Origin of the sequence: uncultured Aggregatibacter sp., assembly GCF_938046485.1 — a bacterium.
Taxonomy (GTDB): Bacteria; Pseudomonadota; Gammaproteobacteria; order Enterobacterales; family Pasteurellaceae; genus Aggregatibacter.
Window position 1 is genome coordinate 1 of sequence record NZ_CALIWN010000037.1, and the last position, 57,671, is coordinate 57,671.

Sequence of the window (57,671 nt, forward strand, 5' to 3'; positions counted from 1 at the left end):
TTCGATTTAAGGGGCTTTTTCTTTCGATTTAAGGGGCTTTTTCTTTCGATTTAAGGGGCTTTTTCTTTCGATTTAAGCAATCATTTCTTATTAGGAAGTTAAGTCTTTGAATTAAAAGTGTTTTATTCATAATATCCCTCTCGTTCGAACAGCTCAACGGAATAGAACGCTATTCCACATAGTTAAACTAACGAGAGGTATTTTTTATGAGCCAATCTCAAACCCAATCTAAAAAACTCATCACCGGTGCCGATGTTTGCCGACGCGTAAGCTTTGGCCGCACCAAACTCAATGAGCTTGTAAGAGCTAAACAATTCCCACAGCCGATCCGCTTTTCACAAAACTTTGTCCGTTGGGACTTAGAAGAAGTGAATCAATGGATTGAAGAACAAAAAGCCGCACGCGCTTAAGGTGGTGGAAGATGAACGAAGCAAGAAAACCAACACAATTCTTAAAAGTGTTACACCGCTTAATTCTCTCCAGTATTAGCGGCATTGATGGTTACTCAATGGGCATGACGTCAGCGCGTAACTATATCAGTGAACTTGAACGCAATCATTTAACCGGCAAAGTGAAACGTACAACGGAAAAGACTGCAGATGGAATGGGGCAATATTACCGCTATGAAATCACAGATGCCGAACAGTTAAAACAGGTGATTGCCATTTACAAGGCTAAGGGAGGTGAGCTTACTACGCATGAAGAACAGCAAGCCTACTTTCGATTCCGTTAAAAGAAAAACGCCGCAAGGCTCAACCCAATCGGCGCATTTCCTACCTTAAGACTCACTCAGAAGGTAGATAACCTAAATTACATGAGAGCGGAAACAGCGGAACACACTTTGAACGCTAATGAATGATTTTAGCGACCATGAGCCAAACACAAAGCACACGCCACGTTTCCCGATCTAAATCCATAAAAGGAATGAATATGAATTTAAATCACGTTAATTATAAAAAATATGAAAATAATTACAATACATTTCACTTTACAAAGTGCGGTCAAATTTGCGACTATGTTCACGCCTTAGCAAAATCTAAGGTCAGCCGTGAGAAGCTGAATTATTTACTGGCGAACGATAGCACGCCTTTTAACCGTGCTTTTTTTGTTCGTAACATTCGCACACCTCAAGAATTTGCGGATTTTGTTTTATTTAATCTAAAAATTCATTCAATGGTAGAGCGTGATAGGCAGTCTTTGACTGGCTGTCTTCCAATGTTGGCAGTTTCTCACCCTGTTACGTTCTACCGCCCGACCGTGAGAAGTCTAGCGGTAGTTTCTAAAAATCTTTTACTGGAAACTACGCAAATGTATCAATTCATTTTTGCGGCTATTCGCCGTACCGATCTAACCAATCACATTAAAAAAATCCGTATCACCGCCGACATAGAACAAGCTGCACGCGCTCAATTCGCCCATGATTTTGTTCTTGTGCTTACCGGCAAAATCAATCTTCAAAACACCGTGAAAAACAACCGCACTTTTATCAAGGAGTGAGCTATGAGCAATCTTAATAAAGAAAAAATCACTCTTGAAAAATGGCAATTAGAAGGGCTTTTAGAGAAAGTCCATCAGCTTTCATCATTGCTATTGGCTTTATCTGAAACCGATTATTCAAAATTAAATGAATGTGAAATTCAGGCGGCAATAGTCGCTGCGTTTAGAGTAAGTGAAAGCAATTATTCGGCTTTGAATAAATTATTGGAGGGCGAAGATGACTAATTCACCTTACAAATTAGTGATATTGGACAAACAGGGCAAAATTGATTTTGTGGGGCATTATCCTACATACGAACAAGCCTATAAAGCTGCTGAATTTTTAAAAGATAAAGATGTTCATTCTGAAATCAGAATTAGCAACCCCGACGGATTAGGCGAGGATGATGAAAATGATTAAACCGATGGCACAACAACAAACACAAGGCACGGTTAAGCCTAAGATTCATGGGAAACTCTCATTCAATCCTTTACACGCAGAATATGCGCAAATCAGCCGCCAATTTAAGTTAATCCATGACAGCAATCAACGTTGCTTAGAGGTTTACCCTGATGAATTTCATCACAAACTAAAAATGCGCGGCGAATGTGCGGATTTAGTAGAACGGTTGAAAGGTGGTGGAAAGTTATTTAACGAATTGGCGAAAGCTGCCGATTTAACAAAAGAACAGACCGTACTTTTGAAATCGTTCAATCAGGCAAACGGCTATTTAATTTCTAAATTTGCCGAAGTAGTAACACAAATTGAACGATTACAGGTGGTGGCAAATGCGTAAGTTAAAAACCAAAGTAAGCAAGAAGCGCCCTAGCCTATTTGAGGAAGAACGCTTGCCGGATTGGGAACAGTTGGTAAAAGCCATTAAACAGACTGAATTTTATCTTAGCTTTGCTAAAGACTACATTCACAACGGACATTTAAAAGGCGCAACAGACGCGCTGAAATCAATTAAACGAGCAACTACAGCAGGATTGAAAATCACGGGGGTGAAATAATGGATCTCAATCAAAAAATGGATTATTCCAAACTAAATGCCATTGAATTGAATGCGATTTCAATCAGTCATCAGAACATGGGAAAACCTAAAGATGAAGCCTTTAATTCGTCTTTCCCTTATACCACCGAATCAATTTTGGCATTAGCCGAACAGTTTATTGATTATCCCTCTGAATATCTCGGTGGGCTAAAAATTCTTCGTGATGAATTAATCACGATCAATAAGCATTTACTACAGATGGCACCAAAACCGCCTTCTTTAGCGCCGGAGGAAACCGCAGCAATGCTATCCAATGATGAACTTATAGATGGCTTATTGAAGCATAGCTTAGTGATTTCCTTGGTAAGCACATTTTCATATTTTCAGGAAATCGTTGCCATGCGTATCAATATGATTGAGAACGGCGCAGTTGAGGGGGTAAATCATGGCACGCTTAATTAATGCACCACATTTAGCGGATCAGCCGAAAGAACCTTATTCAGCGTTAATCATTCTTGCCGGGCGTAAGGCTTGGCAAGCATGGAACAAAGGGAAAGGCGAAGAATGGTTGTTATTGTGTTCATTGGTGGAAGGTATCGATGCCAAACAAAAGCCGGTTATTCTTGCCGAACAGCAGCTTGAAGATATTTCAGGAATTAGAATAGCCGATTCAGAGCAACGCACAATCATGCTTTTCCAATGTGGTGAATTAGAACCGACCGAAATCACCGGTATTTGTCACAATCTAGCAAAGCATACTAAAGCTGATCATGTCGTTTTATATGATGGCGCCGCGCAGATGAAGGAAAATCTAAGTGGTTACATTCAACGCCTACGCACGGATAAAAGTGCGGTAGAAATTGCGGATAAAATTGCTCCGCCGCCGAAATTGAAAGAAAAGGACGGAACTAACGTGAAAGCCCGGGCATTCGTAAAATGGTTGGATCTAGATATTGCTCAACACAGTTTAGATAAGGAGCTTTATCATTACACCGGCGCAAATTGGGAGATTCTACCGAGATCGGAATTGGAGGTTAAAGCCGTTCAATTTTACGATGAACAGGAATTTACTTATAGCGCCCGTTCTATTGATTCAATGATTGATACAGCGAAGATTCAAGCAGCCAAAATGGGTGAGCAATCCAAGGAACTATTAGCCTTTACAAATGGTGTATTAAATCGTTCTACCTTGGAATTTAGTCCACATTGTCGGGAAAACTGGCTCACTTCCTTTATTCCGCACGATTACACAAATCAAACGGAAAATACACCGCACTTTGATAGTTGGTTGAATTTTGTTGCTGATGGTAAGGAAGATAAAAAGCAAGCAATCTTGGGCGCACTTTACGCGATTTTAACGAATCGTCATAACTGGCAATTATTCTTTGAAGTAACCGGCGATGGTGGCAGCGGAAAATCGGTATTTGCGCAAATTGCCACAATGTTAGCCGGCGAACAAAACACCGAAAGCGGGCGATTAGTCGATTTAGACGAACCACGCGGCCGTGAAAACTTTGTGAATAAAACGCTCATTCTATGTCCGGAACAATCCCGCTATGGTGGCGATGGTGGCGGACTAAAAAGCATTAGTGCGGGGGATTTAGTCAATATCGATCCGAAGCATAAAAGCAAGTTTAAAGCAGTCATTCCCGCGATTGTGCTAATCGTAAACAATGAGCCGACACGCTTCACAGAAAGAAACGGAGGTATTGAACGCCGCAGAGTGATTTTTCACTTTGATAAGGTGGTGCCAGAAAATAAACGCGATCCGTACTTAATGGATAAGATAGAAGCCGAAGCCGGCGGGATTATCTATAAGCTGATTCAGGCTTTTAAAAATCCGTTGGACGCAAAGAAAGCGTTAATCCAACAACAGGAAAGCGCCGAAGCGTTAGAAATAAAAATTGAATCGGATCATATCACCGCATTTTGTTGTTATTTCTCAACCACGGAGAAAATAGACGGTTTATTTATTGGCAATGCGAACATGATTAATAGTTTCAGAACGCACCTTTATCCGGCATATTTGGAATTTATCAAAGCGAACAATCATGCTGCACCCTTAACACTAAATAACTTTTCCAATGCGTTAAGGCAGGGATTCGCACAGCATAGGAACAAGTATCCATATCAAAGCAAGAAGACTAATAAAGGGACAAAAACCAATGTAGTTTTTAAAAATGTTGATGAATTCCTAAATGAATATATAAAAATCAAATAGATAACCAAAGGCGCGCACGAAAAGCGCGCTTTTTTTGCCTAAAAAAGTGAACACCAAACGTGAACACTTGTGAATACCAGTAATCACCATCTAATTTATTGATATAATTAACAAAAATGGTAAAGGTGAACAGGTGAACACCTTTTTATAATATTTTATACACACATCGCTTTTAACGTTCGCATTGTTCCACATAATCGCCCCAAAGTTGCATCACCGGCTTGCGTTGTTCAAGGAAATCAGCCCTATCGTAAATCTTTCCTGTTTGCGTACCCGTCTTGTGAGAAATACACATTTCAGCCACTTCATAATCAATACGCTGATCGGCTAAATAAGTGCGTCCGATTGTTCTTAATCCATGAGCAGTTTGTTTATTCTTGTAGCCCAAATCGACTAACATTTTATTGATTGTTTGACTGCTCATTGGTTGGTTAGACTTAATCCAACTTTGAAAAACATATTCGCTTTTCACGGATATACTTTTCATTTTGTTTAGAATTGCCATAGCTTGGGAAGAAAGGGGAATTACAAAAGGATTCCTTTTCTTCATTCTGTTAGCCGGGATAGTCCATAAAGATTTTTTAAAATCAATTTCAGACCATGTGGCGTTACTTGCCTCAGCAGGACGTACCATGGTTAATAACTGAAATTTGAATAATAACTTTGTTTGAATGGCCGCACTGGAATACATCACGGCTTTTATTAATTCCGGTAGTTCTTTTGGTGTTATTGCCGGGTTGTTGGTGGATTTTCCAAAGTTAAATACTTCATTGATTCGTAAGCAAGGATTAAAGGCAATTAGACCGTAGTTTACAGCGAAGTTAAGTACTTCATTCAATAGCCGAATAGTGCGCTTTAATGTATCGCCCTTGCCTTGGTTATAGAGTGATTCTAATGCTTCAATAACAACCTTTGGCAGAATTTCATTTATCGGCATATCACCAATAAAAGGAAACAAATAGATTTCCATGCGGCGCCAATCTTTTTTTAATGTCTCAGCTTCTACTTTTTGAACCTTCTTGGTCTTCCAACGATTAGCGACAGATAGCAAGCTATTTTCTATATGCTCAATAGCGGCTTTCTGTTCTTGTTCTTTATGTTCTTGTGGGTCTATGCCTTGAGCCAACAAAGAGCGATATTCTTCACGAATAGAACGGGCTTGAGCTAAAGATAAAGCGGGATAAGTTCCTAAAGAAACTTTAGTACGTTTTTTAGTAAGTGGGCGGATATAGTTAAAACGCCATGATTTAACGCCGGTAGGCAAGACTAATAGAAATAATCCGTAACCATCAGTAAGGGTGTATTCTTTGGCTTTTGGCTTAGATCTTTCTACTTCGGTATTGGTTAGAGGCTTAGTAATTTTAGGCATATTTGGTAACCATTTAGCAATTTTATGTAACCACGGAAAAGGGATATTAGCACATGGTTACAATCGTGGTTACAAAAAAGAGCGGTTAAGGGCGATTATCTACGAGGGGATACAATAGGGTAAAATGCTATAAAGTCTTATAAATAATGGATTTGATTGATGTTTTTGATGAGTTGCGAGGGGGTGTGATAAGTTTTTTGGTGCCCCCAACAGGACTTGAACCTGTGACCAATCGATTATGAGTCGACTGCTCTGACCGACTGAGCTATGGGGGCGGAAAAAGCGTTGCGGATTATAGAGAATTTTGTCGTTAAAGTCTAGGATGACAAGATTTTTAGCCGAAAAAAGTGCGGTGCGTTTTACAAAACTTTTGAAAAACGCACCGCACTTTTTAGATTTTAAACGAATTAATGTGTGCTTGTGCTGGTTGTTGTTCTGTTAGCACGTTTACGATCCATTTCCGTTAATAATTTTTTACGGATGCGGATAGATTGCGGGGTAATTTCCACCAATTCGTCATCATCAATAAATTCAATGGCTTGTTCAAGGCTCAATTTAATTGGTGTGGTTAACGCAATGGCGTCATCCTTACCGGAAGCGCGCATATTGGTGAGTTTTTTCCCTTGTAAGCAGTTCACAGTTAAGTCGTTAGAACGGCTGTGAATACCGATGATTTGACCTTCGTACACTTCGGCGCCGTGATCGATCATCAGTTTGCCGCGCTCTTGCAAGCCCCATAACGCGTAAGCCAAGGCTTTACCTGTCGCATTGGAAATCAATACACCATTTTTACGCTGACCGATTTCGCCCGGTTTCACATCATCGTAATGACTGAAACTAGAGTAGAGCAATCCGGTACCGGAAGTCATGGTCATGAATTCATTACGGAAACCGATTAAGCCACGGCTTGGGATCACATATTCTAAACGTGTACGTCCTTTACCATCCGGCACCATGTCTTTTACTTCACCTTTGCGGATACCAAGAGCTTCCATTACCGCGCCTTGGTGTTGCTCTTCAATGTCGATGGTGACTTGTTCAAACGGTTCTTGTTTGTGTCCATCCACTTCTTTAAAGATGACTTTTGGGCGGGAGACGGCTAATTCGTAGCCTTCGCGGCGCATATTTTCGATTAACACGGATAAATGCAATTCACCACGACCGGAAACACGGAATTCATCCGGGTTTGGGGTTTCTTCTACGCGCAATGCTACGTTATGCACAAGCTCTTTGTTTAAGCGCTCTAAAATCTGACGAGATGTCACGTATTTCCCTTCTTTACCGCAGAACGGTGAGGTGTTAACACAGAAGAACATCGTCACGGTCGGTTCATCAACGCTTAATGCCGGTAAGGCTTCTACGTTGTTGATGTCGCAAATGGTATCAGAAATGTTGAGTTCACCAAGACCGGTAATCGCCACGATGTCGCCTGCGCTGGCAATATCTTCTTCGTAGCGTTGTAATCCAAGGTGTCCCAATACCTGACCGATTTTACCGGTGCGGGTTTTTCCGAAACTGTCGATGATTGTTACGCTTTGGTTGGGCTTCACCGTCCCACGTTTAATACGACCAATACCGATAACGCCCACATAATTATTGTAATCAAGTTGAGAGATTTGCATTTGGAATGGTGCGTCAAGTTCCACTTTGGGTGGTTCAACGTATTTGACGATAGCTTCAAATAAAGGGGTCATATCGGCAGCTAACTCGTCGTGCTCCAAACCGGCAACGCCATTTAAGGCGGAGGCGTAAATAATCGGGAAGTCTAACTGTTCGTCAGTGGCGCCAAGATTGTCGAATAAATCGAACACTTGATCGACCACCCAGTCAGGGCGTGCACCGGGGCGATCAACTTTGTTAATGACCACGATCGGTTTTAAGCCATGAGCAAACGCTTTTTGTGTTACGAAACGGGTTTGTGGCATCGGGCCGTCAAAGGCATCCACTACCAATAATACGGAATCCACCATGGAGAGTACGCGTTCTACTTCACCACCGAAGTCCGCGTGTCCCGGAGTATCCACAATATTAATGCGGTAGCCGTTCCAATTAATGGCGGTATTTTTCGCTAAAATGGTAATGCCGCGCTCTTTTTCTAAATCATTGGAATCCATCACGCGCTCATCCGCATCACCGCTACGGGAGGCTTCCAATGTGCCGGATTGTTGTAATAATTTATCCACTAAAGTTGTTTTGCCGTGGTCAACGTGGGCAATGATTGCGATATTACGCAATTTGTTAATGTCTATTTGATCTGTCATTGAGAATTCTTAAGCCTAAGCTAATAATAAAAAATAGGTAATTTTCTGACCGCACTTTTAGTGCCAAAAATGCGAAAGGCGCAGATTATACAACTTTTTATGAGGGGCTGCTATGCGTAAATGGGAGAAAATTTACACAATAAACGACCTGACTTTATGAAAAATAAAAAAGGGGTTTAATGAAGAAAATTCAGCTGAATGTATGAAATACTTTTATGAAATTGAGGCGGAATATGCTATTTTTATGAGCATTCTTTTTCCCCATTTTATCTTAATTAACCCACGTCTTAGAGGATTTACGAGTATGTCTAACGCGATTGACAATGTGTTTAAACTCATTGAAGAAAATGACATCAAATTTGTGTTACTTCGTTTTACCGATATTCAAGGCAAAGAACATGGTGTTTCTTTACCTGTGAGTTTGGTTGACGAGGATTTATTTGAAGACGGCAAAATGTTTGACGGCTCTTCTGTGGAAGGTTGGAAGGCTATCAATAAAGCAGATATGCTTTTAATGCCGATTGCCGAAACCGCCGTTGTCGATCCGTTTGCACAGATTCCAACTTTATCCCTCCGTTGTAGCATTTTTGAACCGACCACCATGCAAAGCTATGATCGTGATCCGCGTTCAATCGCACTTCGCGCAGAAAATTATATGCGTTCCACCGGTGTGGCGGATCAAGTGTTCTTCGGACCAGAACCGGAATTTTTCCTCTTTGATGATGTCCGTTTCGATGTGTCGATGAACGGCAATACTTATCAAGTGGATGATGTTGAAGCCGCGTGGAACACCAACAAGCGTTATGAAAACGGCAACAATGCCTATCGTCCGCTGAAAAAAGGCGGCTATTGTGCAGTGGCACCGATTGATACGGCACATGATATTCGTTCCGAGATGTGTTTGTTAATGGAAGAAATGGGCTTGGTGATTGAAGCGCACCACCACGAAGTAGCCACAGCCGGACAAAATGAAATCGCGACGAAGTTCAACACCTTAACGTTGAAAGCGGATGAAACCCAAATTTATAAATACATCGTGCGTAATGTGGCAAAGGAATATGGTAAAACCGCCTGTTTCATGCCAAAACCGATTACCGGTGATAACGGTTCGGGGATGCACTGTAATATGTCCTTGAGTAAAGACGGCAAAAATATTTTCCAAGGGGATAAATATGCGGGCCTTTCAGAAACCGCACTTTATTACATCGGCGGTATCATCAAACATGCGAAAGCGTTAAATGCCTTTACCAATCCAAGTACCAACTCTTATAAACGTTTGGTACCGGGCTTTGAAGCGCCGGTATTATTGGCGTATTCCGCAAGCAACCGTTCGGCGTCCATTCGTATTCCTGCCGTGACCAGTCCGAAAGCCATTCGCGTGGAAGCGCGTTTCCCGGATCCGCTTGCCAATCCGTATTTAGCGTTTGCCGCATTATTAATGGCTGGCTTGGATGGCGTGGTAAATAAAATTCATCCGGGCGATGCGATGGACAAAAACCTTTATGATTTACCTCCGGAAGAATTGAAAGATATTCCTGCTGTCGCAAGTTCATTAGAAGAAGCATTAAACGCCTTAGAAAAAGATTTTGAGTTCTTAACACAAGGCAATGTTTTCACAAAAGATTTCATTCACGCTTTCATTGGTATAAAACGCAAGGAAGTTGAACGTTTGAACATGACACCACATCCGGTCGAGTTTGAAATGTACTACTAATTTGAAAACGCGCCTTGAATATTTTCGAGGCGTCGTTTTATTCTAACGACAATAACGATTATCATAACAACATGAAATCGCCACGAATAGGGCGATCTTTTTCACGGAAACGCAATATTAAACTCACGTTAAAGGTGTCATTATGTTAAAGAAATACCTTATTTTGACAATGTCATTCTGCTTGGTCGGTTGTGGCCTTTTTTCCTCAAAAGAGGCACCAATCCCAGCGGAATATGCCGGCGCAGGTTATTATTTGTCAGATGCAGATGCACAACGCTGGGCGTTTGACAGCAAACAGGTTGAGCAATGCATTTACCCGAACTTAACACGGATTTTACAACAACATTTTCCGAAAGAAGATGCGTATATTCATTCACAATATGTGCTTTTCTATCCGCTTGAAAAAATTATCGGCGAGAAATATGTCAAAATTATTCAAAGTGATGAAAAATCCATGAATTACGCCATTTATCAATATAAAAAATTCAAATTAGATAAAGTGGATGACTTAGATAAAGCGCAGTGTAACGTTTTACGCAGAAATGCGTTAGATGATTTGGAAGTGGTTAAAGGACAATATAAAAATGGGATGTTAGAAGAGAAAAAAGCAACCGAAGAAAATAAATCTTCCGATGGTGTTGCTACAAATCAAAATAAATTCTTTTTTGACATTATTAAATGGGGTTCAGCACTCCTGCTTTAACGAAAGCCATTCTCATCGGATAACAAACATGAGAACCTAATTCCCTCAATTTCAATAGGATACACAGGTGAACCGCAATCCCCCATTTTGGCTGACCGCCTTGATTATTCTCATCAGCTTGCCGCTGATTTTGCCTTTTCTATACGTCATTGTGAGAGCCATTGAGGTGGGTTGGGATCGCAGTATTGCGCTACTTTGGCGACCGCATATGTGGGAGCTGTTGCGCAACACCCTGCTACTGATGGTTTGTGTCACCTTTAGCGCCATTATTCTCGGCACGGTTTGCGCCTTTTTATTGGAACGCTATCGTTTTTGGGGGAAGCCATTTTTTCAAGTGGCGATGACGTTGCCTCTGTGTATTCCTGCCTTCGTCAGTTGCTTCACCTGGATTAGCCTGACTTTTCGCGTCGAAGGCTTTTGGGGCACGATCGGCATTATGACTTTAAGCTCCTTTCCGCTTGCCTATTTGCCGGTTGCTGCCACCTTAAAACGACTGGATCGCTCATTAGAAGAAGTTAGCCTTTCTCTCGGCAAGAGTCGTCGCGACACCTTTTGGCACGCCATATTTCCGCAGTTAAAACCGGCTATCGGCAGCAGCGTTTTATTAATCGCATTACATATGTTGGTAGAATTTGGCGCCGTGTCGATTTTGAATTATCAAACCTTTACCACTGCCATTTTCCAAGAATATGAAATGGCCTTTAACAACAATACGGCGGCATTGTTGTCCGCCGTATTAATGGCAATTTGCGCCTTGATTGTATTCGGCGAAATTTTCTTTCGTGGGCAACAAACCCTGTACAACAGTGGCAAAGGCGTGAGCCGCCCTTATCCGGTAAAAAATTTAACGGTTGGCAAACAAGGCTTCGTGGTCATTTTTTTCCTGACTATTTTTATTCTGAGCATCGGTGTGCCGCTCACCATGTTGATTTACTGGATGATCGTGGGGAGCTCTCTTGAAAGTGCGGTAGATTTTTCCGCCTTTTTTGAAGCCTTCAGCAACTCTTTGTTAGTTTCCTGTTTAGGGGCTGGGCTCACCGTGCTTTGCGCTTTGCCACTCGTTTGGAGCGCAGTACGCTATCGTAGCCGCCTTACCCTGTGGATTGATCGCCTGCCGTATTTATTGCACGCCGTGCCGGGCTTGGTTATCGCGCTGTCGCTGGTGTATTTCACCATTAACTATGCGTATTCTTTCTACCAAACGTTCTTTATGGTAATTGTTGCCTATTTCATGTTGTATTTGCCGATGGCGCAAACCACGTTGCGTAGCTCTTTGGAACAAATTTCCGACAATGTCGAAAAAGTGGGACAAAGCCTTGGGCGTAGTCATTTTTATATTTTCCGCACGCTCACCATTCCCGCCATGTTGCCGGGGATTGCCGCTGCGTTTGCGTTGGTGTTTCTAAACCTGATGAAAGAACTCACCGCCACCTTATTACTCACCCCGAACGACATCAAAACCTTATCTATCGCCGTTTGGGAATACACCAGTGATGCCCAATATGCTGCTGCCACGCCTTATGCCGTGATGTTAGTGCTATTTTCCGGCATTCCGGTCTTTTTACTTAAAAAATATGGTTTTAAGTAAAGGTTATGCAAGAGCTGTTGGCATTTTACCCTGCCAACGCGTCCTGTAATCGTCCTTTGTTCTGTGTTAAAACGGCTTCTGCTTGGTCTTTATCTAATCCGCTCAACAGCATCATAATCGCCAATTTTGCATTGCCATTGGTGGTGTGTAAGGTTTGTTCTGCCGTGAGTTGGTCGCACTCGGTAGCTTGCATGACAATCCGGATAGCGCGTGCTTTGAGTTTTTGATTGGTGGCTTGCACGTCCACCATGAGATTTTGATAGCACTTGCCGAGACGAATCATGGCAGCGGTGGTGAGCATGTTCAGCACCATTTTTTGTGCGGTGCCGGATTTTAAACGGCTGGAACCGGTGAGGGCTTCGGGGCCGACCGCAGTGGTGATGGCAATGTCTGCGATTTCGCTCATGATAGCGTTTGGGTTGCTGACCAAAGAAACCGTGGTGGCGCCGAGCTGTTTGGCATAGGTTAAGCCGCCGATCACATAAGGCGTGCGACCACTGGCAGCAATCCCGACTAACACATCTTTGCGACTAAAATGAATGTGACGTAAATCCTGTTCGCCTGCTTCGCAATTATCCTCCGCCCCTTCCACGGCGTTACGCAATGCGGTTTCGCCACCGGCAATTAATCCCACCACCATGCTTGATGGCACACCAAACGTTGGCGGGCATTCGGAGGCATCTAGCACGCCCAGACGACCGCTGGTGCCTGCCCCCATGTAAACCAAGCGTCCGCCAGACTGAAATGCCACCACGATGTGTTCTACTGCCTGTGCGATTTGTGGCAGAGCTTTCTCCACGGCGAAAGCCACTTGTTTGTCTTCATGATTTAACAGCGTGACAACCTCTAACGGCGACAAAGCATCAATGTGCAAGGTGTTTGGGTTGCGTTGCTCGCTTAACATCGTTTCAAGCGTTTTTAATAAATTCTGTTCGCTCATGCCTGTTTCTCCGCAGGAAAAATTGCGCCTAAACTGACCGCACTTTTGGCGCCGGTCACACTTGGTAAATTAGACGGTTGGTTGTGTAAACGACGATAGGCAAGCCAAGCAAAGGCAGCGGCTTCCACATAGTCTGCATCCAAGCCTTCATCATTGGTCGGGCGGCATTGCCATTGTGGTAATAACGCTTGTAATCGCGTCATCAACAAGCCATTTTTTGCACCACCTCCGCAGACCAATAAACGGCGTGGTAATGGCGTTTCTAGTGGATTTAACGCAAGAGCGATGCTTTGTGCGGTAAATTCTAACAAGGTGGCTTGCACGTCTTGTGGTGGAATTTCACCCAAAAGTGCGGTGGTTTTTTCTAATGTTTTTTCAAGCCAGGTAAGATTGAACAATTCGCGCCCGGTGCTTTTCGGTGGTGGCTGTTGGAAATAAGGCTCTTTTAACATTTCCGCCAATAATGCCGACCGCACGTTGCCACTACGCGCCCATTGCCCGTCAGCATCATAAGATTTTCCGAGATGGCGTTCGATCCAACCATCCATCAGCGCATTGCCGCTACCTGTGTCGTAGCCAATAATCGGTTGATGAGGAAAGAGGATGGAAATATTGCTGATGCCACCGATGTTCAGCACCACTGTCGCCCAGTTGTCATCATAAAACCACGCTTGATGAAACGCCGGCACTAACGGCGCGCCTTGTCCACCAAATGCCATATCTTTACGCCGAAAATCCCCAACAACATCAATGCCGGTGCAGGCAGCAAGCAGATTCATGTCGCCTAATTGCATGGTGAACGGAAAATTACCTTGTGGCGCATGCCAAACAGTTTGTCCGTGACAGCCGATAGCGCGAATTTGCTGCGGTTGCAGTTGATGGCTCGTGAGAAAATGGTTGACCGCCTCGGCGTAGAGTAAGGCTAAACGCTGATCTAATTCGCCCAGTTGCTGCAATGTAGAACTGCCTTGCGAAATTAATTGCAATAAATCTTGGCGTAAATCTGCCAGCATTGGGGTGAATTGTGCCACGATAAATTGCGGTTTTTCGTCAAATGCCATCAGCGCAATGTCAACGCCGTCCAAACTGGTGCCGGACATGATACCGAGATAATAGTCTTGTTGCATGGTGCTGTCCTCATCGAAGATAAAAAAATGGGGAAGATGATTTTCACTTCTTCCCCACCAGTGATCAAATGTTCCACAAAACGAACGGAACGACAGATTACAAAATCATCTTCACTAACTTATCCGCTTTAATACGGGCAAATTTTTTCAATAATTTTTGCACCGGTGCCGGATATTGCTTCATTTCCTCCAACTCGGTGTAATGTTGAAGCAACGTGGTATGTTGGCGAATATAGGCTAACTCCTGAATGACTTGAGGCAAAAGTTGTTGTTTCGGATCATGGATAAATAGGCCATTCTCCGCATCTAATCGCCACGCGCGCGGATTCAAATTATTGCCGGTCAACAAAATATAATTATCGTCAACCCAAACGCCTTTCAGATGATAGGTGTTTGTACCGTCTTTCCATGTGCGAATAATCAGTTGACCTTGTTCCATTTCACGTTGGAACTTTTTGCTAAAACGGCGAAGATTGTTTTCATACAAATACGGCAATGCCCCAGCCATTTTGAACGGTTGTTCCGGTGGAATGTAAAAATCATTTGCCACTTTATCGCCCACAATAATTTCGATTTTTTTGCCTTTACTTAGCAAATGGCGGATTTTTTGTTGCAATGTCCGCGGGAAATTAAAATACGGCGTACAAATAGTGAGCTTTTCTTCCACTAACTGGAATAAATCTTCGATCGTCCGATTTAATACATTGCCCGTCCCACCGAGACCAAATAACGGCGTTACCGTTAATTCATTGCCAAAATCAACCGCACTTGGCAGCTTATATTGCCCATTAAGTGCAAGATTTTTTCTAAAATGGCGGATATTTTGTCGAATTTCTTTGGTTTTCGGGCGATTAACGCTATCCAACGGCAACACCACATCGCTATTCAACAAAAACTCGCGAATAAAAGCCACCATGCTGTCGGCTAATTGCGGATGGGTGATTTTTTGATAGCGGTCGTAACGGTATTTTTCATTTTGTTGCAAATACACGTTATTGATACTGGCACCACTGTAAAGCACGGTATCATCAAAAACAAAGCCTTTGATGTGCAACACGCCGAACACTTCGCGCGTATTGATCGGCACACCGAAAAATAGATTCGGGTCATCGGCAAGTTGATATTTTTGACGTTGTTCACAATACCAATCGGCATTGGTCGCACTCTTTTCCGCCCCTAATAAATTGCGTTGCGCACGATGCCAATCAATTAAAATTTTCACTTCCAGTTCAGGCTTATCTTGTTTCGCACGGTAAATTTCATCGAGAATTTCTTGTCCGGCTTCGTCATTTTGCCAGTAAAGTGCGGTCACAAAAATACGCGTTTTCGCCTGTCTGATCAGTTGAATAATTTCATTTTTGAATGCCATTGGGCTGTAAATAAATTCAACTTGTTCCGCCTGTAAAGCTAAACATGGCAGGCTTTCAAGACGCTTCTGGGCCCGTTTTGTCTTATCTCTAAACATAAAATTTATTCTCTGTTGTACTCAATGAGTCGGAACCTAATTGAGGCGATAGTTTACAATATTTATCGCCCCCCTTGGTAGAAAAAAGGCTGGTTTTCGTTATAATGCTCACAAATTTATTGCCAACAGCGCAAATTTATTCCATTCATCCACCCTATCGGCAACACAACTATGAACCAAAATTCAAACAAACCGACTTTCAAATCAAACAACCGTACTTTTTCCGAACGCACTGTCGGTGACGACCGTCAAAAACGCGATAAAAATCGACCGCACTTTTCCTCAAAAAGCGATTCTCGCCAAGAATTTCGCAGAGAGCGAGATAACGACAGAAATACTAAGCCGAAATTTAAACGCGCTGAAAGCCAAGAAAAAACCTTACACATTGCCGAAAGCACGATGAAAAAAGCCGGTGGTGCGGAAGGCAACGTGAAAGTCACCGTCAAAAGCAGTCGTTTCGATGATAAGCCAAGAGAGAAGAAGACCGGCCCATTGTCACCACGCGCACCGGAAAAAATCAAAAAGAATCGCGCAGAAGAAATGAAAGTGTATGGTGAAAATTCGTGTTTAGCCTTATTCCAACAGCGCCCGGGAAGCATTGTGCGCTTGTGGGCAACCGTACAAATGGCGCATAAAATTGGGGATATTTGCAGTTATTTAGCCACTAATAAAAAGGTGTATCACATTGTGGACAACGACGAGATGATCAAAGTCAGCGGCACAGAACACCATGGTGGCATTTGTATGTTAGTGAAAAAAGCCCATCCGTTTACGTTGCAAGGCTATTTGGATGTGCCACATCAAGAAGATTGCTTGGTGTTGTTAGATAATGTGAACAACGCACAAAATATTGGCGGTATTTTGCGTACTTGTGCCTTTTTCGGGGTGAAAAATATTGTGGTAGAGAACGCTGAAAGCCTTAATTCTGCCGTGACCTTACGCATTGCAGAAGGCGGCGCGGAATATGTGCGCGTATTGGAAACCAATGACACCCGCAATGCGCTTGCCCAATTACGCCAAGCCGGTTATCAAATTCTTCACGTGAGCGGTGATGAAAATGCGACAGCATTGGATAAAGTGCGGTTAAAAAATAAAACGGTTTTTGTGCTGAGTGAAGGTTCGACAGAGGCTTTATCAGAGAAAAGCGATGAACAGGTTCGTTTGGCGTTTGCCAGCCCACTGAAAAATGGCTTAAACGTATCGGTCAATGCCGGAATTTTGCTGGCGAAATGGTATTTTAGATAAAACGAGAAAAGTTAGGGCGGGTAAAAACGCCCTCTTTTTTCACCGCACATTCAAATGCGTTACAGTTTGTCCCCATGGTGAATTAACACAAAGCGCTCCCATAGCTGTTCTTCACTTTCCACATGATCCGGGTCGGTGATAATACATTTGCTGATAGGGCAAACTTTTTGACAGGTGGGCGTGTCGTAGTGACCGACACATTCGGTGCAGAGTTCGGGATCGATGACATAGATCTCATCGCCGATTGAAATTGCTTCATTCGGGCATTCCGGCAAGCACATATCGCAGTTCGTGCATTTGTCAGTGATGAGTAGAGCCATAGCGTCCTCGGGGAAAATGAAAGGGTCGGATTATAATCAATACGTTAACAAAGTGAAAGGAATTTTATGAACGAAAAACGTATGTTGCTACTGTCTTTTTTTGTGGTGGCATTTTTAATGTTTTTACTTGCCGGTTGGTATTATTTTTCCCAACAGAAACAAGCGGCGGAGGTGGTGGTTGATCGTAATTACGATTACGTCATGAAAAACGATCCTATCGGACAAAATAAACAGGCTCAAACCGATTATTACACCCTCGTGTTGTCTTGGTCGCCGGCATTTTGTGAACGACAACGTCAACAATACGGCGATAATTTGCCGACCTCTTTGCAATATCAATGCGGCTTAACCCAACAATTCGGTTGGATTGTGCATGGATTGTGGTCACAAAACAAACAAGCCCGAAGAGTCTCCGATCACCCGCGCTTTTGTCAAGGCGATTTACCGCAATTACCGCAAGACCTTATTGAACGCTATTTGCCTGAGATGCCGAGTGCCGGCTTATTACAAGGCGAGTGGGAAAAACACGGCGCGTGTATGTTTAACAATGCGCAAGATTATTTTGAAAAGATCAAAAATTTATACCGCACTTTGAAGCTACCAAACTATGAATTAAGCCGTACCGAACTGTTTAAATGGATGCGAAAAAACAACCCGCAATTAAAAGATGTTTACCTTGGCGCTGCGCGTAATGAACTCTTTATTTGTTACGATTTAGACTGGCAAATTATAGATTGTCCAAGCAGCCGAACCGGTTATTAATCCAATAATTCGACATGGATCAATGAAATGTGTAATCCTGAATGTGAGCCCTTGAATTCAGGTTACAAGCTACTCAGTTACGGGTATAATGCCAACAGTTTTTATTTTTAATTTTAACCAGTAAAAAGAGGTAAATTATGTCAGTAATTAAAATGACCGATTTAGATTTGAATGGTAAACGCGTATTTATCCGTGCCGACCTAAACGTACCGGTAAAAGACGGTAAAGTTACATCAGATGCGCGTATCCGTGCCACCATCCCAACCTTAAAATTAGCCTTAGAAAAAGGCGCAAAAGTAATGGTCACCTCTCACTTAGGCCGTCCGACCGAAGGTGAATTCAAACCTGAAGATTCCCTCCAACCTGTTGTTGATTATTTAAACGAACATCTTGATGTCCCGGTACGCTTAGTACGCGATTACCTTAACGGTGTTGAAGTGAACGCCGGTGAAATCGTGGTATTAGAAAACGTGCGCGTCAACAAAGGCGAAAAGAAAAATGATCCGGAATTAGGTAAAAAATACGCCGCACTTTGTGATGTGTTCATCATGGATGCCTTTGGTACAGCTCACCGTGCGCAAGCATCAACTTACGGCGTTGCAGAATTTGCACCGGTTGCCTGTGCAGGTCCATTACTTGCAGCAGAATTAGATGCGTTAGGTAAGGCGTTAAAAGAACCTGCACGTCCAATGGTGGCGATCGTGGGTGGTTCTAAAGTCTCCACCAAATTAGAAGTACTAAACTCACTTTCCAAAATTGCCGACCAAATTATCGTGGGTGGCGGTATCGCCAACACCTTCATTGCTGCCGCAGGTCATAACGTGGGTAAATCCTTATACGAAGCCGATTTAATCCCGGTTGCTAAAGAATTAGCGGCAAGCACAGACATTCCAGTACCGGTTGATGTTCGCGTGGGTACCGAATTCTCCGAAACCGCACCGGCAACAGAAAAATCCGTGACCGAAGTGAAAGATGACGAATCTATTTTCGACATCGGTGATAAATCTGCAAAACAATTAGCAGAAATCATCAAAAATGCGAAAACCGTTTTATGGAACGGCCCGGTGGGTGTTTTTGAGTTCCCTAACTTCCGTAAAGGAACAGAAATCATTTCTCACGCCATTGCCAACAGCGATGCGTTCTCCATTGCGGGCGGTGGTGATACGCTTGCTGCTATCGACCTATTCGGTATCGCAGATAAAATTTCCTATATCTCTACCGGTGGCGGTGCTTTCTTAGAATTCGTTGAAGGCAAAGTATTACCGGCAGTAGAAATCCTCGAAAAACGTGCGAAAAACTAACCGCACTTTTTCTGCGTAAGATCATCATAGCGCGCGTCTGCTGACGCGTGCTATCAATCAAAAACGTAAAACAACTTCTTCAAATGGTGGGGTCAACCCACCCAACACAAAAGGAAAAAACGAAAATGGCTAAATTATTAGATATCGTCAAACCGGGCGTGCTTACCGGTGAAGATGTTCAAAAAGTATTCGCATACGCAAAAGAACACGGCTTCGCACTTCCTGCCGTAAACTGCGTCGGCTCCGACTCCGTGAACGCCGTATTAGAAACGGCTGCCCGCGTGAAAGCGCCGGTCATTATTCAATTCTCTAATGGCGGTGCGGCATTCTATGCAGGCAAAGGCATCAAACCAACCAGCGGTGCACGTCCAGACGTGTTAGGTGCCATTGCAGGTGCAAAACACGTTCATACTTTAGCCAAAGAATACGGCGTACCAGTGATTTTACACACCGACCACGCAGCGAAAAAATTACTTCCATGGATCGATGGTTTACTTGAAGCTGGTGAAAAATACTTCGCTGAAACCGGTCGTCCATTATTCTCTTCCCACATGCTTGACCTTTCCGAAGAGCCAATGGAAGAAAACATGGCAATCTGCCGTGAATACCTTGCCCGTATGGACAAAATGGGGATGACCCTTGAAATCGAAATCGGTATTACCGGTGGCGAAGAAGATGGTGTGGACAACTCCGGCGCAGATGAATCTCGTCTTTACACCCAACCATCTGATGTGCTTTATGTTTACGACCAATTAAATCCGGTCAGCCCGAACTTTACCGTTGCAGCCGCATTCGGTAACGTACACGGCGTGTACAAACCGGGTAACGTAAAATTAAAACCGTCTATCTTAGGTGCAAGCCAAGAATTCGTGGCAAAAGAACGCAACCTTCCGGCGAAACCAATCAATTTCGTGTTCCATGGTGGTTCCGGTTCTTCCCGTGAAGAAATTCGTGAAGCGATTAGCTACGGCGCAATTAAAATGAATATTGACACCGACACCCAATGGGCGTCTTGGAACGGTATTCTCAACTTCTACAAAGCAAACGAAGCGTATTTACAAGGTCAGTTAGGTAACCCAGAAGGTCCTGATGCACCAAACAAAAAATACTACGACCCACGCGTTTGGTTACGCAAAATGGAAGAGTCTATGTCTAAACGCTTAGAACAATCTTTCGAAGACTTAAACTGCGTTGACGTTTTATAATTGAAAAAAACACATTAAAATGTAACCGCACTTTTTAGTGCGGTTTTTTATTTATTTCTTTTTTAAGAGAGGCTTATGTTTGATTTAAAACATGATAAGCTCGCCCTATTTATCAACGTCTGTGTCGGTTTTTTCTTTTTATCCGCCTTAACGTTCCAAGGCGGCTACAATGTTGCACCGATGGCGCTTATGCTATTAGGGCTTGGCTATAGCGTTTATTGCTTATTCAAAAAAATGCCTTTTGCTCTCACGAAAGAGGCAAAATGGCTGATTTGGACGTTACTCTTTTATTTTTCTGTTTTTGTGCTTTCTTGGTTAATTCATGATGGAAAAATACGTGAATTAGATAATCCAAGTCGTGTATTGCTATTCATTCCGGTGCTTCTATTGCTACTGCATATCCCTCCACGCCTAAACATGGTGCTTTATGCGATTCCTTTAGGTTCAATGATTGCGGGCATCACTGCCATCTATGACAAGCTAGTATTACACAGTGAAATGGCATTTAGTTCTCGAATTATGCATATTCAAGGTGGCGACATTTCGATGTCACTGGGGATGTTTAGTTTTGCTATCGGGTTTTATTTCTTTCAAAAAACACAATTAAAACTGACCGCACTTTGCATACTAGCCGCTTTATTTGGCATCTTAGGCAGCATTCTTTCCACGGCGCGTGGCGGTTGGCCGGCATTGCCCATTCTCTTGATTGCATTACTTTGGATATATCGCCGTAATTTATCAAAAACCTTCTTTATTACGTTGATTGGCTTGTTTACTCTCGCCATTATCGGCATCACGCAAATGCCAAATAATCAGATAAGTGAGCGTTTTGCGGCAGCACAAGATGATATTCAACAATATTTAGAACAGGGCAATGGTTCTACCTCTGTCGGCGCACGTTTTGATATGTGGCAATCCGTCTTTATCATGGTAAAAGAAAAACCGATATTGGGCTGGGGAACACAAGGCGCACCCCAAAAACGCCACCAGTTAGCCGAACAAGGCATCATCAGCCAATACGCCGGGCAATTTACGCATGCGCACAATCAATATTTAGATGATCTTTCTAAGCGTGGCATCGTTGGATTAGTCGCCTTTTTAGCAATCTTTGTTATACCGCTACGCCGTTTTATGCCGGGCTTAAAAAGCGACTCCGCAGAAACAAAATTAATTGCCACATTAGGCACCCTTCATGTGCTCGCCGTGATGATTTACTGCCTAAGCCAAAGCTTCTTCACCCATAATTCAGGGAATTTATTTTACTTTTTCCTCACGATTGTATGGTATGCCTTGTTCACCACGCAGCAAGGTAATATCAAGAAGATGTCATAAGCCTAAAATTAACAATCCTCTACGATGGCGTAAGCGTCTACGCTTGTGCCCGTAACTAAAATGAAAAAAGCACAAGCGTGGACGCTTGCGCTATCGTGGGGGCTTATAACTAATTAAAAGAAAAAAGGCACACGTTAGGAAACGTGCGCCATCGTGGGGTAAGTTCCAAAAATATATAATTATTTATGATTCTTAGTTCTCTCCCAAAGTTGAATCGCATCATCCTCAATCTCTAAATAGGACTTTCTACTTAATGGGGTTCTTATACGAGCTCTATCGTTATCCCTCTCCCACTCAACTGTCAATCCACCTCTAGATTTATCTTTTCTAATTAATTTTGTTCCTAATCCTAAACTCATGGAAAATAAATCAAGAAAACGTCTTGACCCAACACCAATGAAAGGCTCAAATATAACTTTATTTTTCATTTTACTATTTTCGTCTGTTCCATCCTCTGATTCTCCAATTAAAACTATAGAATCATCATGTAATTCTAACGCTCTACTTTTAGGATAAGGCTCTACATACACAACCCTTTTTATACCACTTGCAACTATATGTTTAGCGCAATTATGGCAAGGAAATGTTGTACAATATAGCGTTGAATCTTTTGTAGGAATACCATTTCTGCCACAAGATAATATAGCTTCCATCTCCGCATGAACTACACGACCAAACTCTGTTAAATCAGATATAGAGCTTTTTTGCAAAACTTGTTCTAACCCTGCAAGTTGTTTCTCATCTAAATGAGCTTCCATTTCTCTTAAAATATTATCTATGATTATTTTTTGTATTTTTTTATTAGGGTCCTCTTTTCTTGTGTAATCTTTTCCTCTTTGTCCATCAAGTATTTCACCATTTTCTTGTGGTTCAGCCCAATAGAGTCCGCCGCCAAACTGAGGAACATCATTACACCCTAACGATAAAATATGTTTATCTCTACTTAACACTGCACCAACTTGTCTGGATAAATCAGATGAGCGTACAGAACTATTAAAAGCCATAAACATGGCAAATTCATCAAAAGTTGGATTTTTATAAGGATCTGAAAAAATAAGATCTAGAAATCTTTGTAAAGTATTTGCCAAATTTTTACCTTTATCATCATCTTGATTTACAAAGAAATCTGCAAGATGATAAGTATCTCTAGTTTTCTGACCAGATTTATTTTCCTCATTTTCATCTCTATTTATTAATTCATTCGCCTGTTCTTGAGTACATTGTTTATTAACTCTTAAATATTCTTCTCTTTGCTTTCTATTTGCATGCACACCTAGTAAATAAAATCCATTATTATAAACTTTTCTAAGTAACTCTACTTCATCAGGATGTTTTAAAGAATTAATAATATACGCAATTTTTTTATTGTTAGTTTTTTCTCTACATTTTCTTATTAATCCAACGACTCCTTTAGCTAAAATATCATTACCAAAACTTTCTCTAAGTTTATCTCCTTCTTTTATTAAAAATTCAATTCTCTCATTTTCTTTATTTACAGACGCTTTAGGTAATAATTCTGAAACTCTTATTACTTCAACATGATACTTAAAATTTCTTAATCGATTTGCAAGGGTGTCTGTTATTTGAGTTGGATTAACACCAACAGGACTAACTATACCAATAATTAACTCACTGTCACGTATATTATTATCTGGAGTAAGATATATAAAATCATCTTCTTTATTAGAAAGATCTTTAACATCATCCGAAAGTGCTGTGTCAGTAACATCATCACATAATCTTATAGATGATACAAAATTCTTATCATTTAAAGTAAAATATACTGAATCACCTACACTTAAATCTTTAAATTCTACCTTACTAAACTGAGTATATTTTGTATTAAAGCCATAATCTTCCTGATTTCCAATCGCTTTTATATATCCATACTTCTTTTTATATTCAATAAATGATATATGTGATTTTAACTCTTGACTCATAATAACCTCACTTTATTGATAATATTAAAAAATAATATTTTTAGTATCTCTTACTTTGTATCAAATTTCCATAATCAATTTCACATTATTTGAAATTCACCCTCGCATTCCTAAACACCCGCATCCAAGCTCCATCTTCGCCCCACTCTTCCGGATGCCATGAGTTGCTTACTGTACGGAAAACACGTTCTGGGTGTGGCATCATGATGGCGACGCGGCCGTTGGTATTGGAAAGGGCGGTGATGCCGAGGGCAGAGCCGTTCGGGTTCGCCGGATACAGTTCTGTTGGGTTGAGGTTGTTGTCGATGTATTGCGCCACAATCAAGTTTTGTGATTGAAGTGCGGTCAGATCTGCAGGCGTTTTGAATTCCACTCTGCCCTCACCGTGGGAAACGGCAATTGGCATGTGGGAGCCTGCCATGCCTTGGAACCACAGGGAGTTGCTTTCATTAATACGAACCAAAGCGGCGCGGGCTTCGAAACGTTCAGATTTATTGCGCACGAAACGTGGCCAGTTTTCCGTGCCCGGAATGATTTCCGCCAAGGTTGAAAGCATTTGGCAACCGTTACAAATGCCAAGTGCAAGCGTGTCTTCACGTTCAAAGAATTGGCTGAATTGATCCCGTAAGTGCGGGTTAAATAAAATGGATTTCGCCCAACCGCCACCGGCGCCGAGCACGTCGCCGTAAGAGAAGCCACCGCACGCTACTAGCGCATTGAAGTGTTGCAAGTCATAACGGCGATTATGCAAGTCGCTCATGTGTACGTCGATAGCCTCAAAGCCGGCGCGGTCAAATGCTGCCGCCATTTCCACATGGCTGTTGACGCCTTGTTCACGCAATACCGCCACTTTCGGGCGTTTTCCGGTGGCAATATAAGGCGCAGCAATGTCTTCGCTCGGGTCGTAGGTTAAATGGGCGGAGAAACCTTTGTCCTGCGGATTTTTCTTCGCTGCGAACTCTTGGTCGGCACATTCCGGGTTGTCGCGTAAGCGTTGCATTTGATGGGTCAATTCCGCCCAAATGCCGCGCAAGTCGGAGCGTTTTTCATTGAGTAACACTTTGTTGCCGCGGGTGATTTCGATTTCGTCGTCTTCGGTAACAGCGCCTAATTCTTTCACTAAGTGCAACACATTGTGTTTAGCGAAGACATCGCGCACGAGACTCAAATCGCTGTCGCGCACTTGGATCACCGCGCCCAATTCTTCGTTAAATAACACCGCTAAATCGTTGTCGCCTAAGGCGCTGATATCCACAGCCACGCCACAATGTCCGGCAAATGCCATCTCCGCCAAGGTGACGATTAGCCCGCCATCGGAGCGGTCGTGGTATGCCAATAATTTTTCTTGCGCCACCAAGTCCTGCATGGCGTTAAAGAAATTTTTCAATGTGTCGGCGTTGACCACATCCGCAGGTTTGTCGCCAAGTTGGGCATAAACCTGTGCTAACGCCGTAGCGCCCAAGCGGTTGTTGCCTTCGCCCAAATCCACCAACAACAAGCGCGATTGTCCTTTATCGGTGCGTAATTGTGGAGTGACGGTTTTCCGCACGTCTTCCACGCGGGCAAAAGCGCTGATGATTAAGGAAAGCGGTGAAGTCACGCTTTTTTGTTCGCCGTTTTCCTGCCAAGTGGTTTTCATGGACATGGAGTCTTTACCCACCGGAATGGTTAAACCTAATTGCGGGCAAAGCTCCTCGCCCACGGCTTTCACCGCCGCGTATAAGCCGGCATCTTCGCCTTTGTGACCCGCGGCGGACATCCAGTTGGCGGATAATTTAATGCGTTTAATGTCGCCGATATTTGTGGCGGCAATGTTGGTTAAGGATTCTGCCACGGCTAAACGGGCAGACGCCGCAAAATCTAACAATGCTACCGGCGTGCGTTCGCCCATGGACATGGCTTCGCCGTAATAGCTATCTAATGTCGCCGTGGTGACCGCGCAGTCTGCCACCGGTACTTGCCACGGGCCGACCATTTGGTCACGCGCCACCATGCCGGTCACCGTGCGGTCACCGATGGTGATTAAGAAGGTTTTTTCCGCCACTGCAGGTAAACGAAGTACGCGATGTAACGCCTCTTTTAATTGAATTTGGCTTTGTTCAAGTGGTTCGCCATTAACGCTTGCCGTTTGCACATCGCGGGTCATTTTCGGGGTTTTGCCAAGCAACACGCCCATTGGTAAATCGATCGGATTGTTGTTGAAATGCTCGTCATGTAAGGTTAAATGTTCTTCTTCCGTGGCTTCGCCGATCACCGCATAAGGCGCGCGTTCACGGCGGCAAAGTTCCTCAAAGTGCGGTAGTTTTTCCGGATGAATGGCAAGCACATAACGCTCTTGTGATTCGTTACACCAAATTTCCAACGGACTCATTTCGCGCTCGTCGCTTAAGATTTTGCGGAGCTCAAATTTACCGCCACGACCGCCGTCATGCACCAATTCCGGCATAGCGTTGGATAAACCGCCCGCACCCACATCATGAATAAAGGCAATCGGGTTGTCATCGCCCAGTTGCCAGCAACGGTCGATCACTTCTTGGCAACGACGTTCCATTTCAGGGTTATCCCGTTGTACGGAGGCGAAATCCAAGTTTTCTTTGGATTTGCCGGATGCCATAGAAGACGCCGCACCACCGCCCAAGCCGATGTTCATGGCAGGCCCACCAAGCACAACCAGTTTTGCGCCCACCGGAATGTCGCCTTTTTGCACGTGTTCGGCACGAATGTTGCCGATACCGCCCGCCAACATAATTGGTTTATGGTAACCGCGTACTTCTTCACCGTTGAAGCTATTCACTTTTTGTTCGTAAGTACGGAAATAACCGAGCAATGCAGGACGACCGAATTCGTTATTAAACGCCGCGCCACCTAAGGGGCCTTCCAGCATAATGTCTAAAGCGGAAGCAATACGGTTCGGTTTGGAAAGCGGCGCTTCCCAAGGTTGCTCAAAGTTTGGAATGCATAAGTTGGATACAGAGAAACCCACCAAACCCGCTTTTGGTTTTGCGCCGCGACCGGTCGCGCCTTCATCACGGATTTCACCGCCGGAACCGGTTGCTGCGCCCGGGAACGGGGAAATGGCGGTTGGGTGGTTGTGGGTTTCCACTTTCATTAAAATGTGGGTGTCTTCATTGTGATAACGGTAAATACCGTCTTGATCCGGGAAGAAACGTCCCGCTTTAGAACCTTCCATCACTGCCGCATTATCTTTATACGCAGAAAGCACGAAATCAGGGGTTTTCTCAAAGGTATTTTTAATCATTTTAAACAAGGATTTATCCTGTTTTTTGCCGTCGATAATCCAATCGGCATTGAAAATTTTGTGGCGACAGTGTTCCGAGTTGGCTTGCGCGAACATATACAGTTCGATGTCGTGCGGATTGCGTCCAAGTGCGGTGAAATTTTCCATCAAATAATCGATTTCATCTTCCGCCAATGCCAAGCCAAGTTCCACGTTGGCACTTTCTAAAGCACGGCGTCCGCCATTTAAAATATCCACGGTTTTGAACGGTTTTGGTTCTTTTTGACGGAACAACACTTCTGCATAGTCTGCCTTGCGAACCACGGTTTCCATCATGCGGTCATGTAAAAGTGCGGTGAGTTTTTCCGTTGTTTTTTCGTCTAACGGTTGGCTTAATTCAAAGTAATATGCCAAACCACGTTCAATGCGTTCCACTTCGTTCAAACCACAGTTATGGGCGATGTCGGTAGCTTTGGATGACCAAGAAGAAATGGTGCCGACACGCGGAATCACAATAAAACTTTCCCCTTTCGCTTCATGTTCTGCCAAGGTTGGACCGTAATGCAACAAGGCTTTCAGTTTCGCTTCCTGTTCAGCAGAAAGGGCGGTGTTTAATGCCACAAAATGCACATACTCCGCATACACGGATTTCACCGGCAATTGTTGCTGCTGGAATTTTTGCATTAAGCCATTGATACGGAATTCGGAAAGGGCAGGTGAGCCACGGAAAGTTTGAAACATGAGGATTACCTTTAAGGTTGAATTGAAACAAAAATTGCGGGCTATTATAAAGGAAAATCAAAGAGACGAAAACGTTTGCGTCATCTCTTTTTAGACATGGGCATGGTCATTTTGACGTAAAGGCGAATTGACAGATACGGTGAAATGAAAAAATAACAGAAAAATGGCGCAAGTCAGTCAACCGACTTGCGCATCTTGACAGCCCAAAAATAAGCTTTTAAATGATCTGCCCCCAAAAATCTAGACGATTAATTCAAGGACTGACAACGATATTGTATCGGACTCAGTCCTTTTAATTTCAGTTGGATTCGACGGTGGTTATAATAGTCTAAATATTCGGGGCAGTTGCCGTAAAATCACGCTCAAGACGATTCGGGGCAATATGGCCTATTGTGCCTCGATAGGTCGTGAATTTCTTGCCTTTTCTTGACCGCACTTGAAGTCCAAGTTCCCGCATTAAACGTTGGATTTTCTTATGATTTACCGTTGGTAGACAGGCGCAAACGATCTTCTTCTGTTTTGGGTGGCGGTGGCATTTTTGCATATTTAGGTTTCATCGGCGGTCGTCCGGATGGTTTTCGAGGAATAAGTCCTTTTATGCCAGTTTTTTCAAACCGTTTCAACCACGTCCCGACTAAGGCGTTGGAAGGAATATTGTAAAAACGCGCGGCTTCTCTGATACTCATTTCTCTATTCAAGATAGGTCGGAGAATTTGTAATTTAAATTCTGTTGTGTAGTGTTTACCCATAAAAAATCTGCACCTTAATTGTTGGTTGGTAAGTCCAACTTTTGGGGTGCAGATCATTTTTCAACCGCACTTTTTATTTACTGAATAAATTTACTAACTTAGATCTTTTACTTATTTTCTAATGCTGATTTAATCAACATTTGAGTTCCAAACCATCCCCAATAAATACGGTGATTAACAATCAGCCCATTACGGATTTCCATTAGTTCAAGGATATCAACTTGTTCTCCATCTGGAGTTTGGCGAGGATATTCCCACACCAAAACATCTCCTGTAATGAAATATTTTCCTGTTCTATACCAACGAACCAGCTCATTAGGACGACGTCGAGTCCCCTCATTTAAAAAAGCCAGAATTTCTGTTTTTCCACGTAATATGCCACTATCTTTATTAATCAAAATAGGAACTAGCGGGCTTTCAAGTACGGCATCTTCAGCATACAGTTCAATTAACGCCTTTGTCTCTCTTTTTTTGGCATATTTATGCCATTTTTCATAGATCTCTTTCATGCTGTCTTCTTATTCTGGTTTGATAACGAGTAAGATTAATTAACCCACTATAAAAGTGATAGCCCTATAATGGTTATTTAACCACTTCCGCTGAATATTTTAACCGATGAATAGCGTCAATTAATTGTTCATCTGTCACTTTCGGATCTTCTAACACTGTGACTGTCCCATCTTTAATTGATGCTTTGGTGGAAATCACGCCGTCAATATTACGCAATTCTTTGTTCACCAAATAAGCACAAAGCTGGCAATTCATTTCTTTCACTTTCAAGACAATTTTCTTTTCTGCTTGTACGGGTACTTCTTCTGCATGCGCAAAAGACAGGGCAAATAAAGAAAGCAAAAGTGCGGTGCATAATTTTTTCATTTTTTCGTTCCTAATCAGTTAATTCTAATATCCAAGGCAACAGTGTTGGATAGGTTAAGAAAAACAGCATGATGATGAACACCATCCAATACAACACAATGAGCTTTTTACGAGAAATGTATTTGCTACAAATGATTTTTTTAGAAAACATCAGTAACCAAAAACCGTAAGCAAAGGCGCACAATGACACAATGAGCATCGGTATGCGCAAATAATCATACTCGCCAAAACCAATCAGCCAAGTGGATGACACGCCGAAGAGCAAATAAATCAAGGGGGCAATACAGCACAAGGTGGAAGCCACCGCAGCACTCAGCGCAGTGGCAATAGCAATCCAAAAAGATTTATTGGAGTTTTTTGGAGACGTAGTCATATTTAAATGCTTTCGGATCAAAAGAATTTAACGGATCGCCGCCCACTTCGGCATACGGATAGCCAAAGTTGTTGATTGGCGCTAATTCCGGTTGTGGATACAACTCGAAGTCACGTGCGTGGTTAAAGCCCACCCAGTTGGCTTCCCAGTTACCGAATAAATATTTCGCGACCGCTTGGGTATCTTTATCTTCAACAGATTTTTTCTCCGCTAAGCGCATTTTTGCTACATCCGCTGAATCCACCGGCACCCAACCGAAGCCGGCAAGATAAAATTCTGCACGACAGTGTTGACCACCACTCACATTTGCCACGCCATGTTCATCTGCGCTGCCGAATGCACCTTTGGAATATTTACCCATTTTTTCCGCCGCACCTAAACGAATGCCGAAAATTTCACGGGCAGGAATGCCTGCTGCGCGGGCAAGTGCCACGAAAACGGAGTTAATATCAGTACATTTCCCTTTTAAGACACCGGTGGTTAAGATTTTTTCCACATCGCCATCACCACAACCCAAAACGGAATTATCCCGTTCCATGTTGCCTACGATCCATTGGTGGATTAATTCTGCTTTTTTCAACGGATTGGTTTCAGAACCTACAATTTTATCCGCAAATTGTTTCACAATACCGTCAATTTTAATGTGTTGTGTTGGTTTCAAATATTCTTGTACATCGACAGAATACTGAATGTCTTTCGGTGGCATGTAGTGTTCCAAAGCGCCTTTTACCATCGGTTCGCGATCTTTGGTTTCAATCACCATGGTCACTTTCAAATCACGTTTTTGCGCATCTTTATCCCACGTGGCAAATAAGGTTTTCGCACCGTATTTGTTGTTTTCCGTCACATAGGCATTCAAATAATTGCCTTCAAATTGAATGGATTTGACTTGTTGATATTCACCGTTAAATGGCAATGGCACCCATAAATTTGTTTGACCTTGCGAACCTTTCGGCGCAATTAAGTCGTAAGTTTGGGTGAATTCATACAGATGAGAATCAGTATTGTAATTAGGTAAAGAGGTGTTGGCATAAGCCATTGCGCTGCAAGAAAGCACCGCAGTTGCGATAAGATGCTTCATCCAGAAGACTCCTTAAATTAGATTGGAAGTTAAACTTAACATAAATCCACCGAAGTGAATAAAAGCTATACTAATGAATTTCAGGAAGAAGCTCAATGAATTTCAGAGAGATTTTCTCAAGAGAGAAATACACGGAAATCTGACCGCACTTTTTCATAAAACAGGGTTATTTTTCCCCTGTTTCATGCCCTGCCGAATGGCTTGGTTTACGGCGTTTGCCGATATTTTTACGATCTTGATGACGTTGTTTGGCTTTTTTATCCGCTTTCTTTTGCGCCTCGCGTTTTTCTAATTTTTTCGCTTTTTGTTTTTTGCTGACGGTTTTGATTTCGCCGTCTTTCGGCGCTTTGGTGCGCGGTTCCAAACCTTCAATCACTCGGGCTTTCAGAATTTCTTGGGTATAACGCTTAATTTTGCCCAACAGACGATAATCGTGCGCTTCTACGAAAGACACGGCGGTGCCTTTTTTGCCGGCACGCGCGGTACGCCCGATGCGGTGCAAATAAGTATCGGCGCTGTACGGCAAATCAAAATTCATAATGTGGCTAACATCATCAATATCAATCCCGCGTGCGGAGACATCCGTGGAGACCAACACCGTTACTACGCCGTTTTTCAGTTTATCGATAGCGTTGTTGCGTTGGGTTTGCGCCATTTCTCCTTCCAGATACGTGCTACGAATACCGCGTTTGCGCAGATTTTCCGCCAGTTCGCGCACATCTTCCCGACGACGGACGAATACAATACCCTTACTGACTTGCTCTTGCTCAATGAAACGCGCCAATAATTTAAATTTATGCTCATTGCTGTCGGCATGATAATACCATTGCTGAATTTTCTTCCGCTCACGGCGACTCGGTTCCGCATCAATTTTTACCGGCTCGTTTAACGTGCGGTCGGCAAAATCTTCCAATAAATCGCCTTCAAGGGTCGCCGAGAACAATAACGTTTGCTTACGCCAACGGGTTTCTGCCGAGATTTTCTCTGCATCTTGTCCAAAGCCCATTTGCAACATTCTGTCCGCTTCGTCAAAAATCAGAATTTCTACCGCGCGGCAATCAAAATTTTCTTCTTTAATGTATTGCAATAAACGCCCCGGGGTCGCCACCACAATGTCCTGATTTTTATTGAAAATCTCGCCGTGATTTTGATATGCCACACCGCCGGTGATGGTTGCAATACTGAGTTTGGTGAAGCAGGCAAGTTCTTCCGCCTGTTCCGCCACCTGCATGGCAAGTTCACGGGTTGGCGTAAGAATCAACACACGCGGTGCGCCCGGTTTACGGCGCGGATAATCCAATAAATGTTGAATCGCCGGTAGCAAAAATGCGGCGGTTTTTCCGGTACCGGTCGGTGCTGATCCGAGGACATCAAACCCCTCCATCGCGGCAGGAATGGTTTCCTGTTGGATGGCGGTAGGGCGTTGGTAGCCTTTTTTCTGGAGGGCGTTGAGCAATTCAGGCGCGAGATCAAAATCTGCAAATTGAATGAAGTCTGTCATGGGTATGTGTTGTTCATTAATATTAAAATTGCGCCGAATTATACCGCACTTTACCGTTAAAGTTGGCGTTAACCAAAAACTTTTATTATCAAGATTGCCATTGGGCGTATTTACCTTAGTAGGGTTCTAAAACGAATAAAAAATAAGCAATCTATTGCAATGCTTAAAACAGATTACCTAAACGCAAACGTTTGCGCTATAATACGCCACCTCAAATTTACTTCAGAAATCAAAGGAAATTATTCATGCAATCAACTCGTCCCATTCGCCAAGCATTGCTTAGCGTGTCCGATAAATCCGGTATTGTGGAATTCGCCCAGGGCCTCGTAAAACGCGGTGTTAAACTGCTTTCTACCGGCGGTACGGCAAAACTGTTAGAACAAAACGGCTTGCCGGTAACCGAAGTGTCCGATTACACCGGTTTTCCGGAAATGATGGACGGTCGCGTGAAAACCTTACACCCGAAAGTGCACGGTGGGATTTTAGGTCGTCGTGGTACGGACGATGCGATCATGCAGCAACACGGCATTGAAGGCATTGATATGGTGGTGGTGAATTTATATCCTTTCGCCGCAACCATGGCAAAACCAAACTGCACGTTAGAAGATGCGGTGGAAAATATTGATATTGGCGGCCCAACCATGGTGCGTTCTGCTGCGAAAAACCATAAAGATGTAGCGATTGTCGTGAATAATCAGGATTTTGATGCCATTCTTGCCGAAATGGATCAACATCAAAACAGCTTAACCCTAGAAACCCGTTTTGATCTTGCGATTAAAGCATTTGAACACACTGCCCAATATGATTCCATGATCGCCAACTATTTCGGTCAGTTGGTGAAACCTTATCATGTCGCCGCTGAAGAAGATGCGGAGGCGAAGTGCGGTCAATTCCCGCGGACTTTAAATTTGAACTTCGTGCGTAAACAAACCATGCGTTACGGCGAAAATGCCCATCAAAATGCCGCGTTTTATGTGGATCTCAATGTAAAAGAAGCGAGTGTGGCAACGGCAAACCAACTGCAAGGTAAAGCCTTGTCTTATAACAATATTGCCGATACCGACGCAGCCCTTGAATGTGTGAAAGAATTTGATGAACCGGCCTGTGTGATTGTGAAACACGCCAATCCATGCGGCGTGGCTTTAGGCAAAGATATTTTAGAGGCTTACAATCGCGCCTATCAAACAGACCCAACCTCAGCCTTTGGTGGCATCATTGCCTTTAACCGTGAATTAGACGAAAAAACCGCAAATGAAATTGTAGAACGTCAATTTGTGGAAGTGATTATCGCACCGAAAGTGTCTGCGGAAGCTGTTGAAGTGGTGAAACGTAAGAAAAATGTCCGTTTGCTTGAATGTGGAGAATGGCAAGCACGTACCCAACGTTTAGATTTCAAACGTGTGAACGGTGGCTTGTTGGTGCAAGAGGCGGATTTAGGCATGGTGGGCTTGGCTGATTTAAAAGTGGTCAGTAAACGTCAACCGACCGAACAAGAGCTGAAAGATTTATTATTCTGTTGGAAAGTGGCGAAATTTGTGAAATCGAATGCCATTATTTATGCCAAAGATAACCAAACCATCGGTATTGGCGCAGGCCAGATGAGCCGCGTGTATTCAGCCAAAATCGCCGGGATTAAAGCGCAAGATGAAGGTTTGGAAGTAGCCGGTTGTGTGATGGCATCCGATGCGTTCTTCCCATTCCGTGATGGCATTGATGCCGCGGCGAAAGTGGGCATTCAATGTGTGATTCATCCGGGTGGCTCAATGCGCGATCAGGAAGTGATTGATGCGGCAGATGAGCACAATATGGTGATGGTATTGACGGGAATGCGGCATTTTAGACATTAATTGATATCATAACTTCGCTCAATGAGCGACTTACTTATTCCCCCTCTTTTGTAAAGAGGGGGCTGGGGGGAGATTTAAACGATGCTAAATGTACTATGAGGTTGAAATAACTTCTGCCAAATCTCCCCTACCCCTCTTTGCTAAAGAGGGGATTAAATTCAAAAAGACACAAGGACTACAACATGAATATCCTCATCATCGGAAACGGCGGTCGTGAACACGCTCTGGCTTGGAAAGCGGCGCAATCTCCATTAGCCGATAAAATTTTCGTTGCACCGGGCAATGCGGGGACAGCGTTAGAACAAAAGGTCGAGAACGTGAATATCGCTGCAACGGATATTCCTGCGTTGGTTAAATTTGCCCAAGATAACCACATTGGTTTAACGATCGTAGGGCCTGAAGCACCGCTTGTGATTGGCGTGGTAGATGCGTTTCGTGCAGCGGGATTGAAAATTTTCGGACCAACGCAAGCAGCGGCGCAATTAGAAGGTTCCAAAGCATTCACCAAAGATTTTTTAGCCCGTCATAAAATCCCAACAGCGGAATATCAAAACTTCACTGAAGTTGAACCGGCATTGGCTTACTTGCGTGAAAAAGGTGCACCAATTGTCGTTAAAGCGGATGGCTTGGCGGCAGGAAAAGGCGTGATTGTGGCGATGACGTTGCAAGAAGCGGAAGACGCGGTGCGCGATATGCTGTCCGGCAATGCCTTTGGTGAAGCTGGCAGTCGGGTGGTCATTGAAGAATTTTTAGATGGCGAAGAGGCAAGTTTTATTGTCATGGTGGACGGCAAAAATGTCGAACCTATGGCAACCAGTCAAGACCACAAACGTGTGGGTGAAAAAGACACCGGTTTGAACACCGGCGGCATGGGGGCTTATTCTCCTGCGCCGGTGGTGACACCGGAAATTCATGATCGCGTGATGCGTGAAGTGATCTATCCAACGGTCAACGGCATGGCGGCAGAAGGCAATGTTTATACCGGTTTCTTGTATGCCGGTTTGATGATCATGCCGAATGGCCAGCCGAAAGTGATCGAATTTAACTGTCGTTTCGGTGATCCGGAAACCCAACCGATCATGTTGCGTTTGGAATCGGATTTGGTCGAGCTTTGTCTTAAAGCCTGTGATGGTAAATTAGACGAAGTGAAATCGCAGTGGAACCCGAAGGCTTCTTTAGGTATCGTATTAGCAGCAGAAGGTTATCCGGGAGATTATCGCAAAGGTGATGAAATCAGCGGTTTGCCTCAAAGTGCGGTCGAAAATGAGAAAGTTTTCTTGGCGGGCGTAGAAGCAAAAGCGGGCAAGTTAGTCACCAACGGTGGCCGCGTGCTTTGTGTGACCGCATTAGGTGAAAGCGTATTTGAGGCACAACAGAAAGCCCTGAAACTTGCAGAACAAATCCGATGGAACGGCCGTTTTTATCGTCGTGATATAGGCTATCGCGCCGTGGCTCGTGAACAATAATTAATGTTAAGGAGATTATATGGATTATAAAAATAAGGAATTATGTCGCATTCGCACAATTAGTTTTTTTCTGACATTACATAAAGATAAAACTCAATGGGAAGCTGCTCTTCATTCAGTAAAACGTGATGTCGATTTATTATTGCCGGCTGTACAGAAAGCCGGTTATACCTTGCAATCGATTCGAGTGATTACCAATCCTTTTGGTGAATATTTAGATTTAACCAATTTGCAGACAGCAAAAGCAGATTTGCAATATTTAACGGAGTTATTGAATAAATTTAATGAAAGTGGGATTCGTATTCGATTTGCAATTGGTGCGGCCAGAAATACAGATGAAATTGCTTTATTGCCTGAGTTAATCGCGGCTTATGGAGATTTGTGTAATGCCTGTGTTAATGTGCCATTAGATGAAAATGGTGTGCTAGATAATGAACTCATTGAGCAATCTGTTTATGCAGTCCAACGAATTGCAAATATCACACCACGTGGTGAAGGTAATTTTAACTTTACTGTGAATTTTAACTGCAAGCCATTTATTCCTTATTTCCCTGCCGGTTATCATCTAAGTCATTTGCCGAACAGTTTTGTCATTGGTTTAGAAACACCGGATCTATTAGTCGAAGTATTAAAATCTGTACCAAAATCGCCTCATAATCAATTTTATGCTGATTGTTATCAGGCTATGTCGCAAGCCCTGCAATATCATGTAGATCAAGTATTAGAGATGTTAAGTGCGGTCAAATTATCGGGTGAATTTGAATTTGCAGGCATTGATAGTTCAGCGGCACCATCTAAAAATTGTTCATCCATGACAAAAATTTATGAATTAATGGGATTGCCCTATTTTGGTGCGGCTGGTTCAGTAGAGGTTTCTGCTTTACTGACAAAAGTGTTTAAATCAATCCAACGTGTGCCATTAGTTGGTTTTTCTGGATTAATGTTGGCGGTGACAGAAGATTTAGGTTTAGCCGAAGGTACACAAAAACACTATTTTGATATCCGTGCTTTACTGACGTATAGCGCCGTATGTGGTATCGGTTTAGACACGGTTCCAGTGGCGGGAAATGTTAAGGCAGAAAGCATAGCAGCTATTATGCGCGACACAGGAACGATGGCATTTCGCTTAAATAAACCACTCACTGTGCGTTTATTTCCAATTCCGAATAAGGTTGCAGGTGAAATATCAGAATTTGAGAGTGATGATTTATGTAACTGCCGCCTTTTACATATTCCTGATTAAACGAAAATTTCCCTATTTTGTTGTGATCAATGTTATCCCGACTATCAATAAAAGGAGTATCTCATGAGAAAATTAATATTGGGTAGTTTTGTCGCCTTATTACTATCGGGATGTGCAACAGCACATCAGTAAACTGAATAGGAAAAAGCGTTGGTGGGCGATTGGATTTGCTATGTTAAACCTGCTACAAAAGCCCCTTTACCCATTGAGCATTTTGATTATGTCACTTATCGAGCGGATCAAACCGTGCTGATGCGTGGTATCTCTCAGATTGATACAAAATAAGGCTGGATGCGTTATTTATTGCAAGCCAAAGCCAAATGGCAGGCAGGTGATGGTAAATTGAGTTATGATTTTACCGTTCGTCTATTTAAAACCGCCCATTCGCCACAAGTCGCGAAAATCATAGAGCAAGTTTCAGAATTTAAAGACTATGAGAAGGAATTTGTTTCACCCTGTGATCGTTGTGGTGATCATTTGGATATGAAGATTAAAATGAAAAGCCCAACAAGGATGACAAATTTTAATACTTATACGAAAGAAACCAGCCAATGCCGCAAACTTGGTGCTGGTGAGAAAACAAAAGAAGTTAAATTAATTGAAAAATTAGTGAAAGAAAAAGGTTCGATTTAGATAAATGAATGTTTTTCATTGTAATAATGAAAAATATGGTCGAAATTTTTGGTTAAGTTTTTGCCTGTAAACAGGTAAACTATACACAAATAATTCAAACAACGAGGAAAACACAATGTTTAAAAAGAGCATGAACATCGCTGATTACGATCCGGTTTTATGGCAAGCCATTCAAGATGAGAATCGTCGTCAAGAAGAACATATTGAATTAATCGCTTCTGAAAACTATGCCAGCCCGCGTGTAATGCAAGCGCAAGGTTCTCAATTCACCAATAAATATGCGGAAGGCTATCCCGGCAAACGCTATTATGGTGGTTGTGAGTACGCTGACATTGTGGAACAGTTAGCGATTGATCGTGCGAAAGAATTATTTGGCGCAGATTATGTGAACGTGCAGCCGCACTCCGGTTCACAAGCGAATGCGGCCGTTTATATGGCATTATTAAATCCGGGCGACACCATTTTAGGCATGAGCTTGGCACATGGTGGTCACTTAACCCACGGTGCTTCCGTGAGCTTCTCCGGTAAAATTTATCATGCAGAGCAATATGGTATTACTGATGAAGGTTTGATTGACTACGATGCTTTGCGTAAACAAGCGCATGAAGTGAAACCAAAAATGATTGTGGGCGGTTTCTCTGCTTATTCTCAAGTGGTTGATTGGAAAAAAATGCGTGAGATCGCAGATGAAGTGGGCGCCTATTTATTCGTGGATATGGCACACGTTGCCGGTTTAATTGCGGCGGGCGTCTATCCGAATCCACTTCCGTATGCCCATGTTGTTACAACAACAACGCATAAAACCTTAGGTGGTCCACGTGGTGGTTTAATTTTATCTGCCAGCGGCGATGAAGAGATGTATAAAAAACTTCAATCTGCTGTTTTCCCGGCAGGTCAAGGTGGTCCATTAGTTCACATTATTGCGGCAAAAGCAGTGTGCTTCAAAGAAGCGTTAGAGCCGGAATATAAAATCTACCAACAAAATGTATTGAAAAATGCAAAAGCCATGGTGGAGGTGTTTAAACAACGCGGTTACAAAGTGGTTTCAAACAGTACCGAAAATCACTTGTTCTTAGTGGATTTAGTTCAACAAGGTTTAACCGGTAAAGCAGCGGATGCGGCACTTGGTAAAGCAAACATTACCGTGAATAAAAACTCGGTACCGAATGATCCACAAAAACCCTTTGTGACTTCCGGTATTCGTGTGGGTACACCTTCCGTTACCCGTCGTGGCTTTAACGAGAAAGACTGTCGTGAACTCGCCGGCTGGATGTGTGATGTGTTAGACGCACTCGGTAAAGACAATGAAGAACAAGTGATTGCTGCAACGAAAGAAAAAGTATTGGCGATCTGTAAACGTCTTCCGGTTTACGCTTAATGCCCATTTCACTTTGGGTCATAGTATTAGCGGCGGTGAATATCGCCGCTTATTTTTTGATGTGGCAAGATAAACAACGCGCCATCCGTCAACAATGGCGCATTCCTGAGCGTACATTGTTGTTATTAAGTTTATTCGGTGGGTTTATCGGGATTCATTTAGGCAGGCAACATTTTCGCCATAAAACGCAACGCTGGTATTTCAGCTTGACGGTGATCATCAGCGCAATCTTGTGGCTTGTCTTTCCGACCTGTTATTTTCTTTATAAGGGATAAAAAACCGCACTTTAGTGCCTTAAAGTGCGGTTCATTTTTAGATTGTTTTACACGTTGAAACGGAAGTGCATCACATCGCCGTCTTGTACGATGTAGTCTTTCCCTTCCAAACGCCATTTACCGGCATCTTTGGCACCGTTTTCACCTTTGAATTGGATGAAATCTTCATAGGCAATGACTTCAGCGCGGATAAAGCCTTTTTCAAAGTCGGTATGGATCACAGCAGCCGCTTTCGGTGCGGTGGCACCCACGGAAACGGTCCATGCGCGAACTTCTTTTACACCGGCAGTGAAGTAGGTTTGTAGGTTGAGAAGCGCGTAGCCTGCACGAATGACACGGTTTAAGCCCGGCTCTTCAATGCCGAGATCTTGTAAGAACTCGAGTTTTTCATCATCATCCAGTTCGGCGATTTCCGCTTCGATTGCGGCACATACCGGCACCACAACAGAACCTTCTTTTTCAGCAAATTCGCGGACTTTATCGAGATAAGGATTATTTTCAAAACCGTCTTCGTTCACGTTGGCAATGTACATGGTCGGTTTTAAGGTTAAGAAATTGTAGCTTTTGATCGCCAATAACTCGTCTTTGTCTAACGGCACAGAGCGAATCATGCCCGCTTCAGAGAGCACAGGTAAGATTTTTTCCATCACGGAAAGCTCAAATTTCGCGTCTTTATCGCCACCTTTAGCACGTTTTTGTAAACGTTGAATGGCGCGTTCACAGCTGTCTAGATCGGCTAACGCCAGTTCGGTGTTGATGGTTTCAATATCATTTAACGGATCGATTTTGCCTGCAACGTGTACGATATCGTCATTTTCAAAACAACGTACGACATGGCCAATGGCGTCCGTTTCGCGGATGTTGGCGAGGAATTTATTACCCAAACCTTCGCCTTTACTCGCGCCGGCCACCAAGCCTGCGATATCCACAAATTCCATGGTGGTGGGTAATACGCGTTCAGGTTTGACGATTTCTGCTAAGGCGTCTAAACGCGGATCCGGCATTGGCACCACGCCGGTATTTGGCTCGATGGTGCAAAACGGATAGTTTGCCGCTTCAATGCCGGCTTTGGTTAAGGCGTTGAAAAGGGTGGATTTGCCCACATTTGGCAGACCCACAATACCACATTTGAATCCCATAATTTTTCCTTATTGGTGAAGAAAAGTGCGGTTGAAATTTACCGTGTTTTTTGGCCGCACTTTTCGGTTAAATTTTAAAGCTATTTAGTCGATTAGTGGCTTTGACGATGCCGTCTTTGAAAAGCAGTTCCACACAATTTGCCGCTTCATCCAAGGCTTTTTCAAGCGCTTCACGCTCACTGGGTGAGGGTTTGTTTAACACATAACCCGCCACTAAATCACGGTGTCCCGGGTGACCGATCCCAATGCGCAGACGGTAAAAATTGTTGTTATTGCCCAATGCGGCGACAATATCTTTTAAGCCGTTGTGCCCGCCATGTCCGCCACCTAATTTCAGTTTAACGCTGCCGGGTGGTAAATCTAACTCATCATGCAGGACTAAAATTTCTTCCGGTTTAATACGATAAAAATTCGCCAATGCGCCTACCGCTTTGCCACTTAAATTCATAAAAGTTGTCGGCACCAAAAAACGGATTTCTTTGCCGTTCATCAGCGTTTTTCCCACGTTCCCGAAAAACTTATTTTCCGCATTTAATGTGACATTAAACCGCCGTGCTAAACGCGCAATTAACCATTCTCCGGCATTGTGGCGGGTGTCTGCGTATTTATCGCCGGGATTGCCAAGCCCAACAATTAACTTAATTTCTGACATAGTCTGTTTACGTGAATAAAAATAGTGGCGTATTGTAGCGGAAAATCGGTTTTTTCTCAATGAAAAGGCAATAGGGCGCAGTACATAATGGTGCTGCTTTCCTGTGATTTTGGTTCATCCTGCATCTGCTTAAGTATTGTGCGATGTAAAGGTTTTGCGTGGTGGCGTGGACCGCTTTAAAATAGAAAGCGAAAGGTGTTTATTGCCGGTGCTTTATGCCATTGATGCCCCAATAAACACACGACTTGGTTTCTGTTAGTAAAAATAAAAAAGAAGAACATCACGCATGCAAGATTTATTCTCTCAAGAACCTGTATTGGAACGTTTTTTAAATTATGTGACGTATGACACCCAATCTAAACCGGGCGCAAAAACTTCGCCGAGTTCTGCCGGTCAACTTGCCCTTGCCAAACACCTGCAACAGGAACTGGTGGCATTAGGGTTGCAAGACATTGTGTTGAGTCAACACGGTGTTCTCACGGCATATTTACCGGCTAACGTGGATTCCAATGCGCCAACGATTGGCTTTATTTCTCATTTAGATACGTCGCCTGATTGCAGTGGCAAAAACGTGCAGCCTGAAGTGATTGAAAATTATCGAGGTGGCGATATTGCGTTAGGTGTCGGCGAGGAATTTCTCAGCCCCGTCCATTATCCTTTCTTACATCAATTCATTAGTAAAACCCTGATTGTGACGGATGGAAATACCTTGTTGGGCGCAGACAATAAAGCCGGAATTGCAGAAATTATGACCGCACTTTATCGCCTAAAAACGGAAAATCTCCCTCATGGCAATATTCGAGTTGCCTTCACGCCGGATGAGGAAATCGGGCTGGGTATGCAATTTTTCCCTTTTGAGGATTTCCCATGCGATTGGGCTTATACCATCGACGGTGGCGCCGTGGGGGAATTGGAATATGAAAACTTTAATGCTGCCTCTGCCAAAGTCACATTTTACGGACGTCATATTCACCCCGGTTCGGCAAAAAATAAACTGATTAACGCCTTAACCATGGCTTGTGAATTTCAGCACGCTTTTCCGCAGGCAGAAACTCCTGAAAATACTGCTCAGCGAGAAGGTTTTTTCCATTTAAATCATTTTTCCGGCGACATTGAAAAAGCAGAGCTGCATTATCTCATTCGCGATTTTGATGGAACAGAATTTGAAAAGCGGAAACAGTTTATTCGTGATTTAGTGGCTCAATTTAATCAGCAAAAACGCCTGCTAAAACCGATTGAACTGGTGCTGACCGATAGCTATAAAAATATGTACGAAACGGTAAAAAACGTGCCGCAATCTATCGAATTAGCGGATCTTGCCATGAAACACTGCGGAATTACGCCAAATCACAAAGTCATTCGTGGCGGTACTGATGGCGCTTGGTTAGCGGAAAAAGGATTAGCTTGCCCGAATCTTTTCACCGGCGGGTATAACTTTCACAGTAAGCATGAATTGATTACGCTTGAAGGCATGAAAGATGCGGTGAATGTCATTGTGGCTATCATGACATTGAGCAGAACATGGGAAAAAGTGTAAAGGCGCAGGTAAAGCATTCCTTCGCACGCGATGTTTTGTTAGAATAAGGCGTTTTTTTGTACCACAATGTGTGGTGATTATCGTTATTTATTTTAGGAATCGTTAAGAATGAATCGGAAATGCGTTAAGCCAAGTCTCTTTTTTCTTGGGATGTTGTCGTACAGTGGCTTGCTTCAGGCCGACACGCCGGCAATGGTCGGCTTACAATTTGCACAAAACTCGCTGATGGCGCTTGATAAAAATGATGCCGGTTTAGCCACGCAACAGCTTGCGCTTGAAACGCGTGCGGAAGAGGCGCGCTTGGCAGAGGAAAAACAACAGCAAGCAGAACAGGCGTTAGCTGAACATATTGGCGAGACTCCGCTGCAATTTAAATCGCTCATTGCAAAAATTTATGCCGAAAATAATTTCGCCCCACTTTGGACGGATGTTCAGGCGAAGCAACAATTTCTCCATGATTATGCGCTGATGGTTGCCGCAGGAATTTCCAAACGTTCCGCCGAAGCACTCAATGCAGCGCATCGTATTGCGGGCAATGGTGCATTAATCGAAGATATTTTGTTAACCGATGCGTTTTTAGACTATTTATATTATGCCAACAACGTACAACGTTCGGCGCAAAAATGGTTGTATTCAGAAAATAGTTATAAAGCCGGTAAACCCGATGAAAATCAGATTGCTGCGTGGTTAAGTGCGGTCAAAAATAACGATCATTTGGCATTTGTTAAAAACCTCTCCAGTGATAATCCTTTGTTTCAACAGACATTGGATCGCGTGAAGGCGCTCATTGCAAAAGGGGTAGAAAAAAATAAAACAACCGAATTACACCGTTTCGCAATCAATGCGCAACGTTTACGAATTCTGCCGGCATTTGAAAATGGGATCTTTGTTAATATTCCAAGTTATCAGCTCACCTATTATCGTAACGGCGAAGCGGTATTAACCTCTCGCGTGATTGTGGGGAAACCCGAGCGTAAAACGCCGGTCATGTTTAGCCGTTTAAGTAATGTGGTTGTCAACCCACCATGGAATGCGCCAACGCGTTTAATTAACGAGGATATTATTCCAAAAGTACGAAAAGATCCGAGCTACATTTATCGTAATGGTTATACGATTATTGATAGCAAAGGCAATACCATCGATCCTTACACAATTGATTGGGAAAATATGACAGCGAATAAATTCCCATATCATTTACGTCAGGCACCAAGCGACAACAGTGCGTTGGGGAACTACAAATTTAATATGCCAAGTTCGGATGCCATTTATTTGCATGACACGCCAAAACGTAATTTATTTGCCAATAAAAAACGGGATTTAAGTTCCGGCTGCGTGCGTGTTGAGAAGTCCGATCAGTTGGCAACTATTTTATTGAAAGAAGCCGGTTGGAGCGATGAACGAAAACAAAATGTGCTGAAAAGCCGAAAAACAACATCTGCCAGCATCAAATCTGACAATCCGGTGTTTTTATATTACGTCACCGCCTGGGTTGATAAAGACCAAGTGCATACGTTGCCAGATATTTACGGTTATGACAAAGCGGCAAATTTAAGTTATATTGACTGGAACGTGTTAAAACACTATGTTCAGTAATCTTTTGTCGAACTAACACAGACGATCATAGTCAAATGGTAAAATGTTGAACAAAGGTAGGAAGAAAAAATGAATCATATCAACCACGGTCGCCGTAAATGGTTATCTTTAGGCGGCATTGTGCTAGGTGCAACGCTATTACCAAATACCGTTTTGGCTGCCGTTTCGACACCTAAACCGCGGATATTAAATTTCCGTAACATCAATACCGGCGAAAAATTAGGTGCCGAATTTGCACTTGGTCGTGGTTTTAGCGCCAATACATTGCGACTGCTCGATCACTTCTTGCGTGATAAACGAACCAATCAAGTGCATAAAATGGATCCGCAGTTGTTTACAAAATTCTACCGCGTTCAACAACAGTTAGGATTACGTAATACGGAAATTCAAATTATTTGTGGCTATCGCTCTGCCGCCAGTAATGCGGCAATGCATCGTCGTAGTCATGGCGTGGCAAGCAATAGTTATCACATTCGTGGTCAGGCGATTGATTTCCGTATTGATGGCGTGCCACTGGCAACACTACGTGATTCCGTGCAATCACTCCAAAATGGAGGCGTTGGGTATTATCCGCGCAGTAATTTTATTCACATGGATACCGGCCCGGTTCGTACATGGAACGGTAGCTAGTAAAAACAACGCAATTTTAAACCGCACTTTGTTGCGGTTTTTTTGTTCAAATCACAGGAGAGACAATGAATATTGACATTATTCCGGTCACGGCATTTCAGCAAAACTGCTCGTTAATTTGGGATGAAAACAAAAATGCCGCCATTATCGATCCGGGTGGCGAAGCCGATAAACTGATTAAGCGCATTGAAGCATTGGAATTAAATTTACAGGCAATTTTGCTGACACATGGTCATTTGGATCATGTGGGCGCGGCAGAAAAATTGAAGCAACATTTCAACGTGCCTATTTTAGGTTCCAATTCCAAAGATGAATATTGGTTTAAAAGCTTGCCGCAACAGTCGGAAAAATTCGGTCTTTTATTTGATGTTGCTGCCTTTGAACCGGATCGTTGGTTGGATCAGGAAGGCGAAGTATTGACGATAGGTGATTTTACGTTTGAAGTGTTACATTTGCCCGGCCATACGCCCGGACATATCGGTTTTATTGAGCACCAAAAACGCATTGCATTTACCGGTGATGTACTCTTTAAAAGCGGCATTGGGCGGACGGATTTTCCGGGAGGAAATTACGAGGACATCATTACCTCCATTCGTGAAAAATTGTATCCTTTGGGCGATGATATGATTATTGTCGCCGGTCATGGCCCTTACACCACGATTGGTGTAGAAAAGCAAACCAATCCTTATGTCAACATGAAGTAATGAGAAATAGCTATGCAACATAAACTTATCGCCTGTATCGGTGGCGGCAATATGGCACAAGCCATCGTGTTCGGCTTACTAAAACAAGCTTATCCTGCCGATAAAATTATTGTGTGCGATCCGAATGAAGAAAAACGTAATTTATTTGCGCAAAAAGGGTTGCACACTTCGACGGACAATGTTGCTGCCGTTGCGCAAGCTGAAGTTGTGTTGTTAGCCGTCAAACCACAAGTATTAGCCGAGGTTTGCTCACCTTTAAGTGCGGTGGATTTTTCTGATAAATTGCTTATTTCGATTGCTGCCGGCATTTCCGTAAAAAGATTGACCGCACTTTTGCCGACCGCCAAAGCTGTCGTGCGAGTGATGCCAAATACGCCGGCCTTTGTAGGCGAGGGGATGGCAGGGTTATTTGCCGACCAAAATACCTCAGAAAACGACCGCACTTTTGCGCAAGATTTGTTGTCTGCCGTAGGCAAAACCCTTTGGGTGACGTCGGAAGAACACATGCATACCGTCACAGCCGCGTCTGGCAGTAGCCCAGCGTATTTTTTTCAATTTTTAGAAGCCATGCAACAAAGCCTGATTGATATGGGGTTGTCTGCAAACAACGCTCGTGAATTAGTACAGCAAGCGATGTTGGGTTCTGCCAAAATGGTGGTGGAAAATCCGCAGCTAGATTTATCGACATTGCGCCAAAATGTGACCTCTAAAGGCGGTACAACGGCGGCGGCGCTGAATGTGTTGAATCAACATCAATTTAATGACATCGTGCAACAAGCCATGCAAGCTTGCGTGGCACGTTCAAAAGAAATGGAAACCTTATTCTAATGTCTGTTCGTCCTTTTACTTGGCTCGCGTTGAGCTTTTTCGGGTATTACTGCGCGTATGGCGTTTTTATCCCTTTTTTCCCGGTGTGGTTGAAGTCGCAACATTATGGCGAAGAGCTGATTGGCATGGTGTTGGCAAGTGCTTATGTCTTTCGTTTCGTGGGCGGTTTGTTTTTTTCAGGTTTAATTAAACGCGCTTCACAGTTGATCAATTCTTTGCGTGTGTTGGCGCTTGCCAGTGCCTTGATTATGGCCGGTTTAAGTGTTGTCGCGGAGAATTTTTGGTTGCTGTTTTCTGCCATTGGCTTATTTGCCATGGTTAATGCGGCAGGTATGCCGATTACGGATTCTTTGGCAAGCACTTGGCAGCGGCAAATTCAGTTGGATTACGGTAAGGCTCGGCTCATTGGATCCCTTGCCTTTGTGGTTGGCGTAACCTTATTTGGCAATGTGATTGGCTTTTTCGGCGAGCAAAATATTGTCTGGATTTTGACCGCACTTTTATTAGCGTATTCGGTGATGCAGTGCGTGACACCGACGATTCCCCCGCAAGATGAATCTTCGGAAGAGTCCGGCACCGATGTGGGGTATTGGGCTTTATTAAAAAACAACACAACCTTGCGGGTTTTGTTGGCGTCGTCTTTAATTCAGGGCTCACACGCCGCCTATTATGTTTATAGTGTATTGTATTGGACCAGTCTAGGGATTTCCGTCTCGCAGACCAGCTTGCTATGGGGCTTGGGTGTGATTGCCGAAATTTTGCTGTTTTTCTTTTCTCGCCGTTTACTGCAAAACTGGAAGGTCAGCACCCTTTTTCATTTGGCGACCTTGGCGTGCATTGTGCGTTGGGTAGGCCTTGCTGCCACAAGTGAGATTTGGTTCATCGGGCTTTTGCAATTACTTCACAGTCTAACGTATGCAGTGGCACATTACGGCATGGTGCGCTATATCACCACGCAACCGCAGTCGCATATTTCCAAACTACAAGCTTTGTATAACGGCATATCAAATAGCGCGATGGTGGCAATTTTGACCGCACTTAGTGGCTTGATTTACCCGTATTCAGCATCAATGACGTTTGTCTTAATGGCGATCATTGCGGCGCTGGCGTTCGTAGTGACACCACGTAAAGTCGAAGCCTTTTTACTTCATCAGGGCTAAATATGAATGATCTGACTTTGCTCGATTTATTTCTAAATGAATTATGGATAGGCAAAGGCTTGTCGCCGAATACCGTGCAATCTTATCGTTTGGATCTCACCGCACTTTGCGATTGGCTTAGTGAACGCAAGTTGTCGTTGCTTGGCTTAGATTCTGTCGATCTTCAAACGTTTCTCGGTGAGCGGGTAGAGCAAGGGTATAAAGCCACCAGCACGGCGCGATTATTGAGTGCCATTCGAAAGCTTTTCCAATATTTGTATCAAGAAAAATACCGCACCGACGATCCAAGTGCGGTGTTAAGTTCGCCTAAATTACCCAGCCGTTTGCCTAAGTATTTAACCGAACAGCAAGTCACGGATTTGCTCAATGTGCAAAGTTTAGATCAGCCGATTGAACTACGCGATAAGGCGATGTTGGAGCTATTGTATGCCACCGGATTGCGGGTGACGGAATTGGTTTCACTGCATACCGATAGCATTAGTTTGAATCAAGGCGTGGTTCGGGTCATCGGCAAAGGCAATAAAGAACGTATTGTGCCGATGGGAGAGGAGGCAACCCATTGGGTGAAGCAATTTATGCTGTTTGCTCGTCCGATTTTATTGGATGGACAAAGTTCCGATGTGTTATTTCCAAGCCGTCGCGGTACGCAAATGACACGCCAAACATTTTGGCATCGAATTAAACATTATGCGGTGCTGGCGGAAATTGATAGCAATATGTTGTCGCCACACGTTTTGCGTCACGCGTTTGCGACGCATTTGGTGAATCACGGCGCCGATTTGCGTGTGGTTCAAATGTTGTTGGGCCACAGTGATTTATCCACGACACAAATTTATACCCATGTGGCGAAAGAACGCTTGAAACGGTTACACGAACGCTATCATCCACGTGGTTAATTTTGTGTAGATAAATCGAGCGTTTTTTAATCAATTATGCGCTTTTATCGTGCATTTCCTCGACGGAAAGCCTTTGTCTCGTTATAATTCATTGTCTTATTTTCTATTAATAACGTGTTCGGTGTGAGCATTCGCCGAGTGCATCAATTTGAGGTAACATCATAATGTCATTAAATATTGAAACGACTCAAGGTTTAGAGCGTCGTGTAACCATCACCGTTCCGGCTGAAACTGTTGTTCAGGCTATCCGCGAAGAATTAAAACGCGTTGCTAAAAATGCGCGTATTGACGGCTTCCGTAAAGGTAAAGTCCCGCCACACATTATTGAAAAACGTTTCGGCGCTTCTGTTCGTCAAGATATTTTAGGCGATTTATTACAAAACCATTTTTTCCAAGCGGTTATCGAAAATAAAATCAATCTCGCAGGTCGCCCAAGTTTCACCGTTGAACAATTTGAAGACGGTAAAGACTTAAAATTCAGCGCCACTTTTGAAGTGTATCCTGAAGTTGAATTAAAAGGTTTAGAAAATATCAAAGTAGAAAAACCGGTTGTTGAAATCTCTGAAGCAGATGTTGACAAGATGGTTGAAGTGTTGCGTAAACAACAAGCAACTTGGACTGAAAGCCAAGAAGCAGCAAAAGCAGAAGATCGCGTAACGATTGACTTCGTGGGTTCTGTTGACGGCGAAGAATTTGAAGGCGGCAAAGCATCCGATTTCGTTTTATTCATGGGTCAAGGTCGTATGATCCCAGGCTTTGAAGAGGGCATCGTTGGCCACAAAGCCGGTGAAAAATTCACGATTGATGTGACTTTCCCGGCAGAATATCACGCGGAAAACTTAAAAGGTAAAGCAGCGAAATTTGACATTACGTTGAAAAAAGTTGAAGTGATGGTATTACCGGAATTAACCGATGAGTTCGTTGCGAAATTTGGTCCAAATACCAAATCTGTTGCAGATTTACGCAATGAAATTCGTAAAAACATGCAACGTGAATTGAAAAATGCGTTAGTGACTCGCGTGAAAACCCAAGTCATTGACGGTTTAGTAGAACAAAATCAAATTGATGTACCAAGTTCTGCGGTTGAACAAGAAATTGAGGTATTGCGTCAACAAGCCGCACAACGTTTTGGTGGCAATGCACAACAAGCAGCACAATTACCACGCGAATTGTTTGAAGAACAAGCTAAACGTCGTGTGTTAGTGGGCTTGTTACTTTCCCAAGTGATTGCTTCAAACGAATTAAAAGCAGATGAAGAACGTGTGAAAGCCATGATTGAGGATATTGCATCGGCTTACGAACAACCGGCAGACGTGGTTGAATACTACAGCAAAAACAACGAATTAATGAATAATATTCGTAACGTCGTATTAGAAGAACAAGCTGTTGAGGCGGTGTTAGCGAAAGCGCAAGTCACTGAAAAAGCGGCAACCTTCGATGAGATCATGAATCCACAAGCTTAATGATTTTCCGCAAAGTGCGGTCAATTTTTTAAGTCTTTTCGCCAAGAAGGAAATTCTCCTACGGCATCATTTAAACGGTCAGAAATGAATGTATTTCTGACCGTTATTTTTTCTTCAAAGACTAAAGATCTTCCGCTTGTTTCAACGCTTCTGCCGGTTGTAAAAACGCCGGGATTTTTGACCGCACTTTTTGCGGATTAAGCGTCAACGGGTAGGTGCGTTTTTGCGCCACGATAACCGTTAACGGGGCAAACCAACCGGCGGTTTGATGGGATAGCGCCAAATTCCGCTGTTCCAAAATATCAAAGTTGAGTAATTCCAACCAATCAATGATCCGCCAAAGGCAATAATGACGTGAAGGGAAGTCTCCCGTTTTGGATTTAAAAAATAGGCCATTAAGCGGATTAAACAGACTGAGAAACAAATAGCCGTCATCGGTGAGAACGCGGTGGGTTTCGCGCAACACTTGATGGGGGTCTTGGACAAAATTCAGTGTGTTAGTCAGCACACAAGCATCCAATTGCTGTTGAATAAAGGGGAGTTCGGTGAGCTTGGCTTGTACAACTGAATGATGATCGTCTAAAAGTGCGGTCAAATTTTCCGTTATTTTTTCACTGAGGCTAATTTGGTGGCGCAAGGGCAAATCACATTGAATTTCTGCGCTAAGTCCGCCAATTTTCAGAATCTGATAACCACAAATTTTTGTAAACCAAGGGGCAAAATAAGCGTTTAATGCGTTACAATAAGCGCGCCCATTTGGCAGTTGTTGCCAACCGGTGGGCATCACCAGTGACTTTTCATATTTAGCACGCCACATCATGGTAACTCCGAGGTCCTATGTTAATTCCGATTCCTGCGTTAAACGATAATTATATTTGGCTTTATACACGGAAAAATTTACCGTTGCTCATTGTTGATTTGCCCGAAACCGACAAGCTGTTTCACTTGTTGGAAGAACAACATTTTTCCGTTGAAGCATTGTTGCTCACGCACAACCATGCAGATCACACAGACGGTGTTGCGGCGTTTAAACAACGTTTCCCGCAAGTACCGATTTATGGCCCGGCAGAGTGCGCTGCTTGTGGGCTGACGCAGGTGATTAATGAAGGCGACCTTATCACCGAACATTATCGAATTCAAGTATTGCCCACTGGCGGGCATACGGCGCAGCATGTGAGTTATTGGGTGGATGGGCATTTGTTTTGCGGTGATGCCTTATTCTCCGCCGGTTGCGGTCGAGTGTTTACCGGTGATTATGCGCAAATGTTCGCCACCATGCAGCGTTTTGCGGCGTTGCCTGATGACACCATTGTTTGCCCTGGGCATGAATATACGTTAAGTAATTTAGCGTTTGTGCAACGCGTTTGGGCAAACAAAAGTGCGGTGGAAAATCATCGCGTTTTGGTGGCGCAATTACGAGCTGAAAATAAACCAAGCCTACCCACCACGATAGGCTTGGAAAAACAGATTAATCCATTTTTAACGGCAACCAACTTAGCGCAATTTACCCAATTACGCCAAGCCAAAGATACGTTTTAGAAATTTGATACTTCGCAATAAAATTGCAGATTAATGGCTTTTTTCTTGCGCTAATTTGCCCAAGTAGGGGCAATTCAGCTAGAATATAGCCCGTTTTTATGTCTATTTTTTCTATTTTAGTGGGATAAATGTTGCCGTATTTGTTGTGTCAACATAATAAAGTGCGGTGATTTTTCATGTATTTTTTATGACGATTTTAGTTCTTGGTATTAATCACAAAACCGCCTCTGTTGCCTTACGGGAAAAAGTCGCTTTTTCTGACGAAAAACGTGCTTTTGCTTTGCGTCATATTCGGCAAATTGAATTAGCCGAAAGTGCGGTGATTTTATCCACTTGTAACCGAACTGAAGTTTATCTGCACAATAAAACCGTCCCGCCACAAGAAACGCAACATTGGATTCGCCAAGCCATACAATGGTTTGCCGAAATTCATCAACTGGACTTAGCCGAGCTTCAGCGTTGCCTTTACACTTATGAAAACCTGCCGGCCGTCAATCATTTAATGGAAGTGGCTTGTGGCTTGGATTCATTGATTTTAGGCGAGCCACAAATTTTGGGACAAGTGAAGCAAGCTTATCAAATGAGCGAGCAGCACTATCAACAAGAACAGCAAGCTATTTCCGGCGAATTATCCCGTTTATTTCAAAAAACATTTTCCACGGCAAAACGCGTGCGTACGGAAACCAATATTGGTGAAAGTGCGGTATCTGTGGCATACGCTGCTTGCAGTTTAGCGCGCCAAATTTTTGAATCGCTGAGCGAATTAACCATTTTGTTAGTGGGCGCAGGGGAAACCATTGAATTGGTTTGCCGTCATTTATTGCGTCACGGCGTAAAAAACATGGTGATTTCCAACCGCACTTTAGCCCGCGCAGAAGCCCTCGTGGAGAAATTGGATACCACGGCGAATATTCAAATCCTACCGCTAGAACAGTTACAGCAAGGCTTAAATCAAGCGGATATTGTGATTAGCTCTACCGGCAGCCCGCATATTCTGATGAGCCGCAACATGGTTGAAAAGGCGCAAATCATGCGTCGCTATCGTCCGATGTTGTTGGTGGATATTGCCGTGCCACGTGATATTGAAGAAAGTGCGGCGGAATTAGACAGTGTTTATCACTATACGGTGGATGATTTACAAAATATCATTCAACATAATTTAAGCCAACGGGAACAAGCCTCTGCGCAGGCAAAAGAAATTATTCAGGCGGAATGCGCGGATTTCTTTGCGTGGTTGAAAGTCCATCAGTTTTCTAATTTGATCCGTCGTTATCGTGAAGAGGCGGAACTTACTCGTCAGGATTTGCTGGAAAAAGCGATAGCTTCCTTACAACAAGGTGAAGAGGCGGAACAGGTGCTACAAGAATTAAGTTATAAATTAATGAATAAATTGATCCACTCGCCGACAAAAGCCATGCAAACCATGGTGAAAAACGGTAATGCGGTGGGTCTGCAAACCTTTTCTAAAGCCTTGGGAATGGATGATGAATAGTCGTTCCGAATGTATTTAAATGCCGTTTAAAATCAGTCAATTTACTTTTACGGGAGAAAAAAATGCGAGAAAGTCCTCAAATCGCGAACGTTGATCTAGTAAAACAAATGAATAGTGCGGTGGTGTATAAGCTCATCGATCAGCAAGGTCCGATTTCCCGTATTCAAATCTCTGAAATAAGCCAACTTGCTCCGGCAAGTGTGACTAAAATCACTCGTCATTTACTTGCTCGTGGTTTAATTAAAGAAGTAGAGCAACAAGAATCGACCGGCGGACGTCGTGCCACCTCGATTGTGGCGGAACATAAACATTTTCATTCTATTTTAGTGGGCATTGGGCGGGAACATTTAACCTTAGCCATTATGGATTTATCCGCTAAATTAGTGAATAAATCCGTCTTTACGCTTGAGAATTACCCAACGCCACAAGCATTTGAACAGTTTTTATTTCAACGCTTGGATGAATTTATTCAAGAAAACCAAAAACGTGGCAGTGAATTTATTGCGATTGGTATCACGGTTCCCGGTTTTGTGGATACGAAAAGCAACATGATTGAACAGGTTCCGCACTTTGACTTAAGCGCGCCTTGGGACTTGGCAAATCACGTTGCCGAACGTTTTAATTCCCCCACATATATTGGGCATGATGTGCGTAGTTTAGCTCTTGCGGAGCACTATTTCGGTGTGACGAGAGATTGTTACGATTCGTTGCTATTGCGTATTCATCGCGGTGTTGGTGCGGGAATTGTGATTAATCATGAGCTCTTTTCCGGCTATAAAAAGAATGTAGGCGAAATCGGGCATATTCAGGTGGATCCGTTAGGAAAACGTTGTATGTGCGGCAATGTGGGCTGTTTGGAAACGGTGGTCAGCAATTCGGCAATTGAAAATAAAATGTCAGAGTTATTGGAAGACGGTTACCAAAGTAAATGGCTTTCTTTGGAAGCTCATGACATTGAGGCCATTTGCAAAGCCAGCAATAAGCAAGATGCGGTAGCCACAGAACTCATCGAACACGTTGGTACGCAAATCGGGCGTGTGTTGGCAATGAGTGTGAATATGTTTAATCCGGAAAAAATCGTGATTTCCGGTGAAATTACGCAGGCGAAAAACGTCTTATTTGCTGCTATTCGTCGTACTTTGGAAAGCCATGCCTTGCCGGCGTTTGTCCAAAATACGCCATTAGTCGCATCAGAGCTTAGCAATGAAGATGTGATAGGGGCTTTCGCCTTAGTGAAACGTGCGTTGTTTGACGGCAGTTTATTGCGCCGTTTAATTGAAGAATAAGAGCATCCATTCCAACAGCACAAACGCGTAATATGTGTTACCTGTTGAGAATCACATTCCCTGTATCAGTTGGATTCTCCGGCTTGTCAAAAACAGAGAGTAAAATGACCGCACTTTTGTGCGTGAACTCACGGCATCTCTTCGCATGAGATGCCGTGATAACAAGCTTATTTCAAACCGGCTTGTTCAATTAATTTGTTCGCGTTTTCTTTATCTTGCGCCGTTGTCGCACTCACTTCAGGTGCTTCTAATTTTGCGTAAGGTTCCATATTAAACGGCGAAACAACATCGGTGCGTAATGGATATTCCGCACGAACAGCCACAAGGGCTTCTTGACCTTTTTTGCTGGCTAAGAAATCCACGAATTTTTTCGCTTCTTCTTTATTTTTTGAGCCTTTTAACACCGCTGCACCAGAGTAAGTCACTAATGCGCCCGGATCTTGATGGCGAATGAAGTACAAACGAGAATTTAGTTTATCTTCGCCTTTTTCTTTTGCCAACGCATACCAATAATAGTTATTAATCAACGCAGCCGGTACTTCGCCATTTTCAACAGCTTGTAATGCCACGCTGTTTTTCGCGTAGAGTTTGCCATTTTCTTTCAAGCCTTTTAACCAGTCTAAAGCCGCTTGTTCGCCTTTTAGTTTGGTGATGGCGACAACTTGTTCTAAGAACGCACCGGAAGTCGGCACATAACCGATTTTATCTTTCCATTTCGGCGTAGCGTAATCTAACACGGATTTTTCCATGTCTTTTTCGGAGAGTTTATTTTTGTCATAAACCACCACACGAGAACGACCGCTTAAGGCAATCCAGTCTTTTTTCGGAGCTACCGGTACGCCTTTATATTGGGTTTGTTTAATGATGTCGGCAGAGAGGGGTTCAAGTAGATCTGCGTCGGATAATCCAACAAAGGAGGCGACTTGTTCGGTATAGAATACATCAGCCGGGGTTTTGTCTCCTTCTTCTTTTAACTGGCCGGCAAGCTGTTCGCTTTTAGCACTGTTTAAAGTGACTTTAATACCGGTTTCTTTGGTAAAGGCTTCGGTGACCGCTTTAGCTGCTTCTTTGTGTTGACCGTTATAAACCGTGATATCGGCTGCTGCAATGCCGGAGAAGGCAATTGCCGCAGCGAGGGTGGCAAGTTGGAAATGACGAATCTTCATAAAAAACTCCTTTTATAATTTCAGATAAATGATAGGTTCTGCGCAATGTTAAATTGTGCATGAACGAGACCATTCTAGAAGATTGAAAATAAAATGCAAATAGTTCTCAATTATTAATCGAAACAACGATTATGCTTGTAAAGCACGTACCGCCTCCATCACGTCTTGTGGAGAAAGATCAATCAGACTTTGATGATAACCTTCCGCGCTATCCGTGCTTTTACGTACTTTAAGCAAGCCGCCTTCTATTTTCCGCAGAATAATGGCTTTGTCGGAAAGCGGTGGCGTATAGGTCGGACTGGTCGGACCGTAAAGGGCAACCAGCGGGCGTGAGGTTGCCGCCGCAATATGCATTAATCCGCTGTCATTACTCACAATCACGGCGCAATGAGCAATCAGATCAACCGCTTGATCCAAGCTGGTCTGTCCGGCTAAATTCACACAGAACGCCTGTAACGTCTCCGGCAATGTATTGCGAATCTGCTCACCTACGTCCACATCTTTTGCCGAACCAAATAACATAATGGCATAGCCCTGTTCAATTAACATTTCAGCCAGTTTTGCATAGTGATAATGCGGCCAACGTTTTGCCGGGCCAAATTCTGCGCCGGGACAAAATCCAATCAACGGGCGCGTGCCTAAAAGTGCGGTTTGTTTTTCAAATTGTTTTAAGGTGGCGGCTTGCTGTTGTGGATTTACCGTTAATTTCGGGACTAAGACCGGTATTTCGGTTGCAGAGGGAACCGCATTGCGTTCAAACGCAAGCGCAACATAACGTTGCACCATCATGGGGTAACGTTGTTTATGATGACGTAAATCATTGAGCAGAAAATAACGGGATTCGCCTTTCCATCCGCGACGATGCTTAATCTGTGCAAACAGCGGAATTAGCGCAGACTTTAATGAATTGGGTAAAACAATCGCCATATCATAACGCTGGCGTAAGGCTTTACCTAAACGATAACGTTCACATAACGCAAACTTACCGTGTCCCAACGGCATTTCGATTGCTTGGCGAACTTCCGGCATACGCGCCAGCAACGGTCTACACCAATTCGGCGCCATGACATCAATGTGGCATTGAGGGTATTGAAGACATAATTGTTGATACAAACTGTGCGACATCACCATGTCGCCCACCCAAGACGGGCCGATAATCAGGATATTCATATAATAAAGATAAATGTCAAATTAATCGTAAAGTGCGGTGGATTTTAACAGTGTTTTTCTTCCCGTTTCACATCATCCCACAACCTATCCATTTCCTCTAATGAGGCTTCCGCCAACGTCCGATTTTGCGCACCAAGCTTGGCCTCAACACGGCGGAAACGCTGCTCAAATTTCTGATTGGCTTTACGCAAACTTTCTTCTGCCGAGCATTTCAAGTGTCGGCTGAGGTTCACAGTGGCAAAAAAGAGATCGCCGATTTCTTCTTCAATTTTTGCCGGATCTTGTGGAGAACGTGCGATTTCTTGTTTGACTTCCTGCAATTCTTCTTCCACTTTAGCAAAAACAGGGGAAACATCCGCCCAGTCGAACCCGACTTTGCTACAACGTTTTTGTAATTTTTCTGCACGCATCAAGGCAGGAAATGCGTGCGGAATATTATCCAATAAGGACGTATGCCCTTGATGTTGATGTTCCAAGGCTTTCATCGCATTCCAATTTTGTAAGGCTTCTTCTTCGTTGTTGGCTTGTGTGTTGCCGAAAACATGAGGATGGCGTCGTACGATTTTTTCCGCCACAGCTTGCACAACCTCATCAAAAGTAAAGTGATGATCTTCTGCTGCCAATTGACTAAGAAAGACCACTTGCAATAACAAGTCACCCAGTTCTTCTTTTAGATTTTCTGTATTATGTTGCTCAATGGCTTCAATCACTTCGTAAGTTTCTTCTTTGAGGCAAGCAATCATTGAGGTGTAATTTTGTTTAATATCCCACGGACAACCGTTCACCGGATCCCGTAGCCGAGCGATTAATTGTACAAAATCATGAATGGAATAACGCATAGCAGCTCACTTTTCATTAAATAGCGAATTTATTTTAGGTTCAACCGATTCAATCAGCTGTTACCTGCATTGAGAGAAACCATCATATCACGGTGCAACAATGGGCGTGATAAAATTTGTGATTTGTAAATCCAGGTGTTTTTATCAGCATCACGCCGAATACGACTCAGTCAAACAGTCCCTCACAGAGAGAGATTTTCATCCTCAGCTAA

General features: G+C 43.3%; 54 protein-coding genes, 1 tRNA gene and 2 pseudogenes. 34 read left to right on the plus strand and 23 right to left on the minus strand.

Going from position 1 to position 57,671, the window contains the following annotated elements:
• The first annotated feature begins 206 nt into the window (after positions 1-206).
• The 9 genes and pseudogenes from Q0203_RS05030 (at position 207) to Q0203_RS05070 (ending at position 4,692) form a co-directional block, all read left to right on the plus strand.
• Positions 207-410, plus strand: coding sequence for an AlpA family phage regulatory protein (locus Q0203_RS05030; protein ID WP_297929989.1), 204 nt, complete (start codon positions 207-209; stop codon positions 408-410).
• 11 nt (positions 411-421) lie between these two features.
• Positions 422-733 (plus strand): hypothetical protein, encoded by a 312-nt coding sequence (locus Q0203_RS05035; protein WP_297929991.1) that lies wholly within the window; start codon positions 422-424, stop codon positions 731-733.
• 197 nt (positions 734-930) lie between these two features.
• On the plus strand, positions 931-1,497 hold the full coding sequence (locus Q0203_RS05040) for a host cell division inhibitor Icd-like protein (protein WP_297929993.1): 567 nt from the start codon (positions 931-933) through the stop codon (positions 1,495-1,497).
• A 3-nt stretch (positions 1,498-1,500) separates the two neighbouring features.
• Entirely contained in the window at positions 1,501-1,722 is a 222-nt protein-coding gene (locus Q0203_RS05045; RefSeq protein ID WP_297929994.1) for a hypothetical protein, read from the plus strand.
• Positions 1,715-1,897 carry a hypothetical protein gene (locus Q0203_RS05050; protein WP_297929996.1) on the plus strand — a complete coding sequence of 61 codons (183 nt, stop codon included), beginning with the start codon at positions 1,715-1,717 and terminating at the stop codon, positions 1,895-1,897. The genes Q0203_RS05045 and Q0203_RS05050 overlap by 8 nt, the downstream gene beginning before the upstream one ends.
• A 10-nt stretch (positions 1,898-1,907) precedes the next feature.
• Positions 1,908-2,273, plus strand: a pseudogene (locus tag Q0203_RS05055) (hypothetical protein); the annotation flags it as partial.
• On the plus strand, positions 2,266-2,490 hold the full coding sequence (locus tag Q0203_RS05060) for a hypothetical protein (RefSeq protein ID WP_006719238.1): 225 nt from the start codon (positions 2,266-2,268) through the stop codon (positions 2,488-2,490). The pseudogene Q0203_RS05055 and the gene Q0203_RS05060, both read left to right, overlap by 8 nt.
• Entirely contained in the window at positions 2,490-2,933 is a 444-nt protein-coding gene (locus Q0203_RS05065; RefSeq protein WP_297929999.1) for a hypothetical protein, read from the plus strand. The genes Q0203_RS05060 and Q0203_RS05065 overlap by 1 nt, the downstream gene beginning before the upstream one ends.
• A complete protein-coding gene (locus Q0203_RS05070) occupies positions 2,917-4,692 on the plus strand; it encodes a phage/plasmid primase, P4 family (RefSeq protein ID WP_297930001.1) in 1,776 nt (591 codons plus the stop codon). Before Q0203_RS05065 ends, Q0203_RS05070 begins: the two co-directional genes overlap by 17 nt.
• 172 nt (positions 4,693-4,864) lie before the next feature.
• Here the strand turns inward: Q0203_RS05070 and Q0203_RS05075 are convergent, their stop codons facing one another.
• From Q0203_RS05075 to typA, 3 genes are all read right to left on the minus strand, one after another.
• The gene (locus tag Q0203_RS05075; RefSeq protein ID WP_297930003.1) at positions 4,865-6,061 is read right to left on the minus strand and encodes an integrase arm-type DNA-binding domain-containing protein; all 1,197 of its coding nucleotides are present in this window, start codon (positions 6,059-6,061) and stop codon (positions 4,865-4,867) included.
• A 198-nt stretch (positions 6,062-6,259) separates the two neighbouring features.
• Positions 6,260-6,336: transfer RNA gene (locus tag Q0203_RS05080), tRNA-Ile, on the minus strand.
• 132 nt (positions 6,337-6,468) lie between these two features.
• Positions 6,469-8,322: a translational GTPase TypA gene (gene typA / locus Q0203_RS05085; RefSeq protein WP_297930005.1), complete on the minus strand. Its 1,854-nt coding sequence runs from the start codon at positions 8,320-8,322 to the stop codon at positions 6,469-6,471.
• Positions 8,323-8,626: 304 nt separating this feature from the next.
• Here typA and glnA point away from each other — a divergent pair, with 304 nt between their 5' ends.
• The 3 genes from glnA (at position 8,627) to Q0203_RS05100 (ending at position 12,327) form a co-directional block, all read left to right on the plus strand.
• Positions 8,627-10,036 carry a glutamate--ammonia ligase gene (gene glnA, locus Q0203_RS05090; RefSeq protein ID WP_297930007.1) on the plus strand — a complete coding sequence of 470 codons (1,410 nt, stop codon included), beginning with the start codon at positions 8,627-8,629 and terminating at the stop codon, positions 10,034-10,036.
• Positions 10,037-10,205: 169 nt separating this feature from the next.
• Positions 10,206-10,739, plus strand: coding sequence for a DUF5358 domain-containing protein (locus Q0203_RS05095; RefSeq protein ID WP_232209088.1), 534 nt, complete (start codon positions 10,206-10,208; stop codon positions 10,737-10,739).
• A 67-nt stretch (positions 10,740-10,806) separates the two neighbouring features.
• On the plus strand, positions 10,807-12,327 hold the full coding sequence (locus tag Q0203_RS05100) for an iron ABC transporter permease (protein WP_297930009.1): 1,521 nt from the start codon (positions 10,807-10,809) through the stop codon (positions 12,325-12,327).
• Positions 12,328-12,352: 25 nt separating this feature from the next.
• On the opposite strand, the gene murQ is transcribed toward Q0203_RS05100, so the two are convergent.
• The 3 genes from murQ to pssA all read right to left on the minus strand — a co-directional run bounded on the left by murQ (position 12,353) and on the right by pssA (position 15,859).
• Positions 12,353-13,267, minus strand: coding sequence for an N-acetylmuramic acid 6-phosphate etherase (murQ, locus tag Q0203_RS05105; protein ID WP_297930011.1), 915 nt, complete (start codon positions 13,265-13,267; stop codon positions 12,353-12,355).
• Positions 13,264-14,394 carry an anhydro-N-acetylmuramic acid kinase gene (locus tag Q0203_RS05110; protein WP_297930013.1) on the minus strand — a complete coding sequence of 377 codons (1,131 nt, stop codon included), beginning with the start codon at positions 14,392-14,394 and terminating at the stop codon, positions 13,264-13,266. Before Q0203_RS05110 ends, murQ begins: the two co-directional genes overlap by 4 nt.
• Positions 14,395-14,491: 97 nt before the next feature.
• On the minus strand, positions 14,492-15,859 hold the full coding sequence (gene pssA, locus Q0203_RS05115) for a CDP-diacylglycerol--serine O-phosphatidyltransferase (RefSeq protein WP_297930015.1): 1,368 nt from the start codon (positions 15,857-15,859) through the stop codon (positions 14,492-14,494).
• Positions 15,860-16,030: 171 nt separating this feature from the next.
• Here pssA and Q0203_RS05120 point away from each other — a divergent pair, with 171 nt between their 5' ends.
• Entirely contained in the window at positions 16,031-17,104 is a 1,074-nt protein-coding gene (locus Q0203_RS05120; RefSeq protein WP_297930017.1) for a tRNA/rRNA methyltransferase, read from the plus strand.
• 59 nt (positions 17,105-17,163) lie between these two features.
• Here the strand turns inward: Q0203_RS05120 and Q0203_RS05125 are convergent, their stop codons facing one another.
• A complete protein-coding gene (locus Q0203_RS05125; RefSeq protein WP_032997744.1) occupies positions 17,164-17,424 on the minus strand; it encodes a YfhL family 4Fe-4S dicluster ferredoxin in 261 nt (86 codons plus the stop codon).
• Positions 17,425-17,490: 66 nt separating this feature from the next.
• Between Q0203_RS05125 and Q0203_RS05130 the strand changes: the two genes are divergently transcribed.
• The 4 genes from Q0203_RS05130 to Q0203_RS05145 all read left to right on the plus strand — a co-directional run bounded on the left by Q0203_RS05130 (position 17,491) and on the right by Q0203_RS05145 (position 22,024).
• A complete protein-coding gene (locus tag Q0203_RS05130; protein WP_111295591.1) occupies positions 17,491-18,186 on the plus strand; it encodes a ribonuclease T in 696 nt (231 codons plus the stop codon).
• A 137-nt stretch (positions 18,187-18,323) separates the two neighbouring features.
• Complete coding sequence (pgk, locus tag Q0203_RS05135; protein ID WP_297930020.1) at positions 18,324-19,487, plus strand: phosphoglycerate kinase; 1,164 nt, start codon at positions 18,324-18,326, stop codon at positions 19,485-19,487.
• Between the two features lie 125 nt (positions 19,488-19,612).
• Positions 19,613-20,692, plus strand: a complete 1,080-nt coding sequence (fbaA, locus tag Q0203_RS05140) for a class II fructose-bisphosphate aldolase (RefSeq protein ID WP_297930022.1) — start codon at positions 19,613-19,615, stop codon at positions 20,690-20,692.
• A 75-nt stretch (positions 20,693-20,767) separates the two neighbouring features.
• Positions 20,768-22,024: an O-antigen ligase gene (locus tag Q0203_RS05145; RefSeq protein WP_297930024.1), complete on the plus strand. Its 1,257-nt coding sequence runs from the start codon at positions 20,768-20,770 to the stop codon at positions 22,022-22,024.
• 179 nt (positions 22,025-22,203) lie between these two features.
• Here the strand turns inward: Q0203_RS05145 and Q0203_RS05150 are convergent, their stop codons facing one another.
• The 10 genes and pseudogenes from Q0203_RS05150 to srmB all read right to left on the minus strand — a co-directional run bounded on the left by Q0203_RS05150 (position 22,204) and on the right by srmB (position 32,523).
• Entirely contained in the window at positions 22,204-23,964 is a 1,761-nt protein-coding gene (locus tag Q0203_RS05150; RefSeq protein ID WP_297930026.1) for an anti-phage dCTP deaminase, read from the minus strand.
• Between the two features lie 85 nt (positions 23,965-24,049).
• Complete coding sequence (purL, locus tag Q0203_RS05155; protein WP_297930028.1) at positions 24,050-27,943, minus strand: phosphoribosylformylglycinamidine synthase; 3,894 nt, start codon at positions 27,941-27,943, stop codon at positions 24,050-24,052.
• Positions 27,944-28,191: 248 nt separating this feature from the next.
• Positions 28,192-28,281: pseudogene (locus Q0203_RS05160) on the minus strand (IS3 family transposase); the annotation flags it as partial.
• Positions 28,272-28,487 carry an IS3 family transposase gene (locus tag Q0203_RS09660; RefSeq protein ID WP_366517295.1) on the minus strand — a complete coding sequence of 72 codons (216 nt, stop codon included), beginning with the start codon at positions 28,485-28,487 and terminating at the stop codon, positions 28,272-28,274. The pseudogene Q0203_RS05160 and the gene Q0203_RS09660, both read right to left, overlap by 10 nt.
• A complete protein-coding gene (locus tag Q0203_RS05170; RefSeq protein ID WP_297930031.1) occupies positions 28,417-28,692 on the minus strand; it encodes a helix-turn-helix domain-containing protein in 276 nt (91 codons plus the stop codon). Before Q0203_RS05170 ends, Q0203_RS09660 begins: the two co-directional genes overlap by 71 nt.
• A gap of 107 nt (positions 28,693-28,799) precedes the next feature.
• Entirely contained in the window at positions 28,800-29,201 is a 402-nt protein-coding gene (locus tag Q0203_RS05175) for a nuclear transport factor 2 family protein (protein ID WP_297930033.1), read from the minus strand.
• A gap of 73 nt (positions 29,202-29,274) precedes the next feature.
• On the minus strand, positions 29,275-29,568 hold the full coding sequence (locus Q0203_RS05180) for a heavy-metal-associated domain-containing protein (protein ID WP_297930035.1): 294 nt from the start codon (positions 29,566-29,568) through the stop codon (positions 29,275-29,277).
• Between the two features lie 10 nt (positions 29,569-29,578).
• Positions 29,579-29,941 carry a mercuric transporter MerT family protein gene (locus Q0203_RS05185; protein WP_295975076.1) on the minus strand — a complete coding sequence of 121 codons (363 nt, stop codon included), beginning with the start codon at positions 29,939-29,941 and terminating at the stop codon, positions 29,579-29,581.
• Positions 29,913-31,022 carry a transglutaminase family protein gene (locus Q0203_RS05190; RefSeq protein ID WP_297930037.1) on the minus strand — a complete coding sequence of 370 codons (1,110 nt, stop codon included), beginning with the start codon at positions 31,020-31,022 and terminating at the stop codon, positions 29,913-29,915. The genes Q0203_RS05185 and Q0203_RS05190 overlap by 29 nt, the downstream gene beginning before the upstream one ends.
• A 166-nt stretch (positions 31,023-31,188) precedes the next feature.
• The gene (gene srmB, locus Q0203_RS05195; protein WP_297930038.1) at positions 31,189-32,523 is read right to left on the minus strand and encodes an ATP-dependent RNA helicase SrmB; all 1,335 of its coding nucleotides are present in this window, start codon (positions 32,521-32,523) and stop codon (positions 31,189-31,191) included.
• Positions 32,524-32,768: 245 nt separating this feature from the next.
• Here srmB and purH point away from each other — a divergent pair, with 245 nt between their 5' ends.
• From purH to Q0203_RS05225, 6 genes are all read left to right on the plus strand, one after another.
• Positions 32,769-34,370 (plus strand): bifunctional phosphoribosylaminoimidazolecarboxamide formyltransferase/IMP cyclohydrolase, encoded by a 1,602-nt coding sequence (gene purH / locus Q0203_RS05200; protein ID WP_297930040.1) that lies wholly within the window; start codon positions 32,769-32,771, stop codon positions 34,368-34,370.
• Between the two features lie 182 nt (positions 34,371-34,552).
• Positions 34,553-35,836, plus strand: coding sequence for a phosphoribosylamine--glycine ligase (gene purD / locus Q0203_RS05205; RefSeq protein WP_297930042.1), 1,284 nt, complete (start codon positions 34,553-34,555; stop codon positions 35,834-35,836).
• Positions 35,837-35,855: 19 nt separating this feature from the next.
• Positions 35,856-37,079 carry a DUF711 family protein gene (locus Q0203_RS05210; RefSeq protein WP_297930044.1) on the plus strand — a complete coding sequence of 408 codons (1,224 nt, stop codon included), beginning with the start codon at positions 35,856-35,858 and terminating at the stop codon, positions 37,077-37,079.
• A gap of 291 nt (positions 37,080-37,370) precedes the next feature.
• A complete protein-coding gene (locus tag Q0203_RS05215) occupies positions 37,371-37,712 on the plus strand; it encodes a hypothetical protein (RefSeq protein ID WP_297930046.1) in 342 nt (113 codons plus the stop codon).
• A 115-nt stretch (positions 37,713-37,827) separates the two neighbouring features.
• On the plus strand, positions 37,828-39,090 hold the full coding sequence (glyA, locus tag Q0203_RS05220) for a serine hydroxymethyltransferase (protein WP_297930048.1): 1,263 nt from the start codon (positions 37,828-37,830) through the stop codon (positions 39,088-39,090).
• Positions 39,090-39,365, plus strand: coding sequence for a DUF1294 domain-containing protein (locus Q0203_RS05225; protein ID WP_297930049.1), 276 nt, complete (start codon positions 39,090-39,092; stop codon positions 39,363-39,365). Before glyA ends, Q0203_RS05225 begins: the two co-directional genes overlap by 1 nt.
• Positions 39,366-39,412: 47 nt before the next feature.
• Here Q0203_RS05225 and ychF read toward each other — a convergent pair whose 3' ends face one another.
• Positions 39,413-40,504, minus strand: coding sequence for a redox-regulated ATPase YchF (gene ychF, locus Q0203_RS05230; RefSeq protein ID WP_109431906.1), 1,092 nt, complete (start codon positions 40,502-40,504; stop codon positions 39,413-39,415).
• A gap of 67 nt (positions 40,505-40,571) precedes the next feature.
• The gene (gene pth, locus Q0203_RS05235) at positions 40,572-41,156 is read right to left on the minus strand and encodes an aminoacyl-tRNA hydrolase (protein WP_297930051.1); all 585 of its coding nucleotides are present in this window, start codon (positions 41,154-41,156) and stop codon (positions 40,572-40,574) included.
• A 286-nt stretch (positions 41,157-41,442) separates the two neighbouring features.
• Between pth and pepT the strand changes: the two genes are divergently transcribed.
• From pepT to tig, 8 genes are all read left to right on the plus strand, one after another.
• The gene (gene pepT / locus Q0203_RS05240) at positions 41,443-42,693 is read left to right on the plus strand and encodes a peptidase T (protein ID WP_297930053.1); all 1,251 of its coding nucleotides are present in this window, start codon (positions 41,443-41,445) and stop codon (positions 42,691-42,693) included.
• Between the two features lie 225 nt (positions 42,694-42,918).
• Positions 42,919-44,286, plus strand: a complete 1,368-nt coding sequence (locus Q0203_RS05245; protein WP_297930074.1) for a L,D-transpeptidase family protein — start codon at positions 42,919-42,921, stop codon at positions 44,284-44,286.
• A 69-nt stretch (positions 44,287-44,355) separates the two neighbouring features.
• Positions 44,356-44,916: a YcbK family protein gene (locus tag Q0203_RS05250; protein ID WP_290521244.1), complete on the plus strand. Its 561-nt coding sequence runs from the start codon at positions 44,356-44,358 to the stop codon at positions 44,914-44,916.
• A 65-nt stretch (positions 44,917-44,981) separates the two neighbouring features.
• Positions 44,982-45,620 (plus strand): MBL fold metallo-hydrolase, encoded by a 639-nt coding sequence (locus tag Q0203_RS05255; protein WP_297930055.1) that lies wholly within the window; start codon positions 44,982-44,984, stop codon positions 45,618-45,620.
• Positions 45,621-45,632: 12 nt separating this feature from the next.
• On the plus strand, positions 45,633-46,448 hold the full coding sequence (proC, locus tag Q0203_RS05260; protein ID WP_297930057.1) for a pyrroline-5-carboxylate reductase: 816 nt from the start codon (positions 45,633-45,635) through the stop codon (positions 46,446-46,448).
• Positions 46,448-47,608, plus strand: a complete 1,161-nt coding sequence (locus Q0203_RS05265) for a 3-phenylpropionate MFS transporter (RefSeq protein ID WP_297930059.1) — start codon at positions 46,448-46,450, stop codon at positions 47,606-47,608. Before proC ends, Q0203_RS05265 begins: the two co-directional genes overlap by 1 nt.
• Before the next feature lie 2 nt (positions 47,609-47,610).
• The gene (xerD, locus tag Q0203_RS05270; protein ID WP_297930060.1) at positions 47,611-48,504 is read left to right on the plus strand and encodes a site-specific tyrosine recombinase XerD; all 894 of its coding nucleotides are present in this window, start codon (positions 47,611-47,613) and stop codon (positions 48,502-48,504) included.
• 164 nt (positions 48,505-48,668) lie between these two features.
• Positions 48,669-49,967 carry a trigger factor gene (tig, locus tag Q0203_RS05275; RefSeq protein ID WP_297930061.1) on the plus strand — a complete coding sequence of 433 codons (1,299 nt, stop codon included), beginning with the start codon at positions 48,669-48,671 and terminating at the stop codon, positions 49,965-49,967.
• Between the two features lie 121 nt (positions 49,968-50,088).
• Here tig and Q0203_RS05280 read toward each other — a convergent pair whose 3' ends face one another.
• Positions 50,089-50,784, minus strand: coding sequence for a methyltransferase domain-containing protein (locus Q0203_RS05280; protein WP_297930076.1), 696 nt, complete (start codon positions 50,782-50,784; stop codon positions 50,089-50,091).
• A gap of 20 nt (positions 50,785-50,804) precedes the next feature.
• Between Q0203_RS05280 and gloB the strand changes: the two genes are divergently transcribed.
• The 3 genes from gloB to Q0203_RS05295 all read left to right on the plus strand — a co-directional run bounded on the left by gloB (position 50,805) and on the right by Q0203_RS05295 (position 54,284).
• Positions 50,805-51,506, plus strand: coding sequence for a hydroxyacylglutathione hydrolase (gene gloB / locus Q0203_RS05285; protein WP_297930062.1), 702 nt, complete (start codon positions 50,805-50,807; stop codon positions 51,504-51,506).
• A gap of 187 nt (positions 51,507-51,693) precedes the next feature.
• Positions 51,694-52,998 carry a glutamyl-tRNA reductase gene (gene hemA, locus Q0203_RS05290; RefSeq protein WP_297930063.1) on the plus strand — a complete coding sequence of 435 codons (1,305 nt, stop codon included), beginning with the start codon at positions 51,694-51,696 and terminating at the stop codon, positions 52,996-52,998.
• A 62-nt stretch (positions 52,999-53,060) separates the two neighbouring features.
• The gene (locus Q0203_RS05295; RefSeq protein ID WP_297930065.1) at positions 53,061-54,284 is read left to right on the plus strand and encodes an ROK family transcriptional regulator; all 1,224 of its coding nucleotides are present in this window, start codon (positions 53,061-53,063) and stop codon (positions 54,282-54,284) included.
• 167 nt (positions 54,285-54,451) lie between these two features.
• Here Q0203_RS05295 and Q0203_RS05300 read toward each other — a convergent pair whose 3' ends face one another.
• From Q0203_RS05300 to mazG, 3 genes are all read right to left on the minus strand, one after another.
• Positions 54,452-55,450: an iron ABC transporter substrate-binding protein gene (locus Q0203_RS05300; RefSeq protein WP_297930066.1), complete on the minus strand. Its 999-nt coding sequence runs from the start codon at positions 55,448-55,450 to the stop codon at positions 54,452-54,454.
• 129 nt (positions 55,451-55,579) lie between these two features.
• Entirely contained in the window at positions 55,580-56,620 is a 1,041-nt protein-coding gene (gene waaF, locus Q0203_RS05305) for a lipopolysaccharide heptosyltransferase II (RefSeq protein ID WP_297930068.1), read from the minus strand.
• A 44-nt stretch (positions 56,621-56,664) separates the two neighbouring features.
• Entirely contained in the window at positions 56,665-57,459 is a 795-nt protein-coding gene (mazG, locus tag Q0203_RS05310) for a nucleoside triphosphate pyrophosphohydrolase (protein ID WP_297930070.1), read from the minus strand.
• Positions 57,460-57,671: the final 212 nt, after the last annotated feature.

Excerpts from the sequence above, each read along its gene's own strand:
- Q0203_RS05215 (WP_297930046.1), top strand. The coding sequence starts at position 37,371 with ATGCGTTATTTATTGCAAGCCAAAGCCAAATGGCAGGCAGGTGATGGT.
- Q0203_RS05295 (WP_297930065.1), top strand. The coding sequence starts at position 53,061 with ATGCGAGAAAGTCCTCAAATCGCGAACGTTGATCTAGTAAAACAAATG.
- pgk (WP_297930020.1), top strand. The coding sequence starts at position 18,324 with ATGTCAGTAATTAAAATGACCGATTTAGATTTGAATGGTAAACGCGTA.
- pepT (WP_297930053.1), top strand. The coding sequence starts at position 41,443 with ATGCAAGATTTATTCTCTCAAGAACCTGTATTGGAACGTTTTTTAAAT.
- typA (WP_297930005.1), bottom strand. The coding sequence starts at position 8,322 with ATGACAGATCAAATAGACATTAACAAATTGCGTAATATCGCAATCATT.
- gloB (WP_297930062.1), top strand. The coding sequence starts at position 50,805 with ATGTTAATTCCGATTCCTGCGTTAAACGATAATTATATTTGGCTTTAT.
- purH (WP_297930040.1), top strand. The coding sequence starts at position 32,769 with ATGCAATCAACTCGTCCCATTCGCCAAGCATTGCTTAGCGTGTCCGAT.
- Q0203_RS05250 (WP_290521244.1), top strand. The coding sequence starts at position 44,356 with ATGAATCATATCAACCACGGTCGCCGTAAATGGTTATCTTTAGGCGGC.
- pssA (WP_297930015.1), bottom strand. The coding sequence starts at position 15,859 with ATGTTTAGAGATAAGACAAAACGGGCCCAGAAGCGTCTTGAAAGCCTG.
- Q0203_RS05035 (WP_297929991.1), top strand. The coding sequence starts at position 422 with ATGAACGAAGCAAGAAAACCAACACAATTCTTAAAAGTGTTACACCGC.
- fbaA (WP_297930022.1), top strand. The coding sequence starts at position 19,613 with ATGGCTAAATTATTAGATATCGTCAAACCGGGCGTGCTTACCGGTGAA.
- Q0203_RS05185 (WP_295975076.1), bottom strand. The coding sequence starts at position 29,941 with ATGACTACGTCTCCAAAAAACTCCAATAAATCTTTTTGGATTGCTATT.
- Q0203_RS05145 (WP_297930024.1), top strand. The coding sequence starts at position 20,768 with ATGTTTGATTTAAAACATGATAAGCTCGCCCTATTTATCAACGTCTGT.
- Q0203_RS05040 (WP_297929993.1), top strand. The coding sequence starts at position 931 with ATGAATTTAAATCACGTTAATTATAAAAAATATGAAAATAATTACAAT.
- Q0203_RS05300 (WP_297930066.1), bottom strand. The coding sequence starts at position 55,450 with ATGAAGATTCGTCATTTCCAACTTGCCACCCTCGCTGCGGCAATTGCC.
- purD (WP_297930042.1), top strand. The coding sequence starts at position 34,553 with ATGAATATCCTCATCATCGGAAACGGCGGTCGTGAACACGCTCTGGCT.
- Q0203_RS05245 (WP_297930074.1), top strand. The coding sequence starts at position 42,919 with ATGGCGCTTGATAAAAATGATGCCGGTTTAGCCACGCAACAGCTTGCG.
- glnA (WP_297930007.1), top strand. The coding sequence starts at position 8,627 with ATGTCTAACGCGATTGACAATGTGTTTAAACTCATTGAAGAAAATGAC.
- waaF (WP_297930068.1), bottom strand. The coding sequence starts at position 56,620 with ATGAATATCCTGATTATCGGCCCGTCTTGGGTGGGCGACATGGTGATG.
- Q0203_RS05050 (WP_297929996.1), top strand. The coding sequence starts at position 1,715 with ATGACTAATTCACCTTACAAATTAGTGATATTGGACAAACAGGGCAAA.
- murQ (WP_297930011.1), bottom strand. The coding sequence starts at position 13,267 with ATGAGCGAACAGAATTTATTAAAAACGCTTGAAACGATGTTAAGCGAG.
- Q0203_RS05045 (WP_297929994.1), top strand. The coding sequence starts at position 1,501 with ATGAGCAATCTTAATAAAGAAAAAATCACTCTTGAAAAATGGCAATTA.
- pth (WP_297930051.1), bottom strand. The coding sequence starts at position 41,156 with ATGTCAGAAATTAAGTTAATTGTTGGGCTTGGCAATCCCGGCGATAAA.
- Q0203_RS05255 (WP_297930055.1), top strand. The coding sequence starts at position 44,982 with ATGAATATTGACATTATTCCGGTCACGGCATTTCAGCAAAACTGCTCG.
- glyA (WP_297930048.1), top strand. The coding sequence starts at position 37,828 with ATGTTTAAAAAGAGCATGAACATCGCTGATTACGATCCGGTTTTATGG.
- Q0203_RS05070 (WP_297930001.1), top strand. The coding sequence starts at position 2,917 with ATGGCACGCTTAATTAATGCACCACATTTAGCGGATCAGCCGAAAGAA.
- Q0203_RS05130 (WP_111295591.1), top strand. The coding sequence starts at position 17,491 with ATGAACGAAAAACGTATGTTGCTACTGTCTTTTTTTGTGGTGGCATTT.
- Q0203_RS05060 (WP_006719238.1), top strand. The coding sequence starts at position 2,266 with ATGCGTAAGTTAAAAACCAAAGTAAGCAAGAAGCGCCCTAGCCTATTT.
- mazG (WP_297930070.1), bottom strand. The coding sequence starts at position 57,459 with ATGCGTTATTCCATTCATGATTTTGTACAATTAATCGCTCGGCTACGG.
- Q0203_RS05170 (WP_297930031.1), bottom strand. The coding sequence starts at position 28,692 with ATGGGTAAACACTACACAACAGAATTTAAATTACAAATTCTCCGACCT.
- Q0203_RS05095 (WP_232209088.1), top strand. The coding sequence starts at position 10,206 with ATGTCATTCTGCTTGGTCGGTTGTGGCCTTTTTTCCTCAAAAGAGGCA.
- Q0203_RS05125 (WP_032997744.1), bottom strand. The coding sequence starts at position 17,424 with ATGGCTCTACTCATCACTGACAAATGCACGAACTGCGATATGTGCTTG.
- xerD (WP_297930060.1), top strand. The coding sequence starts at position 47,611 with ATGAATGATCTGACTTTGCTCGATTTATTTCTAAATGAATTATGGATA.
- Q0203_RS05030 (WP_297929989.1), top strand. The coding sequence starts at position 207 with ATGAGCCAATCTCAAACCCAATCTAAAAAACTCATCACCGGTGCCGAT.
- Q0203_RS05280 (WP_297930076.1), bottom strand. The coding sequence starts at position 50,784 with ATGTGGCGTGCTAAATATGAAAAGTCACTGGTGATGCCCACCGGTTGG.
- Q0203_RS05210 (WP_297930044.1), top strand. The coding sequence starts at position 35,856 with ATGGATTATAAAAATAAGGAATTATGTCGCATTCGCACAATTAGTTTT.
- Q0203_RS05175 (WP_297930033.1), bottom strand. The coding sequence starts at position 29,201 with ATGAAAGAGATCTATGAAAAATGGCATAAATATGCCAAAAAAAGAGAG.
- Q0203_RS05225 (WP_297930049.1), top strand. The coding sequence starts at position 39,090 with ATGCCCATTTCACTTTGGGTCATAGTATTAGCGGCGGTGAATATCGCC.
- hemA (WP_297930063.1), top strand. The coding sequence starts at position 51,694 with ATGACGATTTTAGTTCTTGGTATTAATCACAAAACCGCCTCTGTTGCC.
- Q0203_RS09660 (WP_366517295.1), bottom strand. The coding sequence starts at position 28,487 with ATGCAAAAATGCCACCGCCACCCAAAACAGAAGAAGATCGTTTGCGCC.
- Q0203_RS05190 (WP_297930037.1), bottom strand. The coding sequence starts at position 31,022 with ATGAAGCATCTTATCGCAACTGCGGTGCTTTCTTGCAGCGCAATGGCT.
- proC (WP_297930057.1), top strand. The coding sequence starts at position 45,633 with ATGCAACATAAACTTATCGCCTGTATCGGTGGCGGCAATATGGCACAA.
- Q0203_RS05150 (WP_297930026.1), bottom strand. The coding sequence starts at position 23,964 with ATGAGTCAAGAGTTAAAATCACATATATCATTTATTGAATATAAAAAG.
- purL (WP_297930028.1), bottom strand. The coding sequence starts at position 27,943 with ATGTTTCAAACTTTCCGTGGCTCACCTGCCCTTTCCGAATTCCGTATC.
- srmB (WP_297930038.1), bottom strand. The coding sequence starts at position 32,523 with ATGACAGACTTCATTCAATTTGCAGATTTTGATCTCGCGCCTGAATTG.
- Q0203_RS05265 (WP_297930059.1), top strand. The coding sequence starts at position 46,448 with ATGTCTGTTCGTCCTTTTACTTGGCTCGCGTTGAGCTTTTTCGGGTAT.
- Q0203_RS05110 (WP_297930013.1), bottom strand. The coding sequence starts at position 14,394 with ATGCAACAAGACTATTATCTCGGTATCATGTCCGGCACCAGTTTGGAC.
- Q0203_RS05180 (WP_297930035.1), bottom strand. The coding sequence starts at position 29,568 with ATGAAAAAATTATGCACCGCACTTTTGCTTTCTTTATTTGCCCTGTCT.
- tig (WP_297930061.1), top strand. The coding sequence starts at position 48,669 with ATGTCATTAAATATTGAAACGACTCAAGGTTTAGAGCGTCGTGTAACC.
- ychF (WP_109431906.1), bottom strand. The coding sequence starts at position 40,504 with ATGGGATTCAAATGTGGTATTGTGGGTCTGCCAAATGTGGGCAAATCC.
- Q0203_RS05120 (WP_297930017.1), top strand. The coding sequence starts at position 16,031 with ATGAACCAAAATTCAAACAAACCGACTTTCAAATCAAACAACCGTACT.
- Q0203_RS05075 (WP_297930003.1), bottom strand. The coding sequence starts at position 6,061 with ATGCCTAAAATTACTAAGCCTCTAACCAATACCGAAGTAGAAAGATCT.
- Q0203_RS05065 (WP_297929999.1), top strand. The coding sequence starts at position 2,490 with ATGGATCTCAATCAAAAAATGGATTATTCCAAACTAAATGCCATTGAA.